The 54,001-nt window shown below is 61.9% G+C and carries 58 protein-coding genes, 3 tRNA genes, 1 other RNA gene and 2 pseudogenes (2 of these 64 running past the window's edge); 32 read left to right on the top strand and 32 right to left on the bottom strand.

Going from position 1 to position 54,001, the window contains the following annotated elements; genetic code table 11:
• Positions 1–113, top strand: the 3' end of a protein-coding gene (gene speD, locus BI364_RS01670) for an adenosylmethionine decarboxylase (protein WP_407639329.1). The gene continues 700 nt to the left of window position 1, outside the view; 113 of the gene's 813 nt are visible here — the last part of the coding sequence; its start codon lies beyond the left edge, outside the window; its stop codon occupies positions 111–113.
• Positions 114–145: 32 nt separating this feature from the next.
• Here the strand turns inward: speD and coq7 are convergent, their stop codons facing one another.
• Both coq7 and BI364_RS01680 read right to left on the bottom strand, forming a co-directional pair.
• Complete coding sequence (coq7, locus tag BI364_RS01675; RefSeq protein WP_070077279.1) at positions 146–784, bottom strand: 2-polyprenyl-3-methyl-6-methoxy-1,4-benzoquinone monooxygenase; 639 nt, start codon at positions 782–784, stop codon at positions 146–148.
• Positions 785–793: 9 nt separating this feature from the next.
• The gene (locus BI364_RS01680) at positions 794–2,089 is read right to left on the bottom strand and encodes a (Fe-S)-binding protein (RefSeq protein WP_197495797.1); all 1,296 of its coding nucleotides are present in this window, start codon (positions 2,087–2,089) and stop codon (positions 794–796) included.
• Positions 2,090–2,111: 22 nt separating this feature from the next.
• On the opposite strand from BI364_RS01680, the gene BI364_RS01685 reads away from it, so the two are divergent.
• From BI364_RS01685 to BI364_RS01715, 7 genes are all read left to right on the top strand, one after another.
• Positions 2,112–2,828 carry a DUF481 domain-containing protein gene (locus BI364_RS01685; protein WP_070077281.1) on the top strand — a complete coding sequence of 239 codons (717 nt, stop codon included), beginning with the start codon at positions 2,112–2,114 and terminating at the stop codon, positions 2,826–2,828.
• 38 nt (positions 2,829–2,866) lie between these two features.
• On the top strand, positions 2,867–3,175 hold the full coding sequence (locus tag BI364_RS01690; RefSeq protein WP_070079816.1) for a (2Fe-2S) ferredoxin domain-containing protein: 309 nt from the start codon (positions 2,867–2,869) through the stop codon (positions 3,173–3,175).
• A 427-nt stretch (positions 3,176–3,602) separates the two neighbouring features.
• A complete protein-coding gene (gene rplM, locus BI364_RS01695) occupies positions 3,603–4,031 on the top strand; it encodes a 50S ribosomal protein L13 (RefSeq protein ID WP_070077282.1) in 429 nt (142 codons plus the stop codon).
• A gap of 17 nt (positions 4,032–4,048) precedes the next feature.
• Positions 4,049–4,441 (top strand): 30S ribosomal protein S9, encoded by a 393-nt coding sequence (gene rpsI / locus BI364_RS01700; RefSeq protein ID WP_070077283.1) that lies wholly within the window; start codon positions 4,049–4,051, stop codon positions 4,439–4,441.
• A 16-nt stretch (positions 4,442–4,457) separates the two neighbouring features.
• A tRNA-Gln gene (locus BI364_RS01705) sits at positions 4,458–4,531 on the top strand.
• Positions 4,532–4,778: 247 nt separating this feature from the next.
• A complete protein-coding gene (locus BI364_RS01710; protein ID WP_070077284.1) occupies positions 4,779–5,876 on the top strand; it encodes a porin in 1,098 nt (365 codons plus the stop codon).
• Positions 5,877–6,037: 161 nt separating this feature from the next.
• Complete coding sequence (locus tag BI364_RS01715) at positions 6,038–9,880, top strand: DUF3683 domain-containing protein (RefSeq protein ID WP_070077285.1); 3,843 nt, start codon at positions 6,038–6,040, stop codon at positions 9,878–9,880.
• 19 nt (positions 9,881–9,899) lie between these two features.
• Here the strand turns inward: BI364_RS01715 and BI364_RS01720 are convergent, their stop codons facing one another.
• Positions 9,900–10,331 carry a GNAT family N-acetyltransferase gene (locus BI364_RS01720; RefSeq protein WP_070077286.1) on the bottom strand — a complete coding sequence of 144 codons (432 nt, stop codon included), beginning with the start codon at positions 10,329–10,331 and terminating at the stop codon, positions 9,900–9,902.
• The gene (gene rpiA, locus BI364_RS01725; protein ID WP_070077287.1) at positions 10,328–10,984 is read right to left on the bottom strand and encodes a ribose-5-phosphate isomerase RpiA; all 657 of its coding nucleotides are present in this window, start codon (positions 10,982–10,984) and stop codon (positions 10,328–10,330) included. The genes BI364_RS01720 and rpiA overlap by 4 nt, the downstream gene beginning before the upstream one ends.
• A gap of 103 nt (positions 10,985–11,087) precedes the next feature.
• Between rpiA and ilvA the strand changes: the two are divergent.
• Positions 11,088–12,598, top strand: a pseudogene (gene ilvA / locus BI364_RS01730) (threonine ammonia-lyase, biosynthetic).
• Between the two features lie 9 nt (positions 12,599–12,607).
• Here ilvA and BI364_RS01735 read toward each other — a convergent pair.
• The 7 genes from BI364_RS01735 to BI364_RS01765 form a co-directional block, all read right to left on the bottom strand.
• Positions 12,608–12,943, bottom strand: a complete 336-nt coding sequence (locus tag BI364_RS01735; RefSeq protein ID WP_070077288.1) for a hypothetical protein — start codon at positions 12,941–12,943, stop codon at positions 12,608–12,610.
• 30 nt (positions 12,944–12,973) lie between these two features.
• A complete protein-coding gene (locus BI364_RS01740) occupies positions 12,974–13,651 on the bottom strand; it encodes a glutathione S-transferase family protein (protein WP_070077289.1) in 678 nt (225 codons plus the stop codon).
• Between the two features lie 7 nt (positions 13,652–13,658).
• Complete coding sequence (locus BI364_RS01745) at positions 13,659–14,111, bottom strand: EVE domain-containing protein (protein WP_070077290.1); 453 nt, start codon at positions 14,109–14,111, stop codon at positions 13,659–13,661.
• Between the two features lie 66 nt (positions 14,112–14,177).
• Positions 14,178–14,768 carry a 5-formyltetrahydrofolate cyclo-ligase gene (locus BI364_RS01750; protein ID WP_070077291.1) on the bottom strand — a complete coding sequence of 197 codons (591 nt, stop codon included), beginning with the start codon at positions 14,766–14,768 and terminating at the stop codon, positions 14,178–14,180.
• A 13-nt stretch (positions 14,769–14,781) separates the two neighbouring features.
• Positions 14,782–14,965, bottom strand: a non-coding RNA gene (ssrS, locus tag BI364_RS01755) — 6S RNA.
• A gap of 16 nt (positions 14,966–14,981) precedes the next feature.
• Positions 14,982–15,311, bottom strand: coding sequence for a cell division protein ZapA (locus BI364_RS01760; RefSeq protein ID WP_070077292.1), 330 nt, complete (start codon positions 15,309–15,311; stop codon positions 14,982–14,984).
• Entirely contained in the window at positions 15,308–15,592 is a 285-nt protein-coding gene (locus BI364_RS01765; protein WP_233279561.1) for a TIGR02449 family protein, read from the bottom strand. The genes BI364_RS01760 and BI364_RS01765 overlap by 4 nt, the downstream gene beginning before the upstream one ends.
• Before the next feature lie 77 nt (positions 15,593–15,669).
• Between BI364_RS01765 and BI364_RS01770 the strand changes: the two genes are divergently transcribed.
• The 5 genes from BI364_RS01770 to BI364_RS01790 are packed head-to-tail and all read left to right on the top strand — an operon-like array spanning position 15,670 to position 20,333.
• Positions 15,670–15,984 carry a hypothetical protein gene (locus BI364_RS01770; protein ID WP_070077293.1) on the top strand — a complete coding sequence of 105 codons (315 nt, stop codon included), beginning with the start codon at positions 15,670–15,672 and terminating at the stop codon, positions 15,982–15,984.
• 2 nt (positions 15,985–15,986) lie between these two features.
• Positions 15,987–16,535 (top strand): UPF0149 family protein, encoded by a 549-nt coding sequence (locus BI364_RS01775; RefSeq protein WP_070077294.1) that lies wholly within the window; start codon positions 15,987–15,989, stop codon positions 16,533–16,535.
• Positions 16,532–17,920 carry a Xaa-Pro aminopeptidase gene (gene pepP, locus BI364_RS01780; protein ID WP_407639342.1) on the top strand — a complete coding sequence of 463 codons (1,389 nt, stop codon included), beginning with the start codon at positions 16,532–16,534 and terminating at the stop codon, positions 17,918–17,920. The genes BI364_RS01775 and pepP overlap by 4 nt, the downstream gene beginning before the upstream one ends.
• The gene (ubiH, locus tag BI364_RS01785; RefSeq protein WP_070077296.1) at positions 17,917–19,137 is read left to right on the top strand and encodes a 2-octaprenyl-6-methoxyphenyl hydroxylase; all 1,221 of its coding nucleotides are present in this window, start codon (positions 17,917–17,919) and stop codon (positions 19,135–19,137) included. Before pepP ends, ubiH begins: the two co-directional genes overlap by 4 nt.
• On the top strand, positions 19,134–20,333 hold the full coding sequence (locus BI364_RS01790) for a UbiH/UbiF/VisC/COQ6 family ubiquinone biosynthesis hydroxylase (protein WP_070077297.1): 1,200 nt from the start codon (positions 19,134–19,136) through the stop codon (positions 20,331–20,333). Before ubiH ends, BI364_RS01790 begins: the two co-directional genes overlap by 4 nt.
• A 15-nt stretch (positions 20,334–20,348) precedes the next feature.
• Here BI364_RS01790 and BI364_RS01795 read toward each other — a convergent pair whose 3' ends face one another.
• The 4 genes from BI364_RS01795 to BI364_RS01810 all read right to left on the bottom strand — a co-directional run bounded on the left by BI364_RS01795 (position 20,349) and on the right by BI364_RS01810 (position 23,127).
• Positions 20,349–20,834 carry an FKBP-type peptidyl-prolyl cis-trans isomerase gene (locus BI364_RS01795; RefSeq protein WP_070077298.1) on the bottom strand — a complete coding sequence of 162 codons (486 nt, stop codon included), beginning with the start codon at positions 20,832–20,834 and terminating at the stop codon, positions 20,349–20,351.
• A gap of 94 nt (positions 20,835–20,928) precedes the next feature.
• A complete protein-coding gene (locus BI364_RS01800; RefSeq protein ID WP_070077299.1) occupies positions 20,929–22,146 on the bottom strand; it encodes an HDOD domain-containing protein in 1,218 nt (405 codons plus the stop codon).
• 61 nt (positions 22,147–22,207) lie between these two features.
• Positions 22,208–22,681, bottom strand: a complete 474-nt coding sequence (locus BI364_RS01805; RefSeq protein ID WP_156782832.1) for a hypothetical protein — start codon at positions 22,679–22,681, stop codon at positions 22,208–22,210.
• Positions 22,682–22,707: 26 nt separating this feature from the next.
• The gene (locus tag BI364_RS01810; protein WP_070077301.1) at positions 22,708–23,127 is read right to left on the bottom strand and encodes a hypothetical protein; all 420 of its coding nucleotides are present in this window, start codon (positions 23,125–23,127) and stop codon (positions 22,708–22,710) included.
• A gap of 89 nt (positions 23,128–23,216) precedes the next feature.
• Here BI364_RS01810 and BI364_RS01815 point away from each other — a divergent pair, with 89 nt between their 5' ends.
• Positions 23,217–23,591 (top strand): hypothetical protein, encoded by a 375-nt coding sequence (locus BI364_RS01815; RefSeq protein ID WP_156782585.1) that lies wholly within the window; start codon positions 23,217–23,219, stop codon positions 23,589–23,591.
• A gap of 11 nt (positions 23,592–23,602) precedes the next feature.
• Here BI364_RS01815 and BI364_RS01820 read toward each other — a convergent pair whose 3' ends face one another.
• Positions 23,603–23,845 carry a BolA family protein gene (locus tag BI364_RS01820; protein WP_070077303.1) on the bottom strand — a complete coding sequence of 81 codons (243 nt, stop codon included), beginning with the start codon at positions 23,843–23,845 and terminating at the stop codon, positions 23,603–23,605.
• Between the two features lie 67 nt (positions 23,846–23,912).
• Positions 23,913–24,377: a DUF6231 family protein gene (locus BI364_RS01825; protein ID WP_156782586.1), complete on the bottom strand. Its 465-nt coding sequence runs from the start codon at positions 24,375–24,377 to the stop codon at positions 23,913–23,915.
• Positions 24,378–24,468: 91 nt separating this feature from the next.
• On the opposite strand from BI364_RS01825, the gene BI364_RS01830 reads away from it, so the two are divergent.
• Positions 24,469–24,957 carry a Crp/Fnr family transcriptional regulator gene (locus BI364_RS01830; protein WP_070077305.1) on the top strand — a complete coding sequence of 163 codons (489 nt, stop codon included), beginning with the start codon at positions 24,469–24,471 and terminating at the stop codon, positions 24,955–24,957.
• A gap of 34 nt (positions 24,958–24,991) precedes the next feature.
• Here the strand turns inward: BI364_RS01830 and rnd are convergent, their stop codons facing one another.
• Genes rnd through BI364_RS01855 form a run of 5 tightly spaced genes read right to left on the bottom strand, consistent with a single transcriptional unit; the run spans position 24,992 to position 28,959 of the window.
• Positions 24,992–26,191, bottom strand: coding sequence for a ribonuclease D (gene rnd / locus BI364_RS01835; protein ID WP_070077306.1), 1,200 nt, complete (start codon positions 26,189–26,191; stop codon positions 24,992–24,994).
• 5 nt (positions 26,192–26,196) lie between these two features.
• Entirely contained in the window at positions 26,197–26,490 is a 294-nt protein-coding gene (locus BI364_RS01840) for a DUF1244 domain-containing protein (protein WP_070077307.1), read from the bottom strand.
• 28 nt (positions 26,491–26,518) lie between these two features.
• Positions 26,519–27,007 (bottom strand): rod shape-determining protein MreD, encoded by a 489-nt coding sequence (mreD, locus tag BI364_RS01845; RefSeq protein WP_070077308.1) that lies wholly within the window; start codon positions 27,005–27,007, stop codon positions 26,519–26,521.
• Positions 27,004–27,891: a rod shape-determining protein MreC gene (gene mreC, locus BI364_RS01850; protein ID WP_083251091.1), complete on the bottom strand. Its 888-nt coding sequence runs from the start codon at positions 27,889–27,891 to the stop codon at positions 27,004–27,006. The genes mreD and mreC overlap by 4 nt, the downstream gene beginning before the upstream one ends.
• 36 nt (positions 27,892–27,927) lie before the next feature.
• On the bottom strand, positions 27,928–28,959 hold the full coding sequence (locus BI364_RS01855; RefSeq protein WP_070077310.1) for a rod shape-determining protein: 1,032 nt from the start codon (positions 28,957–28,959) through the stop codon (positions 27,928–27,930).
• A 144-nt stretch (positions 28,960–29,103) separates the two neighbouring features.
• Here BI364_RS01855 and gatC point away from each other — a divergent pair, with 144 nt between their 5' ends.
• The 4 genes and pseudogenes from gatC (at position 29,104) to hslO (ending at position 33,305) form a co-directional block, all read left to right on the top strand.
• On the top strand, positions 29,104–29,391 hold the full coding sequence (gatC, locus tag BI364_RS01860; protein WP_070077311.1) for an Asp-tRNA(Asn)/Glu-tRNA(Gln) amidotransferase subunit GatC: 288 nt from the start codon (positions 29,104–29,106) through the stop codon (positions 29,389–29,391).
• 26 nt (positions 29,392–29,417) lie between these two features.
• Positions 29,418–30,871: pseudogene (gatA, locus tag BI364_RS01865) on the top strand (Asp-tRNA(Asn)/Glu-tRNA(Gln) amidotransferase subunit GatA).
• A gap of 45 nt (positions 30,872–30,916) precedes the next feature.
• Positions 30,917–32,353, top strand: coding sequence for an Asp-tRNA(Asn)/Glu-tRNA(Gln) amidotransferase subunit GatB (gatB, locus tag BI364_RS01870; RefSeq protein ID WP_070077312.1), 1,437 nt, complete (start codon positions 30,917–30,919; stop codon positions 32,351–32,353).
• A gap of 40 nt (positions 32,354–32,393) precedes the next feature.
• Positions 32,394–33,305 carry an Hsp33 family molecular chaperone HslO gene (hslO, locus tag BI364_RS01875; protein WP_070077313.1) on the top strand — a complete coding sequence of 304 codons (912 nt, stop codon included), beginning with the start codon at positions 32,394–32,396 and terminating at the stop codon, positions 33,303–33,305.
• 22 nt (positions 33,306–33,327) lie between these two features.
• On the opposite strand, the gene BI364_RS01880 is transcribed toward hslO, so the two are convergent.
• From BI364_RS01880 to hemA, 4 genes are read right to left on the bottom strand one after another with little or no spacing between them, the layout of a single operon-like run.
• The gene (locus tag BI364_RS01880) at positions 33,328–34,086 is read right to left on the bottom strand and encodes a HesA/MoeB/ThiF family protein (protein WP_070077314.1); all 759 of its coding nucleotides are present in this window, start codon (positions 34,084–34,086) and stop codon (positions 33,328–33,330) included.
• Between the two features lie 42 nt (positions 34,087–34,128).
• Positions 34,129–35,004, bottom strand: coding sequence for a peptide chain release factor N(5)-glutamine methyltransferase (gene prmC / locus BI364_RS01885; protein ID WP_070077315.1), 876 nt, complete (start codon positions 35,002–35,004; stop codon positions 34,129–34,131).
• Positions 35,005–35,012: 8 nt separating this feature from the next.
• Positions 35,013–36,101, bottom strand: a complete 1,089-nt coding sequence (gene prfA / locus BI364_RS01890; RefSeq protein ID WP_070077316.1) for a peptide chain release factor 1 — start codon at positions 36,099–36,101, stop codon at positions 35,013–35,015.
• Positions 36,098–37,378: a glutamyl-tRNA reductase gene (gene hemA, locus BI364_RS01895; RefSeq protein WP_070077317.1), complete on the bottom strand. Its 1,281-nt coding sequence runs from the start codon at positions 37,376–37,378 to the stop codon at positions 36,098–36,100. Before hemA ends, prfA begins: the two co-directional genes overlap by 4 nt.
• Positions 37,379–37,518: 140 nt before the next feature.
• On the opposite strand from hemA, the gene BI364_RS01900 reads away from it, so the two are divergent.
• The 8 genes from BI364_RS01900 to ychF all read left to right on the top strand — a co-directional run bounded on the left by BI364_RS01900 (position 37,519) and on the right by ychF (position 44,289).
• On the top strand, positions 37,519–39,240 hold the full coding sequence (locus BI364_RS01900; RefSeq protein WP_083251092.1) for a tetratricopeptide repeat protein: 1,722 nt from the start codon (positions 37,519–37,521) through the stop codon (positions 39,238–39,240).
• A complete protein-coding gene (lolB, locus tag BI364_RS01905) occupies positions 39,237–39,845 on the top strand; it encodes a lipoprotein insertase outer membrane protein LolB (RefSeq protein WP_070077319.1) in 609 nt (202 codons plus the stop codon). Before BI364_RS01900 ends, lolB begins: the two co-directional genes overlap by 4 nt.
• Entirely contained in the window at positions 39,842–40,717 is an 876-nt protein-coding gene (gene ispE, locus BI364_RS01910) for a 4-(cytidine 5'-diphospho)-2-C-methyl-D-erythritol kinase (RefSeq protein WP_070077320.1), read from the top strand. The genes lolB and ispE overlap by 4 nt, the downstream gene beginning before the upstream one ends.
• A 31-nt stretch (positions 40,718–40,748) precedes the next feature.
• Positions 40,749–40,823, top strand: a tRNA-Gln gene (locus BI364_RS01915).
• A 48-nt stretch (positions 40,824–40,871) separates the two neighbouring features.
• Positions 40,872–41,810, top strand: coding sequence for a ribose-phosphate diphosphokinase (locus BI364_RS01920; protein WP_070077321.1), 939 nt, complete (start codon positions 40,872–40,874; stop codon positions 41,808–41,810).
• A gap of 117 nt (positions 41,811–41,927) precedes the next feature.
• Positions 41,928–42,569: a 50S ribosomal protein L25/general stress protein Ctc gene (locus tag BI364_RS01925; protein ID WP_070077322.1), complete on the top strand. Its 642-nt coding sequence runs from the start codon at positions 41,928–41,930 to the stop codon at positions 42,567–42,569.
• A gap of 16 nt (positions 42,570–42,585) precedes the next feature.
• Positions 42,586–43,161, top strand: coding sequence for an aminoacyl-tRNA hydrolase (gene pth, locus BI364_RS01930; protein ID WP_070077323.1), 576 nt, complete (start codon positions 42,586–42,588; stop codon positions 43,159–43,161).
• Positions 43,162–43,197: 36 nt separating this feature from the next.
• On the top strand, positions 43,198–44,289 hold the full coding sequence (gene ychF / locus BI364_RS01935) for a redox-regulated ATPase YchF (RefSeq protein WP_070077324.1): 1,092 nt from the start codon (positions 43,198–43,200) through the stop codon (positions 44,287–44,289).
• 1 nt (position 44,290) lies between these two features.
• On the opposite strand, the gene BI364_RS01940 is transcribed toward ychF, so the two are convergent.
• On the bottom strand, positions 44,291–47,089 hold the full coding sequence (locus BI364_RS01940) for a bifunctional diguanylate cyclase/phosphodiesterase (RefSeq protein WP_070077325.1): 2,799 nt from the start codon (positions 47,087–47,089) through the stop codon (positions 44,291–44,293).
• Between the two features lie 138 nt (positions 47,090–47,227).
• Between BI364_RS01940 and BI364_RS01945 the strand changes: the two genes are divergently transcribed.
• The 3 genes from BI364_RS01945 (at position 47,228) to ada (ending at position 48,978) form a co-directional block, all read left to right on the top strand.
• Positions 47,228–47,304: transfer RNA gene (locus tag BI364_RS01945), tRNA-Met, on the top strand.
• Between the two features lie 210 nt (positions 47,305–47,514).
• Complete coding sequence (locus BI364_RS01950) at positions 47,515–47,730, top strand: hypothetical protein (RefSeq protein ID WP_070077326.1); 216 nt, start codon at positions 47,515–47,517, stop codon at positions 47,728–47,730.
• Between the two features lie 117 nt (positions 47,731–47,847).
• On the top strand, positions 47,848–48,978 hold the full coding sequence (gene ada, locus BI364_RS01955; RefSeq protein WP_070077327.1) for a bifunctional DNA-binding transcriptional regulator/O6-methylguanine-DNA methyltransferase Ada: 1,131 nt from the start codon (positions 47,848–47,850) through the stop codon (positions 48,976–48,978).
• On the opposite strand, the gene BI364_RS01960 is transcribed toward ada, so the two are convergent.
• The 4 genes from BI364_RS01960 to BI364_RS01975 form a co-directional block, all read right to left on the bottom strand.
• Entirely contained in the window at positions 48,950–49,870 is a 921-nt protein-coding gene (locus BI364_RS01960) for a nitrate- and nitrite sensing domain-containing protein (protein WP_197495798.1), read from the bottom strand. The genes ada and BI364_RS01960 overlap by 29 nt on opposite strands.
• A 23-nt stretch (positions 49,871–49,893) precedes the next feature.
• On the bottom strand, positions 49,894–51,105 hold the full coding sequence (locus BI364_RS01965; RefSeq protein WP_070077329.1) for a methyl-accepting chemotaxis protein: 1,212 nt from the start codon (positions 51,103–51,105) through the stop codon (positions 49,894–49,896).
• Between the two features lie 154 nt (positions 51,106–51,259).
• Entirely contained in the window at positions 51,260–51,532 is a 273-nt protein-coding gene (locus BI364_RS18165) for a hypothetical protein (RefSeq protein ID WP_070077330.1), read from the bottom strand.
• Positions 51,533–51,601: 69 nt separating this feature from the next.
• Complete coding sequence (locus BI364_RS01975; protein WP_070077331.1) at positions 51,602–52,570, bottom strand: LysR family transcriptional regulator; 969 nt, start codon at positions 52,568–52,570, stop codon at positions 51,602–51,604.
• A 126-nt stretch (positions 52,571–52,696) separates the two neighbouring features.
• Here BI364_RS01975 and BI364_RS01980 point away from each other — a divergent pair, with 126 nt between their 5' ends.
• Entirely contained in the window at positions 52,697–53,839 is a 1,143-nt protein-coding gene (locus tag BI364_RS01980; protein WP_233279562.1) for a TDT family transporter, read from the top strand.
• On the opposite strand, the gene greB is transcribed toward BI364_RS01980, so the two are convergent.
• Positions 53,836–54,001: the final stretch of a transcription elongation factor GreB gene (greB, locus tag BI364_RS01985; protein ID WP_070077332.1), read on the bottom strand. Its footprint extends 344 nt past the window's final position; the window shows 166 of its 510 coding nt (coding positions 345–510); its start codon lies beyond the right edge, outside the window; it ends in the stop codon at positions 53,836–53,838. The two genes, BI364_RS01980 and greB, sit on opposite strands and share 4 nt — an antisense overlap.

The raw sequence follows: 54,001 nt of genomic DNA on the forward strand, positions 1-54,001 counted from the left end.
TCGGCATGGGGCGTGAGGATTACACCACTGCGGAGATCAAGAAAATTGAACGCCGTCTCAAACGCGAGATGGCGGAAATTTTCTATGGTCGCAACCTGGTACGCGCGAGCTGAGTAAGCAGCGCCTGGGTGGCGGTTGGCAGGCGTTAGATCCGTTCGGCGGTTGCGGTCATCACCTTGGAGACCACGCGCATCAGCCCGCGTATCGGCGCCGGCAGCTTCGCGGCGCCGGCGGTGCGGGCCTTATGTGCGTGGTGCGCTTCGTCCTCCCGCATTTGTACGAGTACTGCGCGACTGCGCTGGTCGTCCTGTGGCAGCCTGGCGAGGTGATCGTCTAGGTGACGTACCACCTGCTGTTCGGTTTCGTCCACGAAGCCGAGGCTCCAGCGGTCCCCTGCAATCCCCGCGAGGGCGCCGATACCGAAGCTGCCCCAATACCAAAACGGGTTCAGATAACTCTTATGGGCGCCGGTCGCTTCCAGGCGCGCTTCGCACCAGGACAGATGATCGTTTTCCTCATCGGCGGAGCGGCGCATTTGCTCGCGTATGCCGGCGTCCCTGGCGGTGATGGCCTGTCCCTGATAAAGGCCTTGGGCCGCTACTTCGCCCGCATGATCGATACGCAGAAGTCGGCCGGTAAGGTGGCGTTCGTCATCGCTGAGTTCGGCCTCGGGTAAGCCGGTGGCGGGATTGGGGCGCGCGGTGGTTGCGGGTTTTGCGTAGACCGTGCGTAACGACTGGTCGATCGCACCAAGGAAGTGATCTAGCGGGCTGAGATGTCGCATGGGTCAAGCCTAAGCGACGGGCCTGGATGCCGCAAGAGGGGCAAGCCGGCGAGCGATCAGATTTACGGGATGCACGACCTCGATGGACAGGCCCGCCCGCTGCAGGGCAGCCCGGATGTGCAGGGCGCAGCCGACATTCGAACTGACGAGGATGTCGGGTGCCATTTTCGCAAGGTCTGCGACCTTGTCCGCAACCAGCGCATCGGCCATTTCGGGGTGATCGATCATGTAACGGCCAGCAGCGCCGCAGCAACGGCCGTTATGCGCCACTTCCAGTAATTCGATGCCGGGGAGGCGGGCCAGTGTTTGTGTGACGGCGTCATCGCTATGCATTACCCGTTTCAGTGAGCAAGGCGTATGTACCGCGACGCGTAGCGTCGTGGGTAGCAAAGACGCGCGCGACCAGTCGGCCCTTTGTAGAAACGCGCAGATATCTTCGGTGGCATTGGCCATTTCGCGTGAATCTTCGCCGCACCAGGCGGTCGAGTCCTTGAGCGTCGCACCACAGCCGCTGGCGGTGCTCAAAATCGGCAGATCGGTTCGGAAGGCGGCCTGATTTTCACGCGCCAGTGTTTGGGCGCCCGCTTCGTCGCCCGCGTGTAAATGCAGTGCGCCGCAGCAAGTCTGGGCTACGGGTATGTGCACGCGATAGCCGAGGCGAGTGAGTACCTGTCTGGCAGAGATTAGCGTCTCTTGATCGAAGACTTCGCTAGCGCAGCCGGTGAATAGCTGTACTTCGCCGGCATTTTCGGATTGATCCGGGTCTTGGTTCGGTGGGTTATCCGTCTCGACGAGTGTGGTTTTTTGCATGGGTGGGAGCAGGCTGTGTAGCCTGCCGGCGCCCATGAGGCGGTCAATGCCCGTGAATCGAGATAAGCGCCAGGGCCCGCCGTGCCGCCAGGCTCTCAAGCAGACGCGCATAAGGTACCGAAAACGACGACTGTGTGTGAACTGGCGGAGCAACCAGGACTCCAAGGGCCGTACTGGCGGTCGCGCACCTCGGTCGAGCAGTTCGGCGCGCGCAGCGTCGAGCAGGCTGGCATACGGGACGCGTGACGGGCACATGTCCTCGCAAGCGCGGCAGACGAGGCAGCTCTCAAGATGCTCGGTGAGACGTGCGTCGGCGGGGAGGTCGCCTCGCGCCAGGGCTTGGATCAGGGAAACGCGCCCGCGCGGGGAGTCACCTTCCTGTCGTGTCTGAAGGTAGGTCGGACAATGCGGGAGGCAGAGCCCGCATTGCACGCAGCTGTCGGTTGCGGCGAAGCGTTCGGGATGTGCGGCGGCATATGCCTGATGGGTATCCATCCTATTCACCGGAGGTTTGTACATGCGTTTGTTTGCCTATATTACAGTCTTGTGCTGTCTGTCCGCCTATTGCGCGACAGCATGTGCAGAACCGCCACCTGCAGGTTGGTCCGGCAACACGCAGGTGGGTGGCGTGCAGACGACCGGCAATACGCAATCGAGCACCGCAGATGGGAAGTTCAAGCTCAATTTTCTACGTCATCCTTGGCAGAATACGGTTCGCTTGAGTGGTTTGTACGCGTCTACCAACGGCACGACGAATGCGCAAAATTGGCAAGGCTCGAATCAGACGCGGTATTCCATCACCAAGCACAACTATCTATTCGGTCTGTTCAATGCCCAGGCAGTGCGTTTCAGCGGTTATGACTATCAAGTTTCCGAGGTATTCGGACTTGGCCGGCGCCTGTACGATAGTCCTCGGCAGACGCTCGATATTGAGGCCGGTATGGGCGCCCGTCAGAGCCGCCTGTCCGAGGGTGGGGCGCGTAGTGTAGGGATCAGTCGCTTGGGCATGAGCTACGACTTCGATATTACGGAGCATTCTGAATTTACACAGCATGTCTCTATGGAAACCGGTGTGAACAACACCTTCATCAAGTCGGTCAGTGCGCTCAAGATGAGCATTTATGGTCCCTTGAGCGCAAATCTGAGTTACACCATCACGCACAATAGCAACGTTCCGACGGGTACGCGCAAGACGGATACGATATCGTCGGTCACCCTGGAATATGTCTTTTGATGTCAGACAAACCACAATCGATTACCCCGGAGCTTGCGATGAGCTATTACGAACGGCATGTTTTTTTCTGCACCAACCAGCGCGAAGGTGGAAAGGCCTGTTGTGGTGATCATGGTTCGGCCGAGTTGCGCGCCTACGCGAAAGAACGCACCAAGGAGTTGGCGATTGCGGGCGCCGGCCGGGTGAGGGTCAATATCGCGGGTTGCATGGGGCGTTGTGAAGAAGGGCCGGTGTTGGTCGTCTATCCCGAGGGGGTTTGGTATACCTACGAGGATAAGGCCGATTTGGATGAAATCATCGAAGAGCATCTGCAGCACGGCCGTATCGTAGATGCCTTGAGAATCTGAAGATCCAATTGACTTGAATATTATAATATTGTAATGTACGTGCGTGATGTGAGTCTCGCCAGATCATTGGCCTCATTCCACATCCCATCCTCCTTTGGTGGTATTGAGCGCGGCCTTTCTGGCCGCGCTTTTTTTTGCTTGGTCGAGTGTGGTGATAGATGGGTGCACGGCTTGTTTGACGTTATTACCAGAACACGGTCATGTATGTTCTTGCTGAATATTGGCATGAGTTGATGCTGGCCTCTCCCCTGATTCGTGCTTTGGGTGCTTGAGGCAAGGTCGGTCCCCGCCTTCTTTCGATGGGCTGCAGGTAGGCATGGATGCTTGCACGCGAGCGCGACGTCGGTTAAGATTCGGCCCCTTTCTGTTGGGCGGCGGAGCGTGTGCATCGCGCCGCGTAAGATCACATTCGGAGCAGCGATACACGATGAAGACCTTTAGTGCAAAACCGGCCGAGGTGCGGCGCGATTGGTACTTGGTGGATGCCAAGGACAAGACCTTGGGCCGTCTTGCTACCGAGATCGCACGTCGACTGCGCGGCAAGCACAAACCCGAATACACGCCGCATGTCGATACCGGCGACTACATCGTGGTTGTCAATGCGGGCCAGATCCGCGTGACCGGCTCCAAGACCACCGACAAGATCTACTATCATCACACCGGCTACATCGGCAACATGAAGTCGGCGAGCTTCGAGAAGATGATGCAGAAGGATCCGACCAAGGTGCTTGAGATGGCGGTCAAGGGTATGCTGCCCAAAAATCCGCTGGGTCGCGCGATGCATAAGAAGCTGAAAGTATACGCCGGTGCCGAGCACCGCCATGTGGCGCAGCAGCCTGCGCCGCTCGAACTCTAACGTATCAGGAAAGATTCATGGCACTGACTCAGTATTACGGCACCGGCCGTCGCAAAAGCTCTGCAGCACGCGTCTTTCTGCGCCCAGGCTCCGGCTCGATCACGATCAACACCAAGTCTATCGATGAGTATTTCGGGCGTGAAACGGCCCGGATGATCGCGCGGCAGCCGCTTGAGGCTGTTCAGTTGAGCGACAAGTTCGACATCAAGATCACCGTCGAAGGCGGTGGTTCCAGTGGTCAGGCAGGCGCCATTCGTCTGGGCATCGCACGCGCCCTCCAGATTTACGATGAGAGCCTGCGTCCCGAGCTGCGCCGTCACGGCTTCCTGACCCGGGATGCGCGTGAGGTCGAGCGAAAGAAGGTCGGTCTGCGCAAGGCTCGCCGCGCAACCCAGTTCTCCAAGCGCTAATCCTCTCGTCTGTTCTTGGGGGATCGTCTAGCGGCAGGACTACGGACTCTGACTCCGTAAACCTAGGTTCGAATCCTAGTCCCCCAGCCAAAATAAAAAGGCCCCGTTACCGGGGCTTTTTTATTGCGCGCGGGTGTGTGCATCGCAAATTATGTCTCCGCAGGGAGACAGGCTATAAGCGTGGTTTGGCGTCAAATGTTGCATTTATGTTACATAGACGCACATATGTGTGTTTTTCACACAGAAATCCTTGCGTGTGTATTGTCCGCCGCGTATAAAGGCGAAGTCCTGCAACACAGGGCTCGTTGACAACAAAATTCGCAAGGAGTCATGACTCATGAAGAAAACCCTTATCGCTGCCGCGGTGGGCGCGGTGATTGCGGTCCCCGTCGTTGCACAGGCGGATGTGACCCTGTACGGCAAATTCGAGCCATCGCTCGACTACCTCAACACCAACACCACCGGTGGCGTGACCAACGGCAGCTCGACCAGCAAGAGCATCTCTGGGTTCTCCCTGAACAGCTCGCGTTGGGGCGTCAAGGGTTCCGAGGATCTGGGTGACGGCCTGCGCGCGCTGTTCCAGGTCGAGAGCACGATTTCCACCGACGGCAAGGCCGCACTGGGCAACCGTAACACCTTCGCGGGCATCGCCGGCGGCTTCGGCACGGTGATTGCCGGTCGTCACGACACTCCGATGAAGAGCCTGGGCCGTGCGGTCGACCTGTTCGGCGATCAGATTGGCGACAGCCGTAACCTGATCAGCGGCAAGTACGACAGCAGCAAGGGCTTCGACCAGCGCGTGCCGGACATGATCGCCTACGTCACCCCGCAGATGGGCGGCTTCAAGGTTGTCGGTCAGTACGGCTTTGACGGCGGCGTGAAGAGCGGTTCTCTGTACAGCCTGTTGGGCGAGTACAAGATGGGTCCGATGATGGTCGGCCTGGCCTACGAGAACCATGGCAAAGGCCTGTACAACGGCAGCAAGGCCGAGACCGGCGTGCGTTTGGCAGGTAGCTACAAGATCGGCGCCTTCAAGCTGGTGGGCCTGGTCGAGCAGCTGACCAATCTGGGCGGTTACCAGTACATCGGTAACAGCTCCGCGAACCCGAAGGCCAAGGCCACCGTGTATGGCTTCGGTGGCATGTACACCATGGGCTCGAACGCGATCAAGGCGCAGGTGTACCAGGCCAACCCGGATGGCAGCAACAACAACTCCACGATGTTCGCGATCGGCTTTGATCACACCTTCAGCAAGCGTGTGATGGCCTTTGTCGACTACGCGCACATGACCAACCAGAGTGGCGCGATGATGAACGTATGGGGCGGCGGTCACAGCGCCACCTACGTCAATGCCAACAACAGCCCCGCGACCGTTACGGTGGGTGCTGGCAAGAACCCCTATGCCATCTCCACCGGCATGATGATCAAGTTCTAAGCCTTTTGGCCTAGCACTGGTTCCGGGACGGGCGCCTTAAGGGCGCCCGTCTTTGTTTGTGGGCTCAGAAACTGCCGCATGCGGCAATTCCACCTTTGTGCACGGCTTTTTGTTTGTGGGCGATCCCCGTATGCTTGGCGCTTTGCACCGGCACGCCTGCAATGTCTGAACGTATTCGCGAAATCCCCTATAACTACACCTCCTTTTCCGACCGTGAAATCGTGATCCGGTTTCTCGGCGAGGCCATGTGGGAGATCCTCGACCGGCTACGCAATACCCGCCGTACGGGAATTTCCGCGCGCATGTTGTTCGAGGTGCTCGGCGACATGTGGGTGGTCACCCGCAATCCCTACATCCAGGATGATCTGCTCGGTAATCGCAAACGTCAGGTGCAGCTGATCGAGGCCATGCGTCATCGACTGGATCAGATCGTGGCGCGGGCCGAGGGTAATGACGACGCCCTGCGTCTGGCCGAGGCGGCGCGTACCGCGGTGATGCGTTTTGCCGAAGGCTTCCCCGCCGAACGCAAGCGACGCGCACGCGCATTGCGGAGATTCTCGCGGCACACGCGGCGCGACAACATCGATTTCGGTGGTCTGGCTCGGGTGTCGCATGTCACTGATGCCACCGATTGGCGCGTGGAGCTGCCCTTCGTTGTGCTCACGCCTGACAGCGAGGCGGAGATGGCTGCACTGGTGCAGGATTGTATCGCCCTAGGCCTCACCGTGATCCCGCGCGGCGGTGGCACCGGTTATACGGGCGGGGTCATTCCATTGACGCCGGACAGTGCGGTCATCAACACCGAGAAGCTGGAGGGGCTCTCCGAGGTGCGTCTTGCCGATCTGCCGGAAGGACCGGCGCAGGTGGCGACGGTGCGTGCCGAGGCGGGAGTGGTCACCAATCGGGTGTCCGAGCGCGCGGCCGAGCATGGTCTTGCCTTCGCGGTTGACCCGACCTCTCAGGATGCCTCGACCATTGGTGGCAACGTGGCGATGAATGCCGGCGGCAAGAAGGCGGTGCTGTGGGGCACGACGCTGGACAATCTAGTGTCCTGGCGCATGGTGACGCCAGAAGCGGAATGGCTTGAGGTCGAGCGGCTCGGACATAACCTTGGCAAGATTCATGAGCAGACGCAGGTGCGCTTTCGCGTGACGCGCTACCGCGCGGATGGCAAGACGCCGCGCGGCAAGCCTGAAATCTTGAGCTTTGCCGGCGCCAGTTTCCGCAAGGCGGGACTCGGCAAGGATGTGACCGACAAGTTTCTCGGTGGATTGCCGGGGATACAGAAGGAAGGCTGCGATGGCCTAATTACCTCCGCGGTCTTCATTTTGCACCGTATGGCGGCGCATACGCGCACGGTGTGCATGGAGTTTTACGGCGCCGACCTGCATCAAGCCGTGCCGGCCATCGTGGAGATCAAGAATTTGCTCGACGAAGACTCAAATGTGGTCCTCGCCGGTCTGGAACACCTTGATGAGCGTTATGTACGCGCGGTCAAGTACACGCCCAAGGGCGCGCGCGGCGAACGGCCCAAAATGGTGCTGATCGCGGATATCGCTGGCGATGACGAGGACGCAGTGGCGCGTGCGGCTTCCCGTGTGGTGCGAGTCACCAATCAGCGAGGTGGTGAGGGATTCGTGGCGGTGAGCCCAGAGGCGCGCCGCAAGTTCTGGGCAGACAGGGCACGTACCGCAGCGATCGCGGCACATACTAATGCATTCAAGATCAATGAGGATGTGGTGATTCCCCTGGAACACCTCGCCGCTTACAGCGAGGGCGTGGAACGCATCAATATCCGCCTGTCGATCAGCAACAAACTGCGCGTGGTCGAGGCCATGATCGCCTGTCTGGCAGGCGATCTGCCCGAACTCAAGCGTGTGATCGGCTACGAGGCCAGCGATGAGGGTGAGCGCCTGTTATCGGTCAAGCGCACGGCTGCGCTTGACCACCTGCGTGCGGTCGAAGGGCGTTGGCGCGGACTGCTGGCCTATGGCGAGGCCCTGGCGTCGGACCATTTGGCCTGGGTGCCGGAAGCGTTACGCGGCCGCGTGCGCGAAGGAGACACGCCGATGCGCCTGATGCTGCGCCGCGATCTGGTGGTGTCCTATCGCGCCGAGGTTGAGCGGCCACTCAAGGAGATTTTCGACGGGCGCGAGTTCGAGCCCTTGTGCGCACGACTCGACGGTATCCACCGCGAGATTCTATCGGGTCGGCTGTTCGTTGCCCTGCACATGCACGCGGGCGACGGCAACATACACACCAACATTCCGGTCAATTCGAACGATTACGCGATGATGCGTGAGGCGGAGACAGTCGTCGACGAGATCATGGGCTTGGCCAAGGGGTTGGATGGGGTGATCTCCGGCGAGCATGGCATCGGTCTGACCAAGATGCAGTACCTCGAACCGGCGGCTATCGAATCGTTTGCCGCCTACAAGCAGCAGGTAGACCCTGAGGGACATTTCAATCGGGGCAAGCTGATGCCCGGCTCCGGTCTGATGCGCGCCTATACGCCGTCACTGCGGTTGGTTGAGCAGGAGGCGTTGATTCTTGAGGCGAGCGAACTGGGTGACCTGAACAACGACATCAAGGACTGTCTGCGTTGCGGCAAGTGCAAGCCAGTGTGCGCAACGCATGTTCCGCGCGCGAATTTGCTGTATTCCCCGCGCAACAAGATATTAGCGACAGGCTTGATTATCGAAGCATTTCTCTATGAGGAACAGACCCGGCGGGGCATTTCCCTGCATCATTTCGAGGAAATGAATGACGTGGCCGATCATTGCACGGTATGCCACAAGTGCCTCAACCCCTGTCCGGTGAATATCGATTTCGGTGATGTGAGCGTGCGTATGCGCCATATCCTCAAGCAGCGCGGTAAGCGTACGCGCAGTCCAGTGACGGCCTTATCAATGGCCTTTCTCAACGTCAAGGATCCTGCGACGATACGGTTGCTGCGCAAGACGATGATCGAGTGGGGATACCGCGCCCAGCGCTTCGGACACGGTGTTTTCCGGCGTCTGGGCCTGTTGCGCAACCATCGGCCGCCGGCGGCGACCACCGGCAAGCCGACGTTGCGCGCGCAGGTGGTGCAGTTCGTGAAAAAACCTATGCCCGGCGGATTGCCAGCGCAGACCATGCGTGGCTCCCTCGGCCTCGAAGACGCCAATATGGTGCCGGTGCTGCGCGATCCGGTGGCGACCACCGACGAATCCGAGGCCGTGTTCTACTTCCCCGGTTGCGGCTCCGAGCGCCTGTTCAGCCAGATCGGGCTGGCGACCTTGGCCATGCTCTACGAGGTCGGCGCGCAGACCGTGTTGCCGCCGGGTTATCTGTGCTGCGGCTATCCGCAAACTTCCGGGGGTGACGTCGAGAAGGGGCGACAGATCACCACCGAGAATCGCGTGTTATTTCACCGGGTGGCGAACACGCTCAATTATCTCGATATCAAGACGGTGATCGTTTCCTGCGGCACTTGCATGGATCAGCTGCTCAAATATGAATTCGAACGGATATTCCCGGGTTGCCGTTTACTCGATATCCACGAGTATCTGATGGAAAAAGGCGTCAAGCTCGATGGCGTTGAGGGCGTGCAATATCTCTATCACGATCCCTGCCACACACCGATGAAGACCTACGATCCGATCCAGGTCGCCTCGGATCTGATGGGGCAGTCGGTTAGTCTCTCGGACCGTTGCTGCGGCGAAGCCGGCACCTTCGCGGTCAGTCGCCCGGATATTGCGACGCAGGTGCGTTTTCGCAAGGAAGAGGAACTTCGAGGGGGGATCAAGGCGCTGACGGGCAGCGAGCGGGCGGAGGCTGGCAACGTCAAGATGCTTACCAGTTGCCCGGCCTGCCAGCAAGGGCTGGCGCGCTATGCCGAGGATACCGGGTTGGATACCGACTACATCGTGGTCGAGCTGGCGCGTCACCGCATGGGTGCGGCGTGGGCGGAGGGTTTCGTCGAGCGCGTGCGCAACGGCGGTATTGAGCGCGTACTGCTGTAGTGCCGCCTGCCGGCGGACGCTAGAGCATGCGGCTCAGGTGGTGCGAGCGAATGGCGTAGCCAGCGCGCAAGTAGAAGCGATGCGCGTCGAAGCGCTGCACCCCAGAGTCGAGTACGAGCTGTGCGCAGCCTGCGTCACGGGCGGTTTCCTCCAGCCATGCGAGCAGGCGGCTTCCGTGTCCGTGCGAGCGCACGGCCTCGTCGGTCACCAGGTCGTCGACGTAGAGGAAGCGCCCGACCGAGAGGTTTTCGGTCAGGCGGAACCCGGCAACCGCGCGGACTTTGCCCACATCCTCCAGCAGCGCGAGACGGAATCCACCCGCCATTAGGCGTCGAACACGTGTCGTGAAGTCTTCGGTGGCAAGATGCGGCCGCAGTTGTGACATCACCGCGAAACCGCGACGGATGTCTTCGTCGCTTTGCGCCTCGCGGATGTGTGGGTCAACGTTCATTTCAGGGTTTCGATGCCTTGGGCCGTACTGAGTAGCAGCACGTCGGCCGGGCGCACCGCGAACAGGCCAACGGTGACGATACCGGGGATCATGTTCAGCTCGCTCTCCAGCTTCACCGGGTCCATGATTTCAAGGTTGTGGACATCGAGAATGAGATTGCCGTTATCGGTCGTGAAGCCTTCGCGCAGCACGGGCTTTCCGCCGCGACGGACCAGCTCGCGGGCTACGTAGCTACGGGCCATGGGGATGACTTCGAGCGGCAGCGGGAAGCGACCTAGGTAGCTCACGAGCTTGCTGTCGTCTGCGATGCAGACGAAGCGCGTACTGGCGCCCGCGACGATTTTCTCGCGCGTCAGCGCGCCGCCACCGCCCTTGATGAGATGAAGTTGACGCGTGGCCTCGTCCGCTCCATCCACATAGAGAGGCAGGTCGCCGACGGCGTTGAGGTCGAAGACCGGAATGCCGTGCGATTTGAGACGTTGGGCTGAGACCTCGGAGCTGGCCACGGTACCGTCGATTCGCCCCTTGATGCCGGCGAGCAGGTCGATGAAGTGATTTGCCGTGGAGCCGGTACCGACGCCGACGACCATGCCGTTCTCAACGTAGCTCAGTGCGGCCTCGGCCGCGGCGCGTTTCAATGCATCCTGATCCATCTGCACTCCAAGTCCGTGGTGGGTTTCAGCATCATACCCGGATCGGGCAAGTCCTCGGAAGCGGCCTATTGCGAGGTCCAGGCCTGCCCTGTATCGTGCGGCGATGGACGATTATGTAAGACGCATCCTGACCGCAAGGGTCTACGACGTGGCACGGGAAACGCCGCTGGATGTGGCTCATGGACTTTCCCGCCGTATCCGCAACCGGGTGCTGCTCAAACGCGAGGATTTGCAACCCGTCTATAGCTTCAAGCTGAGAGGGGCCTACAACAAGATCGTGAATCTCAGCGATGAGGAGCGCGCGCGTGGCGTGATTACCGCTTCCGCGGGCAATCACGCCCAGGGCGTGGCCCTGGCTGCACGCCATCTGGGTGTGCGGGCGGTGATCGTGATGCCGCGTACCACGCCGTCGATCAAGGTGGATGCCGTGCGCGCCTACGGCGCCAAGGCGGTGCTTGAGGGCGACGACTTCGATGCCGCCTTTGCCCATACGCAGAAACTGATCGCTGCCGAAGGTTTGGTTTTTGTCCCGCCCTTCGACGATCCGGACGTGATCGCCGGTCAGGGCACCATCGCCGTCGAATTGATGCGGCAACATCGCGATCCCATCGACGCCATCTTCGTGCCAGTCGGTGGCGGCGGGCTCATCGCCGGCATCGCCGCCTACTTCAAGTCACTCAGTCCACAGACGCGCATCATCGGCGTTGAGCCGGACGATGCCGCTTCCATGCATGCCGCATTGCGTCGCGGTCGTCGTGTCAAGCTCAAGCAGGTTGGCATCTTTGCCGACGGTGCGGCCGTGCGCGAGGTTGGGCGGGAGCCATTCCGCTTAGCAAAGCAGTATGTCGACGAGGTGCTGTTGGTCGACTCGGACGAGATTTGCGCCGCGATCAAGGACATCTTCGACGAGACGCGTGCGATTTCCGAGCCCGCCGGGGCGCTTGCGCTCGCCGGGCTGAAGCGATGGGTTGCACGCGAGGGGGTCGTTGATCGCACGTTGGTGGCGATCAATAGCGGCGCCAACATGAATTTCGATCGCTTACGATACGTTGCGGAGCGTGCGGAGATTGGCGAACGTCGCGAGGCCTTGCTGGCCGTGACCGTAGCCGAGCGCCCCGGTAGCTTCCGAAAATTCTGTCGCGTGCTTGGCCGCCGCGCGATCACCGAGTTCAATTACCGTTATTCGGATCCAGACACGGCACAGGTCTTCGCGGGTATACGATTGAGCGAAGGGGATGCCGAACGCAAGACCATCATCGAGCGTTTGGAATCTAAAGGGTATCCGGTGCTCGATCTGACCGACAACGAAATGGCGAAGCTGCATATGCGCTATATGGTTGGTGGTCGAACCCCCCAATCCGACAACGAAATACTCTACCGCTTCGAATTTCCGGAGCGTCCAGGTGCACTGTTGGAATTCCTATTGCGTATGGGGGCTGCGTGGAACATCAGCTTGTTCCACTATCGCAACCACGGTGCCGCCGATGGCCGCGTCCTGATCGGCATGCAGGTCCCCCCGAGGAAAAGCCGCTGGTCGCGACCTTCCTCGATGATCTCGGTTACCCCTACTGGGAAGAGACGCAGAACCCGGCCTACCGGTTATTTTTGGCCTGAGACTTACGGTTACTTGCCTTTTTTCGCTAACGCTTCCTCGTTGAACGCGGAATCGATAGCGGCAATCACCTTTTCTACCATCCGAAAACCGTCCACCGGCGCATCGTCGGCCATGTACTTGAGCCGCAGCCGACCGAGCGAATTGATGACTCGGACGCGCTCGTCCAGCGCTGCATCTACGGAATCGACGCCGAGCTTGTCTGCCAAGCAGGCAATGATTTCTCCGGCATAGGCATTGGCGTGACTGTTGGTTCGGGCCTTGATCAAGGTTTCGGCGGGACTGCCGTCGAGTATCGGGTAGCCGCTATGGTGGTCCAGGTAGGTGAGTAGTTCGGACAGGATCATGGGTGTCTCCGTTTGCAGAGAGGGGTGGCCTCAGGCCGTGAGCAGCCCGGCTGAGAGCGATGTTGCGCAGGCTTCGCCGACGCGTTGCAGGTAATACATCAGGTCGATCGGCAGCGAGATGCCGTCGTGTACCTGGATGGGATATAGGTCGGCGGTGAGTAGCAGATCGGCACTGCTGATTTCGCCTGTGTAGAACCGCCGCTGCGCAAGGTGACGCGCCAACTCGTCGAGCCTGGACAACTGCCGGAGCTGCGCATAACCATCATAGCGGTCGTTCGCCAACGCCTCTAGCGACATACCGAAGCGCGTCGTTACCTCGGCCTTGTAGGCGGCGAGGACTTGCGGATCTTCGCCAATGTCCCGGTAGGCAGGCCGAATGGGGGCGTAGAGTCGCTCCAATACATGGTGTACGCGATGACGCCAGTCAAGCAAGGCCGCCCATGCCGCGGGATCGAGGCGGCCGTCGACCAGGGGCGGCGTATCCGGGAACAGGGTATCGATCCGTAGCAGGATGTCCGCCGAGTCGGTCAGAAGGCGACCGTCGTCGAGTTGCAGCACCGGCACGCTGCGGGCGAGCCCCAAGTCGAAAAAGGTTTCGTCGTCGGTGTAATCGAGCGCGCGTTCCACATAGGGCACGGCCTTGTAGCCGAGCGCGAGCCTGACCCGTTGCGATTCGGGTGACGACCAGAAGTAGTAGAGGGTCGGCACCGCAAGGCTACTCTAGAGCGAGAATCGCCTGCCAGTGGCGCTCGTCCACGGGCAGGATGGAAAGACGCTGGCCCTTGCGCAGCAGAGGCATATCGGCCAGCTCAGGACGCGTGCGCAGCTCGGCGAGGGTGATGACGCGGCGCAGCTTGCGCTCGAATGCTACTTCGACAAGCTGCCAGCGCGGGGCTTCCGGTACGCTTTTGGGGTCGTAGTACTTGGCTTCAGGGTCGAAGGCAGTGGGGTCAGGTTTGGCCTGACTCGCGATGCGCATGATGCCCGCCACGCCTGTCGGGTCGGCGTTGGAGTGGTAGAACAGCGCGAGGTCGCCAGGTTGCATGCCATCGCGCATGAAATTACGTGCCTGGTAGTTGCGGATGCCATCCCAAGGTTCACGGCCCACGCGCTCAAGATCGTCGATGCCGAAGGTGTCAGGCTCCGATTTCATCAGCCAATAGTGCATTTGTCTGCCATTTCGTGATGCGGGAGGCCCGCAGTATAAACCAAGGGGTGGGCACACAAGGGCATGCTACGGGACGCCGAACCGCCTCGCGCCGGCGGGGGTGACGATGCCGGCCAGCGGGACATCCCAGGCCTCGCAGGGCAGGGCTTCGACCTCCTGGAAGTCGTAAGCCAGCCCGATGAGCGCCGGTCGCTTCCAGTTCGGAAGGAGGCGCTGATAGGCGAAGGTGCGGTCGTAAAAGCCTCCCCCCATGCCCAGACGATTGCCATGACGGTCGAAACCGACCAAGGGCGTGAGCACGAGATCTAGCGCGCGGCCTTCCAGCCGTCGATTGGCCGAAGCCGCGGGCTCAGCGATGCCGAAGCGGTTGTGGCGCATTGGTGTGTTCGTTGTCCAGCGCTGAAACCAGAGTCGCCCGTCCGGGGCGAGCACGGGTAGAAAAATGCGTTTGCCAACACGATGTGCGGCCAGTAGCGCTGGCCAGGCATCGAGTTCCCCGCCGACCGCAAGATAGCCGGCGATATTGCGAGCGGCGCGAAACCAGGGGGTATGGATGAGGTGCTTGGCGACGAGGCAGCCCGCATGCGTGCGCTCGGCTTGTGAGAGAGCGGCGCGCCGGCGGCGGAGATCTCGTCGGAGTGGGTCGCGCGCATTCATGATAAAAAAGAGGACACGCTCCGTAGGTGCCGTGGTGGCCTTCGACCTTGAACCAGAGGTTCAAGTGGGGGCTTCGGCAGTGAACGTAGGCTTTCCGCTGTGTGCGGACATGCACATGTTCTCCGCAAACCGGCTCCCTGGGTAAAAAACTAGGCTCAAGGGTACTACCCGGTCACTCACGAACACCACAGAGGTGTCCTGATATTCACTATATCACGAGCCCTTGGCGGTGCTCTGTTTTTCCGGCGAGCCAACGTGATCCAAGGTGATCGCAACGGCAGCATCGAGGTTTTTGATTCGGGTTAGCAGGACTTGGTCGGCGAGCGATTGTGTAGCGTTTTGTTGCATCAGTTCGTGGATTAGGTTCAACGCGGTCATGACGGCGATGCGCTCTCCGCCGACGACGCGGCCGGTCGTGCGGATTTCCCGCATACGTACGTTGAGTGCCTGCGCGGATGCAACGAGCGCTTCCCGCTCGTCCTCCGCGCACATGACTTGATATTCGCGCTCGAGGATATGCACGCTGACAGGAATCTGGTTCATGGTGTTTCTTCCAGGTTCTTGAGGCGGCCGATCATGGCCTCGACGCGATGTTTGGTCAGTTCGTGCTTCTCGATCAGGCCGCTGCGCTCATGCTGCAGTCCCTGCAGTTGGCGTTTGAGCGTCTGGTTTTCCTTGTGTTGCCGTTCGCACAGTACGGTGAGTTCGAGGACGCGGCGCTCCAGCTCGCGTAGAGCGGCTTCGTAGAAGGCTGGGGCGGAGTCGTCAATCATGCGGTAAATATAGGCGCCCTGGCCGAACAGGGTCAACCACTGAGACCGCATACCGTGTGGGGATGCCTGGTGGTCTACGCGAGTGTTAGTATTGCGCTTTAACTCGCCCCCATAGTGTTCCCGCCGCCATGAATTCATCGCCGGATCCGCAGGATTTTTTCCAGGCCAATCCGCTGTCCGCGCAAGCGATCATAATCGAGGGCGTCACCCGACATGGTAAACCCTGCCGAGTCGTCGACAATACGGGGGCGGTGCCGGTGCCGGAGCTGCAAGCGCTACTTGACCAACTGATTAAGGATGGCCGCTTCGGCTTGTCCGGGCGCTCGCTGGCAGGTGATAGCCGTATGTTGATCGGCGCACCGGATTTCTCCCATGTGCAGTTTGGGGATGCGGTCTACCGCTTCATACTGTTTCCCTACGAGGCACGCATAGAGGCCTTCTGACGATGAGTACTCACTTCGAATCGCTGGACGAAACCCTGCGACGCGCGGGCGCGGCAATGGGCGCGGCGGAAGGGCACGGCGCGCTGTGCGGCCGGCTCGCGATACTGGAGGCGGGCGGTGAGGAGCCTTGGATACGTGAGCTTCTCGACGGCGTCGACACGAGCGATGCACGTGTTTGTCGCGAGGCCTTGTCCTCGCTCTACCACGATACCCGCCGCGCGCTAGACGATGCAGACCTATCCTTCCAGCCACTGTTGCCCGGGGACGATATCGCACTGGGTCTGCGCGTCGAAGCCCTGGGACAGTGGTGCTATGGATTCAGCACCGGACTGGTGCTCGCCGGTCTGACGCCCGAGCGGCTCGCGGACCTGGTAGAGCACGTGCGCGAATTCGTCGAAGATATCGGTCAGATCGCCCAGGTGTCGCCCGAAATGGTCGCTTACGACGAAAGCGAAGCCGATTATGCAGAACTGCTTGAATATGTACGGGTCGGCGTGTTGCTGCTGTTTGAGGAACTTCAACCCAGAGCACCGCTCCCCGGCTTGCACTGAGGCCGCCGCACCGCCCTGCCCGAAGGAGATCCACGATGACCCTCCCTACTTCCGAATTCGCCCGTCGCCGCCGTCAGCTGATGCGCCAGATCGGCGAGCGGGGTATCGTGATCATGCCAGCCGCACCCGTCAGATTGCGCAACAGGGATGCCGATTACCGCTATCGTCAGGACAGCGATTTCCTGTATCTGACCGGATTCTCCGAACCGGAGGCAGTTGCGGTGCTGATACCTGGACGCCCCCAGGGTGAATTCATTCTGTTCTGCCGCGAGCGCGATCTTGCGCAGGAAACCTGGCATGGCCGCCGCGCCGGCCAGGCGGGCGCCGTGGAGCGCTATGGTGCGGACGATTCCTTCCCCATCACGGACATCGACGACATCCTCCCCGGTCTGCTGGAAGACCGCGACCGTGTGTTCTACAGCATGGGACGGGATGCCGCCTTCGACCGCCAGCTCATGGAATGGATCAACCGCCTGCGGGCCCAGTCGCGCTCCGGCCGCCAGTCACCTCACGAATTCGTTTCGCTGGAATACCTGCTGCACGAGATGCGCCTGTTCAAATCGGCCGCCGAGCTTAAGCTGATGCGCCGGGCGGCGGAAATCGCCATTGAGGGTCACCGACGCATGATGGCGGTGTGCAGCCCGGGTTTGTATGAATACGAGATTGAGGCCGAGTTCATATACACGGCGCGTCGTCACCGCGCCGAGCTGGCCTATCAGTCCATCGTCGGCGGCGGCGAAAACGGCTGCATCCTGCACTACGTCGATAACGATGCCCCGCTGCGTGACGGCGAGCTCCTGTTGATCGATGCCGGCGCCGAGTATGCCGGTTATGCCAGCGACATTACGCGTACCTTCCCGGTCAACGGCCGTTTCACCCCGGCGCAGCGGGAGCTGTACGAGCTTGTACTCGATGCACAGCATGCGGCCATCAAGAAGACGCGCCCCGGCAATCATTGGAACGACCCACATACCGCAGCGGTACGTGTGTTGACCCGCGGATTGGTTGAGCTGGGTCTGCTCAAGGGACAGCCGGCGAAGCTGATTCGCGAGGGTGCCTATCAGCGCTTCTACATGCACCGCACCGGCCACTGGCTCGGATTGGACGTGCACGATGTCGGCGAATACAAAATCGACGGGGAATGGCGTCTGCTGGAGCCGGGCATGGTATTGACCGTCGAGCCGGGCTTGTACATCAATCCAGCTCGCGACGTGCCCAAACGCTTCCACAACATCGGTATCCGCATCGAGGACGATGTACGGGTAACGGCAAAGGGTTGTGAAGTGCTGACCGTAGACATGCCCAAGGCAGTAGACGAGATCGAGGCCTTGGTTGGCAGTTTGGTAGCCGACCCTGGGGCAACGTCCGTGCGGCGCCGCGCATGAATGTCGACTACGACATACTGATTGTCGGTGGCGGCATGGTTGGTGCGAGTCTGGGAGCGGCGCTGGCCGGTTCAGGTCGTCGCGTGGGGATTCTCGAAGCGCGACCCTATGGCACGCCAGGACAGCCGAGCTACGATGATCGCAGTACGGCCTTGGCGCTTGGATCGCGTCACTTGCTTGATCGGCTTGGCGTATGGCCGGCGCTGAGCGCAGAGGCGGCACCCATCACCCACATACACGTCAGCGACCGTGGTCATTTCGGCGTAGCGCATATCGATGCCGCTGAGCAGGGTGTGCGCGCACTGGGCTATGTCGTACCCAATCGTGCGCTCGGCGCGGCTTTGTTGCCGGTATTGGAACAGGCGGCGGGCGTAGAGCTGATCGCGCCTGCCGAAGTGGCCGATATCGAGCAGGACGATGATGGGGTTGTGGTCCGCCTCGCCGGTGGTGTGCCGTTCGAGCGCTTGAGGGCGCGCTTGGTAGTCGCCGCCGACGGTACGGGCTCGCCGATTCGCGAACAAGTGGGCATCCCGGTCGAAACGCGCGCATACGGGCAGTCTGCGTTGATTGCCAATGTCAGTGTGACACGGTTACAGGCAGGCGTCGCCTATGAGCGCTTTACCGACGAGGGGCCGCTGGCGATGCTGCCGATGGGAGGTGATCGCTATTCCCTGGTTTGGACGCATCGCGAAGCTGATTTGCCGGCGACGCTCGCCCTTGGCGATGCCGAATTCCTCGCTGCGCTACAGCAACGCTTTGGCTGGCGCCTCGGCCGGCTCAAGGCCGTCGGCCGCAGGGCCTCCTATCCCCTGGGCCTGACGCGAGCGCTGGAAACTTCGTATGGCCGAGTGGTGTTGGTGGGTAATGCCTTGCACACCCTGCATCCAGTCGCAGGGCAAGGGTTTAATCTGGCGTTAAGAGACGTCGAGGCGCTTGCGCGGGCGCTGGAGGGCATCGACGATCCCGGCGAACCAGCAGTTCTGGCGCAGTACCGACGCCTGCGGGAGGGCGATATGCGCACGGTGGTCAGCCTGACCGATGCAATGGTGCGGCTATTTTCCGGCTTGTCTCCTTTGCCGGGTGCCTTGCGCAGCCTGGGATTGGTGGCTGCCGATTGCCTACCCGATCTTAATCGTCTGCTGGCGCGTCAGCACATGGGTCTGTACGGCGCCATCGCGCCAACACGCCCGCCGGCATTCGCAGAATTTCGGGCATGAGTACCGCACATTACGAAGTTGTGGTCGTGGGCGGTGGCATGGTCGGTACCGCACTGGCTCGCGCGCTCGGCCGGCAGGGTCGTCGGGTCGCCCTGATAGAGGCGCACAAGCCTCAGCCCTGGCATGTGGACGAGGACTACGATCTGCGGGTATCCGCGATCAATCGCGCCTCCCAGCATCTGTTCGAGCATCTCGGCGCCTGGTCGGGCATGCGTGCTCGCCGTGTCAGCGCCTATCGGCGGATGCACGTTTGGGATGCCGGCGGCGCGGGTGCGATTAGCTTCGATGCGGCGGAAATCGGTGAGCCGGATCTCGGGCATATCGTCGAGAATCGTGTGATTCAGGAGGCGCTGGGCGAGGGGCTCGAAGGTGTGGCGCAGTATTGTCCCGTTGCTCTGGAGGCAATGACGATCGATGGTACGCAGGTGCGCCTGTTGTTGACCGATGGCATCGAGCTGAGTGCAGCACTGGTGGTTGGTGCCGATGGTGCCCATTCACGCGTTAGGGCGCTGGCGGGGATCGAACGAGAGGAGCGCCCATACGGACAGAAAGCGATCGTCACGACCTTGAGTACCGAGCGTTCCCACCAAGACACCGCGTGGCAGCGATTCCTGTCGACCGGCCCGGTGGCCTTGCTGCCTCTGGCCGATGGCCGCTGCTCCTTGGTCTGGTCGGCGGACACGGCGGTGGCAGACGGCTTGATGGCGCTGTCCGACGACGATTTTCGCCTTGAGCTTGGACGCGCCACTGCGCTGTGCCTAGGTTGTGTGACGGAGATTGGCGCGCGTGCCGCCTTCCCGCTCGTCGGCAGTCGCGTGCGGCCGTATGTCCGCCCCCGGATCGCCTTGGTCGGTGATGCGGCACACACTATCCACCCGTTGGCGGGTCAGGGTGTGAATCTGGGATTCATGGATGTGGCGGCCTTGGCCGGGGTGCTCGGGGGTACGCGACGGGAAGTCGGCGGCCTGAGGGTTCTGCGCGCCTACGAACGCGCGCGTCGCGCCGAGAACGAAGGTGCAATGCGGGTAATGGAGGGGTTCAAGCAGGTGTTCGGGAGTGGTTTGCCGGGACTTGCCTGGTTGCGCGGCCAAGGGCTAGCGCTGGCGGGAGGCATTCCGCCACTAAAGCGCCGGCTTGCCTCGCAGGCCCTGATGGGCGGTCATTTCACGCCACCCACCAAGGCTGATCAAGGCTAGGCGATACGCCGGATCTTAGTGCGCATGGTCGCCTGGACTGTGCGCATGGCCGTGCGACAACTCTTCCTCGGTGGCATCACGCACGTCGACCACGGTGACGTCGAAATTGAGCGGCATGCCAGCCAGCGGATGGTTGGCGTCGATAGTCACATCGTCACCGTCCACCGAGACGATCCGCACGACCTGCATGGTGCCGTCGTTCGCCTGGGCATGGAATTCCATGCCGACTTCCAGCGTGTCCACACCCTCGAACATCGCGCGGTCGATTGCCTGGATCAGGCCTTCGTGGTGTTGTCCGTAGGCGTCGTCGGGTTCGACATGCACCTGAACCACATCGCCGGCACTTTTGCCCTCAAGGGCGGTCTCAAGGCCAGGAATGATGTTGCGTGCGCCATGGAGATAGGCCATGGGTTCGCCCCCGCGGGAGCTGTCGATCACCTCGCCAGCGTCATCGGTCAAGGTGTAGTCGATGGTGACGATGGTGTTGTTGCTGATTTGCATCGATGCGGTCTCTGAACGTGTATGTCCGGCCAAGTTTACGTGATGATCGGCGGCCTGCCCAGCGCGCGCCCGGCAACCGCGGGATGTGCAGGCGTCAGCCGCCGAGCAGACGCTTGGTGTCGTCGATATCGAGTTGCGCGTCGTTGAGGAACTCTTGTATCCGCTCAGGTGTTGGAGGCGTGAGTCCCAGCTTGGCGAAGGCAGGGACTTCCTCGAAGGGCGGCCGGGCGTCGTGTAGGCCATGCTGCGCGGGCAGGAGCAGTTGTGCGACGACCACCAGGTCGGCGTAATCGGCCTCCGTGCCTGGGTTGCGGGTCCAGTCCTCGGCGCTCTGGACGACCGTCTGGAGATCGTTGTTGAGCTGCCAGTGATCGACAATCAGCATGCCGACCGGAATGCGCAGGTTGATGATGGCGGACTCCAAACGCTCGGCATCGCCCAGTAGGTTGTAGCGTTCGGCGTGCTGCAGGATGGGTATGCCGCCGATGTCGTGCAGCAGGCCGGCGAGCAATGCGTGGCTGGCTTCCAGCGAGGGTGTGCAGCGCTCGGCGAGGGTCTGACAGAGTGCCGAGACCTGTACGCTGTGCTCCCACAGCGCGCGCATGCGCTGGCGGACTGCGACCTGCTTGGTGTGGAAGACCGTGGTCAATGCCAGGCTGATGGCCAGCGAACGTGTGGTTTCCAGACCGAGTCGCCCGACCGCATCGGCCAGATTGGTGACCGGTTGGCCGCCACGCCGTGCCGCGGTATTCGCGGCACGCAGGATGCCAGCGGCCACTGCCGGGTCGATCTGCACAATCCTGGCGATGTCCTTGAGACTGATCTCCGGACGCAAGGTCGCATCGCGTATACGCATCGCGACCTCGGGCATGCTCGGAAGCTCCAAGTTGCCGCTGCTGAGCGAGCGCAGGATGTGCCCGAGCAGCGTGCCTTCTTCCTCGGTGATCGGCGTGTCTTCGACCTCATAGTCGTTTTCGCGCTGTTCGTGCAGGATGATCTCGAACAGACGGCGGTCCACGCGCAGAAGGCGGCATGGCGTCTGCGCGATCACGTCTCCCGGGCGTTCGTCGCCGAAGATTGGACGTTTGGCGCGTATGCTGCCGCTGTCGATGGATTCGTTGCCGTTGGCGCGTTTAAGCGTCAGGGTACCGTCCAGCAGATAGATCAGCCAACGGTCGCTGCCTGCGCCATCCAGCGAGTCGCGGGGCTTGAGGCTGAGTATTTGTCCCTTTTCCGCTAGTCGGTTGCGGTTCTCTGGGTTGAGTTCGGCGATGGGGACCAGATCGTCGATTTCTTCGAGCAAAATAGGCATGGGCTGGCTTCTTTGAATTCGGGTTCAATCATCGGGTATCCGTTGGCCGCTGCCAAGTGAATCAGGGACGAAGGCGCGGTTGCGGGCGCTCATGATGGTCGATTAGCTCATGCGTCGCGAGCCATTCGCGGGCGTCGGCCGCATCGTGCAGGAACCATTGACGCGTGGAGCCGAGGCGGAAGCTGTATCCCCATGCATCCATGTCGCACATCAATCGATCCCGGCCGAGGCCGGTCAGCTCGTCGGCCAGCAATATTTGTAGATAGCATACCGCGCATTCCTCGGGGTCCGTGCCGCCGGCGTCCGTGTGCAGGTGGCGGCGCCGTTCGGTATCCATGCAGATCACGTGCGCGAATTCATGCAGCAACGAGTGTACCGGGGTATCGCCGCGCACCTTGAGCGTATTGCCGATTAGCCCGGCCTCGGGTGCGCCCCAGTAGCTGCCGGGGATCTCTGCGCCATCGGGTAGCAATGACAGATGAAGGCCATAGCGCGCGACCAGTGCCTCGGCGGCACCTGCCGGGAGATCTCTCAGCGTTAGGCAAGGCGGGAGAGGGGCATTCACGAGCAGTGTCCATCGGTCAGTGCGGTCGGATTTTGACTATTTGTCTGGGTGCGAAGGCGAGCGGGGCAGTTATCCGGGTGCGCCGCGCACCAAGCTCTGGCCAGTCCCTCGTAGACGGGTATGCGGGTGTCGAGGTAGAAACGGGCCTGTTCCCAACAAGTAATCGGCGGCGCGCCGTTGGCCTCGACGACGGCCCCCTTCATCGTGACAAGAATGACCGTTGCCGCTTGCCGACGGTCGAGACGCAGTATCTGCTGCCAGGTGGTTGGCATGAAGTAGAGTCTGATTAAATCCGGGCGCTGCGAGAGCAGCATACGAATGACGTTTTTGAGGGCGCGATCGGCCTCATCCCAGCCGCCGACGAGATCGGACTCGATGAGTTTGAGGATTTCCTCGCGTCCCTTGAGTGTGAGCATGGGTGCCCCCCGCGCTACTTGTGGTTAGACTTGCCGCGCCGATCGTGTTTGGCGACGGAAGTTTGCAGTTTCATGGGAGTGCGCTGACTATGCAAGCAATCCAGGGGCGGATGATTATCAACGTGATGCGCGGTTGCCTGAGCGAGGTTTCGGCCACACTCAAGGCCTTGCGTGGACAGGTGGCCGAGACGAAGGAGGGCGACGCATTGCGTAATGGCCTGTTTTTTTCGTTGGACTTGAATCTGGCCGCGATCCATCTGTTGGGGATCAAATTGATGGAGGCCGAGCCGGTCGGCGAAGTCGATTTGAGCGGTGCTGAGCGCGTCGTGCTGGGGATGGCGGGGAGCTTTATGGCGGAACCGGTTGCACAGTTGATCGACGACGCGCTCGAGGGTTTTGCGGTCCCTGACGAACGGGTCAGTCGCGAATTGGCATCCGGCGCTGCGGGCAGACGGCTTCAGTAGCGCCGCCGACATCAGGCGTTGCGGTCTGTCCATTCCTTGGGCGTGTAGGCCTTGATGGTCAGCGCGTGGATGGCGCCGCTGGCAATGTGCTCGCCCACAGTGGCGAAGACCAGCTGATGTTCCTTGACCGGGCTCATGCCTTCGAAGGCTTCGCTGACGACCACGGCTTCGAATTTGCTGCCGTCGCCAGTCACCGTGACCTGGCAACCTGGAATGCCCTGCTCGATCAGCGTCTTAACGTTTTCGGGGATCATGCTGTCCTCGTCGGATGGGGCGGGCGGCAAAGCTTACACCAGTTCATCCCAGACGCAAGTTGACCGATTACCAACGTGTCTTTTCCCAGCGCTCGGGATGAGCCCAATGGCGCGCGTTGAGCCAGTCCGGGGTGCGCTTATAGTCGTAGAGATCGAAGTGATAAAGCGCCAGCCCTTTTGCGGATTGTGGGTACACGCCCAGTGGCCGCATCCCGAGCGCGACCATGCGCGGTGCTGACCATAGGTCGGGGTCGGCCAGACAGTAGATTTCCTCGGCATGAAGGTCGCGCAGCGCGGCGATCAGACGTTCACCGGTCGCTTGCGGAAGCGTTTCCAGGCATCCGGCCATCAGGGCCAAGGGATAGCGGTGCGCCGGCGGTCGCGCAAGCAGATCCAGCGCATCCGTTGGCGCGGGTCCACCCAGCGCGAGCAGTCGTTGGCATAGCGGGTGTTCTCCGGGCGCAAGCAAGACTAGCTGGTCCGATGGCCGTGAGAGTGCAAGCCTTTCTAAATCCGCGAACGGGTCGGGCATGAGTAGCCTCCGGGGGTTAGGGCGGCGGATGAGCGCTATCGCTTCAGGTATACTCGCGCCGGAACGATATCTTGTCAGGGGAGCCGCCATAATGCAGAAAAAGGTAGACGATCTCGTCCAGTTTCTCAGCGAACACGGCCTGTGTGCCTCCTTGACGACGAAGGAGGTCGAGAAGATGCTCGAATTCACCGAAGAGATGTATCTCGATCGCGGTCAGGTGGTGATGGAGATCGGCGACGTGGGCGAGGCGCTGTTTTTCGTCGTCGAGGGTGAAATCGTCCTGCTATACGACACGGGTACCATGGAGACTGAGGTCGGGCGCCGACGCCAAGGCGAGCTGATGGGCGAGATGTCCTTCTTCGACCGCAAGCCTCGACTGACCCGCATGCGCGCTACGCGCAACCGCACGCGCCTGCTCAAGCTTTCTCGCCCGATGTATGAGCGCATGCGTGTGGAGCAGCCCTTCATCACGGTCAACTTTCTGGAATACGCGATCGTGAGTCTGGATCATCTGATTCGGGAGATGAGCACGGACGTCGCCGTGTTGACGGATTACTATTTCGCGCCAGGCAAAAAATAACCGCCGGTAGGTGCCGAGCCGGTCGAGGGGGGCTTTACCCCTCATCCGATGTCGGCATGAGACTGGCCTGGCCATCGTGCATGCGCACGGTGAGCTGCCCTTCGATGACCGCCCGTAATGTGTGACCGACGACATGCGCGCGCCAGCCTTGCATAACGGGTAGGTCCGTTTTCCCGCTGGCCAGGTGCTCAAGCTCTCGGCGCGTGGCCAGCATCGCCGGGGCGATATCCTGACGTCTGGCTTCGAGTCGCAGCGTTGCCATCAGTAGATCGGCGAGCGCTTCTTGCTCCGGACTGAGCACTAGGCGGTCGGCCAGGATTGGCCATTCGGATTCGGGGCGTTCGCGTGCCTCGGCCACGAGGCGCAATAGCGTATCGCCATGACGTCCGACGACCGCGTCCGGCAGGCCGCGGATGCGCTGCAACATGTCACGTGATGCTGGGGGGCGGCGCGCAATGTCGATCAGCGGCTCGTCGGCCAATATCCAGCGTCTGGGGCGGTCGGCGACTTGCGCCTGACGTTCGCGCCAAGCAGCGAGTGATTGTGCGATGCTCAGTTGTACGCCCTGGAGATGGTGTACCCCTTTCAGTCGATGCCACACTGCCTCGGGGTCGGTGGTGTAGGTGTCGGGGTCGCCCAGTCTGCGAAAGTCGTCGCCCAGCCAGGACAGGCGCCCGCGCGCGCTGAGTGCCGTATGTTGCTGGGCGTAGAGTTCACCGAGATAGCGCACGTCATCGGCTGCATAGTGAATCTGCGCGGGGTCCAGCGGGCGTTGCGACCAGTCGGTGCGCGCATGCCCCTTGTCCAACGTCACGTCAATGGCTTCGGCGACCAATCGTCCATAGCCGATTTGTTCGCCTTGCCCGAGTAGTGCCGCGGCGATCTGGGTATCGAAGACCGGCATCGGGATTTCACCCCAGAGCTGATAAAGGATTTCCAGATCCTGATGGGCAGCGTGCAAGATTTTGGTGATGCCTTTATTACAGAGTATCGGACGCAGAGCATCGATATCGGGTAGCGCCAATGGATCAACGCAGGCCACGATGCCGGGCGCGGCGAGTTGGATCAGGCACAGGCGGGCACGATAGGTCTTCTCACGTAAAAACTCGGTATCGATCGCCAACCAAGGGGCATCCGCCAGCCTAGACGCGAGCGCTGCCAAGGCCTCCGGAGTATCGATATACAAGTCCTCGGCGTTGGGGACTCTTGGGCTCGCGACGACGACCGTATCCATCGCCATCAATCCCGTTGCGCCTTCGCGAAGGCCTGTGTCTGCTCTGGGCTGGCCTCGCGCTGATAGCGGGCTTTCCACTCGGCGTAAGGCATGCCATAGACGATCTCGCGCGCGGCTTCGTAATCGACGGCCTGGTGTCGCTCATTGGCGGCGGCGCTGTACCATTTGGACAGGCAGTTGCGGCAGAAACCGGCAAGATTCATCAGGTCGATGTTCTGTACGTCGCTACGTTCGCGGAGATGTTCGACGAGGCGGCGGAAGGCGGCGGCCTCGATCTCGGTGCGTGTCTGGTCGTCCATGGGGTATCTCCTGTGAGGGCGTCTGCGATCAGCCGGTGAGCTGCAGGCGCCGACGGATATGACGGAGGAGCAGAAATATCAGCGGCCAGAGCAGCATACTGGTCAGCACGGGTATCCAGTACACGCGCTGATCGGGGGCATGGCCAGTGATGCCATATACCCAGAGCAGCAGTATACGGTAGACCAATAACATCAAGCCGACCGCGATCGATTGCTGCCAGAGCGGGTAGACGCGCACGCGCTGATGGGTGCGTATGCTCAGGTAGGCGACGATGGTCAGCGCGAGGGCGTGTTGACCCAGCAGGGAACCCGTCAACACGTCGAGCAGCAATCCGGTGAGCCAAGCGGTGCCGAGGCTGATGCGCCTGGGCAGGGCCATGCTCCAGTAGATGATGGCCATGGCCACCCACTCGGGACGGGTAGCCGTCAGCGACGCCGGCATGGCGATTACGCTGAGGCTCAGGGCGATGACGAGCGTGAGTCCGATGCCCAAATTACGCTTGAGCGGCGACGTCATTTCCGTTTCCCGTGTGGACTGGTGTCGGTGTGCGGCGTCTCATCCAGGACGGGTTTATGCGGTGGGTGATACCACAGCAGCAGGACTTCGCGATAGCGGTCGAGTTGCGCGGTTGGCTGACATAGGACTTTGGCGAAGGGATCGCCTGGTTCCCGGTTGACCTGAGTGACCCGACATACTGGGTAGTGAGGTGGGAAGCGCTCGCCCAGGCCGGAAGTGCTGAGCAGATCGCCGACGCGGATGTCGGCGTTGACCGGTGCGCTGCGTACGTCGAGTGCATCGGGTTGCCCGGTACCGATGGCGAGTAGGCGCAGGCCGCTGCGCGTGTCGATGACCGGCACCGCGCTGCTGGGATCGGCAATCAGCAGGACCTGCGCATTGAATGGGCCAACCTGGATCACTTGGCCCATCAACCCGCCGGCATCGATGACCGGCTGCCCTTGGTAGACGCCATCGCGGCTGCCCTGGTTGATCAGTTCGCGCTGGCTGTAGGGGTCGAGATCGATCGACACCAAACGTGCGATTTTGACCTTTTCAGTGGTGTGCTCGGAGGCGTTGAGGAGTTGGCGCAGATGCGCGTTCTCGCTGGCCAGCGCCTGGTATTTCTGCAAGCGGGCCTTGAGCAGGAGGTTGTTGCGTTGGAGTTCGCGGTTGCTGTCGATCAGCTGCGTGTGGCTGCTGAAGGCCTCCCCAAGCCAGTGGCCAGCGCGATTGGGGAGGCTGGCCAGAAGCTGTAGGGGGTAGACGACGTATTCGAGCGTGCTGCGCGCCTCGCTCAGTACCGTCAGGCGTTGATCCGCCGTCATCAGTGCGATGGAGAGCGCGACCAGTAGCACCAGTTTGAGGTGCAGCGTGGGGCCTAGGTTGAACAGTGGCTGCTTAATGCCTGGCGCTCCCCGTCAGCAGGCTTACCTGCGCGGTTACTCGACCGCAAGAAAATCCGCGCCGTGCTCGTCGATCATTTCCAGTACGCGCCCGCCGCCGCGTGCGACGCAGGTCAAGGGGTCGTCGGCGATCACGACCGGGGCGCCGGTTTCTTCCATGATCAGGCGATCCAGGTCGTGCAGCAGCGCGCCGCCACCGGTCAGCACGATACCGCGCTCGGCCACGTCGGCGCCAAGCTCGGGTGGCGTCTGCTCAAGGGCGGTCTTCACCGCACCGACGATGCCGAACAGAGGCTCCTGCAGGGCTTCGAGGATTTCGTTGCTGTTGAGGGTGAAGCTGCGCGGCACGCCCTCGGCGAGATTGCGGCCCTTGATCTCGATTTCGCGCAGTTCTCGGCCGGGGTAGGCCGACCCGATCTCGAATTTGATCCGCTCCGCGGTCGCTTCGCCGATCAGCATGCCGTAGTTGCGGCGTACGTAGTTGATGATGGCTTCGTCGAATTTGTCGCCGCCGATGCGTACCGATGAGGAGTAGACGATGCCATTCAAAGACAGCACGGCGACTTCGGAGGTACCGCCGCCGATGTCTAGCACCATTACGCCCTTGGGCTCGTCCACCGGAATGCCCGCGCCGATCGCGGCGGCCATCGGTTCCTCGATCAGGAAGACCTTGCGTGCGCCCGCCCCGGAAACGGATTCGCGGATTGCGCGCCGTTCGACCTGGGTTGCACCGCAGGGTACGCAGACCACGACTCGCGGGCTGGGTCGGAACCATCGATTCTGATGCACCTTGCGGATGAAGTGCTGCAGCATCTTCTCGGTGGTGGTGAAGTCGGCGATCACGCCATCCTTGAGTGGGCGGATGGCGGTGATGTTGGCTGGGGTGCGGCCGAGCATCTTCTTCGCGTCCGTGCCCACGGCCTCGACCGAGCGCATACCGCCGTTGCGATCCTGTCGGATGGCGACCACGGAAGGTTCATTCAGCACAATGCCTTTGCCGCGCATGTAAATGAGGGTATTGGCAGTGCCCAGGTCGATCGATAAATCGTTGGAAAGGAAACCAAACATCGCGTAGGTGGGATAGTGGCCGTAAGGCGGGATTGAGGAATCGCGGTACTCTATCAACAGGGTGGGTTTTGAGCAAGGCGGGAATATGGTAGTTTTCCATATCTTGCGCCACGCACTTCAATTCCTTCACGAGGTTGCCCCATCATGTCCCTTGCCCCTGACGAGGTCAGGCGTATCGCCAAGCTGGCACGTCTGGCGCTCGATGCTGACGCGGTCGAGGCCTACGCGCACGATCTGTCTTCGATCCTGGCCTTCGTCGAACAGCTCGACGCGGCGCCCACCGAGGGCGTTGAGCCGATGGCGCATCCGCAGGACGCGACCCAGCGTCTACGCCCCGATGCGATTACCGAGACGAATACCCGCGAGCGCTTCCAGGCCATTGCCCCGGCCGTTGAGGCGGGTCTTTATCTGGTGCCCAAAGTCATCGAATAAGCTCGTATACCCCCCACGGAATCCGCATGCACACGAAAACCATTGCAGAACTGTCCCGGGCGCTTGCCGGGGGCGAAATCTCCAGCGTCGAGTTGACGCACCACTTTCTGGCGCGCATCCGGCAGCACGGGGAAGCGCTCAACGCCTTGATTACCGTTACCGAGTCCCAGGCGCTGCTTCAGGCGGCGGCGGCTGATGCGCGCATCGCGGCCGGGGACGGCGGTCCTCTGACCGGCATCCCGCTGCTGCACAAGGATATCTTCTGCACCGACGGGGTGCGGACTTCCTGCGGCTCGCGCATGCTCGATAATTTTGTCGCGCCCTACGATGCCGCCGTGGTCACACGTCTGCAAGATGCGGGGATGGTCATGCTCGGCAAGGCCAATATGGACGAGTTCGCGATGGGTTCGTCCAACGAGAACAGCTTTTACGGCCCAGCCAAAAACCCCTGGGATACCGCGCGTATCCCAGGCGGTTCCTCCGGCGGTTCAGCCGCCGCCGTGGCGGCGCGTCTGGCGCCGGCGGCAACCGGCACGGATACCGGCGGATCGATTCGTCAACCGGCCTCAATGTGCGGCATCACCGGCATTAAGCCGACCTATGGCCGCGTGTCGCGCTGGGGCATGATCGCCTTCGCTTCCAGCTTGGATCAGGGGGGCCGCTGGCGGCCAGTGCCGAGGATTGCGCGCTGTTGCTCGGCGCCATGGCCGGCTTCGATCCGCGCGATTCGACCAGCATCGACCGTCCGGTACCCGACTACACCACCGGGTTGGATGCGGACCTTGCCGGCCTTCGCATTGGCTTGCCCAAGGAATATTTCGGCGAAGGTCTCGACGCTGGCGTGGCGGCGGCGATCAGCGCAGCAGTGGACGTGTTTCGGAGTCTTGGTGCAACGGTCAGCGAGATCAGCCTGCCGAATACGCATCTTGCGGTGCCGGCCTATTACGTGGTCGCGCCGGCGGAATGTTCATCGAATCTGTCGCGCTTTGACGGCGTGCGCTTCGGTCACCGCTGCGAGGATCCGGCGGATCTTACCGATCTCTATGAGCGTTCGCGCGGCGAGGGCTTCGGCGACGAGGTCAAACGGCGCATCATGGTCGGCACCTATGCCCTGTCTGCCGGTTACTACGACGCCTATTACCTCAAGGCGCAGAAGGTGCGACGCCTGATCAGCGAGGACTATCGCCGTGCGTTCGCATCAGTCGATCTGATCCTCGGGCCGACCAGTCCGAGCACCGCCTTCTCCATTGGCGAAAAAGCGACCGATCCGGTGAGTATGTATCTTTCCGACATCTACACCATCGCGGTGAACCTCGCCGGCCTGCCGGGGATGTCGGTGCCCGCCGGTTTCGCTGCTGGGCTGCCGGTGGGGTTGCAGATTGTGGGTAACTACTTCGAGGAGGGGCGCATGCTCAATGCGGCGCACCGCTTCCAGCAGGCCACCGACTGGCATACCCGCATTCCGCAGGGTTTCGAATGAGTTTCAGGCATTTTCATCGGCACAGCACACTTGGGTAACCACGCTATGGAATGGGAAGTCGTTATCGGGTTGGAGATACACGCCCAGCTCGCCACCCGCAGCAAAATTTTCTCCGGCGCCGCCACCGCCTATGGCGCGGCACCCAACACCCAGGCCTGCGCTGTCGATCTGGGCATGCCTGGAGTGTTGCCGGTGCTTAACGCCGAGGCCGTGCGTATGGCCGCGAAGTTCGGCCTGGCCGTCGGTGCGCGCGTGGCCGAGCGCTCGGTGTTCGCGCGCAAGAATTACTTTTACCCCGACCTGCCCAAGGGCTACCAGATTTCGCAGTACGAACTGCCCGTGGTCAACCAGGGCCAGATCGAGATTGAGCTGGAGGGCGGCGAGACCAAGATCATCGGCGTGACCCGCGCGCACCTCGAAGAGGATGCGGGTAAATCGCTGCATGAGGAGTTTGCGGGCGCTACCGGCATCGATCTCAACCGGGCCGGCACCCCGTTGCTGGAGATCGTCTCCGAGCCGGACATGCGTTCGGCCAAGGAAGCGGTCGCTTACATGAAGAAGATTCACACCTTGGTGCGATATCTGGGCATCTGCGACGGCAACATGCAGGAGGGTTCGTTCCGTTGCGACGCCAACGTGTCCGTGCGCCCGATGGGGCAGGAGACGTTCGGCACCCGTACCGAGACCAAAAATCTCAATTCCTTCCGCTTTGTCGAGCGTGCGATCAACTACGAGATCGAGCGCCAGATCGACATCCTGGAAGGTGGTGGGTCGATCACGCAGGAAACGCGCCTGTACGATGCCAACAAGGACGAGACGCGTCCCATGCGTTCCAAGGAAGAGGCCAACGATTACCGCTACTTCCCTGATCCAGACCTGCTGCCGTTGGACATTGACGCTGCCTTTCTGAAGGCCGTGCGAGAGGATCTGCCGGAACTGCCGGATGAGAAAAAGCACCGCTTCATGGTGCATTACGGGTTGTCGGCCTACGACGCCGGCGTGCTGATCGTTAGCCGCGAGTTGGCAGATTTCTACGAGGCCGTGGTCGTGGCCTGCGGCGGTCAGGCCAAGCTGGCCGCCAACTGGGTGATGGGGGATTTCTCCGCCTTGCTCAACAAGGATGGATGCGAGCTTGCCGACAGTCCGGTGGATGCGGCCATGCTCGGCGGCCTGCTCGCACGTATTGAGGACGACACGATCTCCGGCAAAATCGCCAAGGAAGTGTTCGAGGCGATGTGGGCCGGCGAGGGCGACGCCGATGCAGTGATCGAGGCCCGTGGACTCAAACAGATCACTGATGTTTCGGCTATCGAGGGGATCATCGACGAAATCATTGCCGCCAATCCGGCGCAGCTGGAGCAGTATCGCGGCGGTAAGGACAAGTTGTTCGGCTTCTTCGTCGGTCAGGCCATGAAGGCTACGCAGGGCAAGGCCAACCCGCAGCAGCTCAACGAGTTGCTCAAGCGCAAGCTCGCCGGCTGATATCGATGGCATATGCTCGACGACCGGATGGCGGTGTTCGATGAACGAAAACGATTCCCTGAGGCGTTTTCTGATCGAGCGTACCCACGTGCGCGGCGAGTGGGTGCATCTTGATGCCACTTGGCAGGCGTTGCTGGAGCGTGCGGAATATCCTGAGCCTGTGCGTCGCTTGCTGGGTGAGGCACTGGTTGCCACCGCTTTGCTGTCGGCCACCATCAAGTTCAGTGGCTCGCTGATTCTGCAGATTCGCGGTGATGGGCCGGTGCCGTTGCTGGTGGTGCAGGCCCGCGTTGAGCGTCCGCGCAATGGGGAAGGCGAAGGCGACGGACGGCGTACCTTGCGGGGGCTTGCCCACTGGAGTGGAGAAATTCTCCCGGGCACGCTGGCCGAGCTTTGCGGTAGTGGCCATCTTGCGCTCACCATCGACCCGGGCGACGGCCGCGAGCGCTATCAGGGTATCGTCGCACTGGAGGGCGCCTCGTTGGCAGAGGCCCTGCAGGGTTACTTCGAGCGTTCCGAGCAATTACCGACCCGTTTGTGGCTGGCCATCGACGAGGCGCGTGCGGCGGGCCTGTTGCTGCAGGCGCTGCCCGTCGAGGTCGCTGACCCGGATGCCTGGCGACGTACCGTGGGATTGGCCGACACCTTGGCGCCGGATGAGCTGATCGCTTTGCCGGCGGAGGTGTTGCTTCACCGCCTGTATCACGAAGAACAGGTACGTCTATTCGACCGCGAACCCGTCGGGTTTCACTGTGGCTGCTCGCGGCCGCGTGTGGAAGAAGTGATTCGTGGGCTGGGTCGGACGGAAGCGGACGATATCCTTGCCGAACAGGGCCGTATTTCCGTGGATTGCGAGTTCTGTGGGGCGCATTACGCGTTTGATGCCGTCGATGTGGAGGCGATCTTCGCCATTGACTCGCAGCCGCCTCCGGTGCCGCACACCGAGCACTGATTCGTCGCGCACGGCGCGGGCGTCAGACAGCGCCGTTTTGCCCGCCGCAGATCGGACAATCCGGGTCGCGCCGTAGTCGAATGCTACGCCACTCCATACGCAGGGCATCGAGAATCAACACCCGCCCGCACAGCAGTTCGCCCATGCCGGCGAGCAGCTTGAGTGCTTCCGTGGCCTGAATCGTGCCGATGATTCCGACGACCGGGGCCAGAATGCCGCGGTTTGAGCAAGTGTCGTCCTCGTCCGTCCCTTCCGGGTAGAGGCAACGATAGCAGGGGCTATCCGCGCGTCTTGGGTCGAACACGCTGACTTGGCCGTCGAAGCGGATGGCGGCGCCGGAAACCAGCGGCGTGCCCGTCTCGACGCACAGGCGGTTGAGGGTGTCGCGGATCACGAAGTTATCGGTGCAGTCGAGCACCACGTCGACGGCGGAGATCTCCGTCATCAAGGCCTCGGCATCCAGATGTTCGCGCAAGCCGCGCACGCCCACCTCCGGGTTCAGGCCCCGAACGGCATCGATTGCCGAATCGACCTTGTGCCGTCCGATGTCGGCGGTGCCGTGTACGATCTGCCGCTGGAGGTTGGAGGCGTCGACGGTATCGAAATCCGCGAGCACCAGATGGCCTACGCCGGCAGCTGCGAGATACAGCGCAGCGGGTGAGCCGAGGCCGCCGAGCCCGACGATAAGGGCGCGTGATTCCAGTAGGCGCAGTTGCCCCGGATAGCCCAGTTCCTTGAGCATGATGTGGCGGCTGTAGCGCAGGAGTTGGTCGTCGTCCATGTGTCTCGCGTAGGTTGGCGGGTCGCGGGAGATTGGCCGATGCTACACCGGGTGCGCCGCGGGGTCATCCGTGGGTCGACGCCCCAAGGTGACGCGCTCATGCCCTTCGAGGTCGCGGTAGGTCTGCACCTTCTCGTAGCCGCGGGCGGCGAACAGTGCGCGCACGGCGAGGCCCTGGTCGTACCCGTGTTCGAGCAGCAGCCAGCCGCCCGTGCGCAGCCGAACCAGGGCGTCAATCACGATACGGCGTATCGCGTTGAGGCCGTCCGGCCCGGCGCTCAGTGCCTCGGGAGGTTCGGTGGGCAGATCGCCTTGTCGAAGATGCGGATCGTTTTCCGCGATGTAGGGCGGGTTGGAGACGATCAGGTCGTAGCCGCTGTCTGCCAGCGCCGCAAGCCAGTCACCTTTACGGAACTCGATGCGTTCAAGCCCGAGGCGGCGAGCGTTGTCGCGTGCGACGATCAGCGCCGTTTCGGATCGATCAGTGGCGACGACCTGTGCTCGCGGCCGTTCGCTGGCGAGCGCGAGGGCGATCGCACCCGATCCGGTGCCCAGATCTGCCACGCGTGTCGTTGTGTCTTCCGGTAGGTGGGCGAGGGCGCATTCGACCAACCGCTCGGTTTCTGCACGCGGGATCAGTACGCCAGGCTTTACGCGTAGGCGCAGCGACCAGAATTCACGCTCGCCCGTCAAATAAGCCACGGGCTCGCCACCCAGCCGCCGGGCGACCAAGTCCTCGAAAGCTGCCCGCCGATCCGCGTCAAGTACGCGCTCGGGCCAGGCGCGGAGGTAACTGCGCCCGCGCCCGAGCGCGTGGGCAAGCAGTAGCTCGGCCTCAAGTTCGGGGGTTGCGACGTGTCCGGTAAGTCGGTTGGCCGCCCCGTTCAGGAGTTCATCGAGGCGAGGGTGATCCGTCATCGGCCCGCTCAGTCGTCCAGACCGAGCGCGGTCAGTTGGTCGGCCTGGTATTCGCTGATCAATGGCTCGATCACTTCGTCGAGTTGCCCCGCAAGCGTGTCGTCGAGTCGGTATAGCGTGAGATTGATGCGGTGATCGGTCACGCGTCCCTGCGGAAAATTGTAGGTGCGGATGCGTTCGGAGCGGTCGCCACTGCCGACCAGGCTTTTGCGCGCTGCTGCCTGTTCGGCGGCCTGTTTCTGGCGCTTGCTCTCCAGCAGGCGTGCGGCGAGCAGGCTCATGGCACGCGCTCGGTTCTTATGCTGAGAACGTTCGTCTTGGCATTCGACCACGATGCCGCTGGGTAGATGCGTGATGCGGATGGCGGAATCGGTTTTGTTGACGTGCTGACCACCGGCGCCGGAGGCGCGGTAGGTGTCGATGCGTAAGTCGGCGGAATTGATTTCCTGAGCCTCGACCTCGTCGACCTCGGGCATCACCGCGACGGTGGCCGCAGAGGTATGAATGCGGCCCTGCGACTCGGTTGCCGGCACGCGCTGCACGCGATGCGCGCCCGACTCGAATTTGAGTCGCGAATACACTCCCTGACCGATGATGCGCGCGATGACTTCCTTGTAACCGCCATGCTCGCCCTCGTGTTCGCTCAGTATTTCGACTCGCCAGCCGCGGGATTCGACATAGCGCAGATACATGCGGTAGAGGTCGCCGGCGAACAGGGCCGCCTCGTCGCCGCCGGTGCCGGCACGGATTTCGAGGAAGCAGTTGCCGGTGTCGTACGGATCTGTTGGCACCAGATGGATCTTGAGCCGTTGTTCCAGTGCCTTGACGCGTACATCGGCAGCCGAAATTTCCTCGCGCGCCATTTCGCGCATTGCCGGATCCGGTTCCTCAAGCAGGCCGCGGGCGGCATCAAGGTCGGCGAGTGCGGCGTGGAAGCGGCGATAGTCGCTGACCACGGGTTCGAGCTGGGCGTATTCAATGGATAGCTGGCGAAAGCGATCCTGCGCCTGGATGGTTTGCGGATCCGCGAGGAGGGCGGCAATTTCGGCGTGACGTTCGGTCAGTGCCTGAAGCTTATGGTCGATACTGGATTTCACGGTTTCAGCTTATTGTTAAGCGGGCGTGGCAACTTGAGTAGCTCGCAGGCAGCGCCGATCAGTTCGGTGCGGCCGTCGCGCGCGGCCCGATGCAGGCTGGTGGTGGGTTCGTGGGTCAATTTGTTGGTCAATGTTTCGGCCAAAAATTCCAATACTTCTTCGGGGGGGCGTCCGTGGGCGAGTTGCCGCCGTGCCTTTGCGAGCACGTCTTGACGTGCCTGTTCGGCACGGTCGCGGTAACCGCGAATCAGTTCGACCGCGTCCTGCGCACGCAGCCAGCCCATGAAGTGCTCAGTCTGCACGTCGATGATGCTTTCGGCTTCGGTGGCGGCTTCATGCCGCGAGGCAAGATTCTGGGCGACGACCTCCTGCAGGTCGTCCACGGTGTAGAGATAGATGTCGTTGAGCTTGCCGACCTCGCTCTCGATGTCCCGGGGTACCGCCAGGTCGACCATGAACATGGGTTTGTGGCGTCGCTGGCGGATGGCGCGTTCGACGGCTCCCTTGCCGAGGATGGGTATCGGGCTGGCGGTGGAGGAGATGACGATGTCGGCTTCGTGCAGCACTTGTCCGATATCGGACAAGGTGATGGCGCGTGCTTCGAATTCTCGTGCCAATGCTTCGGCGCGTTCCGGCGTGCGGTTGGCCACCGTGATGTCGCGGATGCCGGCACCGCGCAGATGACGGGCGACCAATTCAATGGTCTCGCCCGCGCCGATCAACAGCGCACGCTGCTGACCGATATCGCCGAAAATTTGCCTGGCCAGCGTCACTGCGGCGAAGGCGACCGATACGGCGTTGCTGCCGATGGCGGTATCGGTGCGTACATGCTTGGCGACGGCGAAGGCGTGTTGGAACAGGCGCCGGAGCATCTTGCCGAGCGTGCCCTGCTCGGCCGCCGCGGAATAAGCCGTTTTGAGCTGGCCGAGGATCTGTGGTTCGCCGATGACCAGCGAATCCAGGCCGCTGGCGACGCGGATGGCGTGGCGGACCGCCTCGATGTCTGAAAATTCGTAGATGAAGGGACGCAAGGCGCCGCCGTCGAGATGGTGGTATTCGCTCAGCCAGTTTACGAGATCGGATTCGTGCTGCGAGCCGTGCAGATTGCAGTACAGCTCGGTGCGATTGCAGGTCGAGAGGATGGCGGCTTCCTCCAGACCGGGTAACCGTGCCAGCTCGCGCAGGGCATCGCTCATTTGTTCAGGGGCGAAGACGACCTTCTCGCGCACGCTGACGGGAGCTGTCTTGTGATTGATCCCGATCGTGATGAGCGACATAGACGCAGGATGAGTTGGCAAACAAAAAATTCTGCTGGATGCATCAGTCTATTACAAGCGGGGATAACTGTGCGGCGTAATCGTGCCTGAACCGTTATGATGTGACGGGGCTAGCATGGCCAGGATGTGCGGAGCGACGAATGAAGCGAGTGTGGGGCTTGGCGCCGGTCATGGCCGGTCTTTTGTTGGGCGGTTGTGCAACCGTGAGGACACCCGTCGGCACCGAGGCTGCCGCCAATCCGGTCCGTGTCGCCAGCGGCCAGTTTGCGTCGACGCCTTCGAGTCGAGCTATGTACGACGTGCTTGCCGCCGAAATGGCAGGGCAGGCGGGCGATGCCAAGACGGCAATCGAGTATTACCGTAAGGCGATGCGCGCCTTGCCCGACCCGGCGCTCGCCCAGCGCACCATGGAGATCGCGACCTTCCTGCACGACGAATCGGTCGCCCTGGAAGCCGCAGGCCGCTGGGCCGCGTTGGCGCCCAATGATGCGCGTCCACAACAAGCGCTCGGTATCTTGTATGCCCGACAAGGCGAAGTTGATAAAGCCGCCCTGCATCTGAGCCGTTTCGTGAGCCTCAGCGGGCAGAAGAGCAGTCCTGCCCTGTTGCGGATAGGTGCGCTGCTCGCCCAAACGGTCCAGGGCGCTACGGCGTTGCCCGTTATGCACCGCTTGATCAGCGATTACCCGCAACAGGCCGGCGCGCAATATGCCTATGGTGTGCTGGCCCTGCAGCTGGGGGCTCCTGCGACCGCGCTTGACGCCGCTGAGCATGCGCTCGCTCTGCAGCCGGGCATGAGTGAGGCGCTGGGTCTCAAGGCTCAGGCGCTCATGTCCCTCGGACATCAAGACAGGGCACTTGATCTTCTCAAGGGCGCCCTGAACGACGCGCCGGACAGCGTGGCCCTACGCTTGGCCTATGCGCGTCTACTCGTGAGCACCAAGGATTACAGCCACGCGCGCGCTGAGTTTCACTGGTTGCTCAAGCGTGATCCCAATAATCCTGATGTGCTCTACACGCTTGGTCTGCTGGACTTTGAACTCAAGCGCGACCGCGAGGCCGGGCGCTATCTGCAGCGCGTGGCAAAGGCGGGCTATCATGTTTCAGCCGCGCAATACTTCCTCGGGCGAATCGCCGAACGCGGGGGCGACATGGAGTCAGCCCTGAATCACTACGCGAACGTGGATGCCGGTGAGTACCAGTTCGACGCGCAGGTACGCATTGCCTATATTCTCGCCCGGCAGGGCGATCTCGACCAAGCTCGAGAGTACCTGAGCGAGCTGCGCGCCAGCGTGTCCGATAACCAGCAGAAGATTGGGCTTTATCTGGTCGAGGGCGAGTTGTTGCAGCAGGCGGACGATGCGCCGACCGCGCTCAAGCTCTATAACAAGGCGTTGCGTACCTACCCGGAAGCGGCTCGACTGCTTTATGCGCGGGCGCTGGTCGCCGACAGCCTCGGAGATCTGGGGCAAGCCGAGGCCGATCTGACACGAGTGATTCAGGACAATCCCAAGGATGCGGCGGCACTCAATGCGCTTGGTTATACCTTGGCGAATCAAACCGACCGTTACGCCGAGGCGTTGGGTTATATCCAGCGCGCGTTGGCACTCAGCCCCAGCGATCCGGCCATACTGGATAGCATGGGATGGGTGCAATACAAGCTAAAACACTATCCCGAGGCCGTAGGCTACCTTGAGCGGGCGTATGCCGGCTTCCCGGACCCTGAAGTAGCCAGTCACCTGATTCAGGCGCTGGTCGCCTCAGGCGAGCGTACGCAGGCGCGCGCCGTACTCGACAAGGCGCTCAAGGCGCATCCCGGCGATGCCAAGCTCGCAGCCGTGAGGCATCAGCTTGGCCTATGAACGTCTTGCGTGGGGTTGCGGTAACCATGACGCTGGCGCTGATCCTGGCGGGTTGCGCGAGCGTTCCGCAAAGATCGCCAGGTGAGCTTGAGGGAGCCTGGCGCCGCCACGAGGCGGCGATCCTGGCTAACGCACAGTGGTCGCTCGATGGCAGTTTCGGCCTGAAAATCGGGCGTCGCGGCTGGAGCGCCGGGCTGCGTTGGCGGCAGGCTGGCGAGCGCTATCACATCGACATCTACGATCCGCTGGGTCGTACCGTGGCGGTGCTCGCGGGCCGTCCCGGCGACGTCACGCTTGATACCGACCGTGACAAATCCTATCGCGCATCCTCTGCCGCCAAGCTGATGACGCACGCACTGGGCTGGTCGCTTCCGGTTTCGGGTCTGCGCTATTGGGTTCGCGGCGTACCTGTCCCCGATGAGCCGATTGCCGCCCGCCAGCTGGATGGCAGCGGGCGTCTGAGTCGTCTGCAGCAGGACGGTTGGACCGTGCGCTATCAAGACTACGACTACGATACCGTCAATGCTCGTCCGACCCGAATGGTGATGACGCGCGGCGACGTGCGTTTGGTTGTGGTGGTCAATCAGTGGGGCGACGGGTCGTGACGGGTTTTGAGTCGGATGGTTGGCCCGCGCCGGCCAAACTCAATCTGTTTCTGCATATCATCGGGCGTCGGGCAGATGGCTATCATCTGCTGCAGACGGCGTTCCAGTTTCTCGATTATGGCGACACGCTTCACTTCGACTCGGCGCCATGGGGTACGGTGAGCCGCGTGGAGGGGCCGGAATCGCTGCCGGAGGCAAACGATCTATGCGTTCATGCCGCCCGTCTCTTGTTGCGCGAAACGGGTCTGCACGAGGGTGTGCGCATGCGCCTGAACAAGCGCCTCCCGATGGGCGGTGGTCTTGGCGGCGGCAGTTCGGACGCAGCCACGGTGCTGGTGGCGCTGAATAGCCTTTGGCGCGCAGGCCTGTCCGTGGATGAACTCGCAGTCCTGGGATTGGCCCTCGGCGCCGATGTGCCGGTTTTCGTCCGCGGGGTTTCCGCCTGGGCTGAGGGCGTCGGCGAGTGTCTGACCCCGCTGCCGGATTTGCCTGTACCCTGGTATGCAGTCATCAAGCCCCCCGTTTCGATTGCGACTGTAGATCTGTTTTCCGAGCCTAAATTGACACGCGATTGTGCGCCGATCACAATACGCGACTTTCTTTCGGGGGCTGGTGGCAACGTCTTTGAAGCCGTGGCGCGGGTGCGTTACCCCGCGGTGGCGGTGGCGCTGGATTATCTGTCAAAGTATGCGCCGGCTCGGCTGACCGGGACCGGGGCTTGTGTCTTCGCTGCCTTTGTCGATGTGGATTCGGCTCGGCGTGCGTTGCACGATTTGCCCGGAGGATGGAGTGGATTCGTGGCGCGGGGATGTAATATGTCCCCGCTACAGGATCGCTTACGGACGATGTCCGTAGGCCGTGGGGCCGCCTGAGGGCGGCTATTTCAATTTTTGGACGTTTTATTGGGCCGTCGCCAAGCGGTAAGGCACCGGGTTTTGATCCCGGCATTCCCAGGTTCGAATCCTGGCGGCCCAGCCAGTCAACTGTAGAGCAGCCGTCGCCGTGTCTGTATCCGAAATCAGCAGGATGATGGTCTTCTCCGGCAATGCCAACCCCAGGCTTGGCGAGAAGGTCGTGCAGCACCTTAATATACCGCTGGGCAAGGCTCTGGTGGGTCGCTTCAGCGACGGTGAGGTGCAGGTCGAAATCCTCGAGAACGTCCGCGGTAAGGATGTCTTTATCGTGCAGCCGACCTGTCGCCCGACCAATGACAACCTGATGGAACTGCTCATCATGGTCGATGCCTTGCGTCGTGCTTCGGCTTGGCGCATCACTACCGTGATTCCCTATATGGGCTACGGCCGACAAGACCGCCGCGTGCGTTCGGCGCGGGTGCCGATCTCGGCCAAGGTGGTGGCGAATATGTTGACCGTTGCCGGCGCTAACCGGATTTTGACGGTCGACTTGCATGCCGACCAGGTCCAGGGCTTCTTCGACGTGCCGGTGGATAATATCTACGCCTCACCCGTATTGCTCGGCGACGTTTGGCGCCAGAAATACGAAAATCTGATCGTGGTGTCGCCAGACGTCGGTGGCGTGGTTCGTGCCCGTGCACTGGCCAAGCGCCTGGACGATGCCGAACTCGCGATCATCGACAAGCGCCGCCCGCGCGCCAATGTCGCCCAGGTGATGCACATCATCGGCGACGTCGACGGCAAGACTTGCCTCATCGTGGATGACATGGTCGATACGGCAGGTACCTTGTGTCAGGCGGCCAAGGCTCTCAAGGCGCACGGCGCATCGAAAGTCGTGGCCTACGCCACGCATGCGGTGCTGTCCGGGCCCGCAATAGACAACGTTTCGAACTCCGAGCTCGACGAACTGGTGGTCACCGACACCATCCCGCTGACCGCCGAGGCCGAGGCCTGCGTCAAGATCCGCCAGCTCAGCGTGGCCGGCGTGTTGGCGGAGACCATTCATCGGATCAACCGCGAGGAATCGGTGAGTACCCTGTTCATGGATTAGCGGCCGCAAGGCCGCACAGGCGGTGGGCGAGAGGGTTCGCCTACCGGGAGATGTCCCTGGTCGCGGGGACATGACGACCGCTCAGGCGGTCATTTTGCTAAAGCTGGAGTTAAATCAATGACTGACAATTTCGAACTTATCGCCGAACGGCGTGACGACCAGGGGAAAGGTGCGAGCCGCCGCCTGCGTCGGACCGGCCGTGTCCCGGGGATTATCTACGGTGGCGACAAGGACGCGGCCGCCATTAGCCTTGAGGCAAGGGTGCTTAACAAGCAGCTGGAAAACGACGCCTTCTACTCGCATATCCTCACGGTGAATCTCAACGGTAGCATTGAAAAGGTGGTGTTGCGCGCCTTGCAGCGTCATCCGGCGCAACCCGTCATCCTTCATTTCGACCTGATGCGGGTCAACGCGGACACGCCGGTGCGCGTCCACGTGCCCTTGCATTTCTTGAACGAAACGACCGCTCCGGGCGTCAAGACCAGCGGCGGCATGGTCAATCACCACATGGTCGAAGTCGGGATCGCCTGTCTGCCGCAGGATTTGCCGGAATTCATTGAGGTTGATCTGGGTGGTATGGAGCTCAATGACGCCATTCATCTCTCCGAGCTCAAATTGCCGGCAGGCGTCAGCCTGGTCGAGCTGAGCCATGGCGAGGGTCACGATCAGGTGGTCGTGGCAATTCACCCGCAGCGTGTCAGTGCCAGTGATGCCGCCGACGACGCGGCAGCTGAGGGTGGCGAGGGCGACACGGCCTGACGCGGAGGATCCGGGTATGTCCGACCCACTGAGCCTGATCGTGGGACTGGGCAACCCGGGACCGCAATATGACCAGACCCGGCACAATGCCGGGTTCTGGTTCATCGACGAGCTGGCTCGCCGCTTCGGTGCTTCGCTACGCGCGGAAAATCGATTTTCCGGCGAGATTGGGCGCGTCCGTATCGATGGGCAGGAACTTTGGCTGCTCAAACCGACCACCTTCATGAATCGTAGCGGGCAGTCGCTCGCACAGTTGACGGCCTTCTACAAGATCCCGCTGCATCAGGTTCTGGTCGCCCATGACGAAATCGATTTGGCGGCGGGTGACATACGCTTCAAATTCGATGGTGGCCATGGCGGTCACAATGGTTTACGCGATATCTTTGCCCATTCTGGTCAGGGTTTCTGGCGTGTGCGTATTGGCGTGGGGCATCCCGGCCATCGCGACCAGGTCATCGATTATGTGCTCGGTCGCCCGGGTCGCGACGAACGGCAGGCTATTGATGAGGCAGTCAGCGCCGCCATCGATGCGCTGCCAGAGCTTATCGGCGGCTCCGGCGAGCGTGCCATGAAAACGCTGCATAGCCGCTGAACCGGCTCACATTCACCCGACAGGACGATAACAACCATGGGCTTCAAGTGCGGCATCGTAGGGCTTCCGAACGTCGGTAAATCGACCCTGTTTAACGCGCTCACCAAGGCAGATATCCAGGCCGAGAATTACCCCTTTTGCACCATCGATCCGAACGTTGGCATGGTTGCGGTGCCGGATCCGCGCCTAGCCGAGTTGTCCGCGATCGTATCGCCAGAGCGGGTGGTGCCGACCAGTATGGAGTTCGTCGACATCGCCGGTCTGGTTGCCGGTGCCTCGCAGGGCGAGGGGCTGGGCAACCAGTTTCTCGCGCATATCCGCGAGACCGACGCGATTGCCCACGTGGTGCGTTGTTTCGTGAACGACGACGTTATCCACGTCGCCGGAAAGATCGACCCGCTGGAAGATATCGAAGTCATCACCACCGAGCTGGTGCTGGCGGATATGGATACGGCCAGTCGCGCGGCCCAACGCATCGGCCGCAACGCCAAGTCGGGCAACAAGGTGGCCACGACTCAGCTACAGGTGCTCGAACGTCTGCAGGCCCATTTCAACCAGGGCTTGCCGGCGCGTACGCTTGAACTGGAGGCGGATGAGATCGACTGCATCGAGGAGCTGCATCTGATTACGCTCAAGCCGACGTTGTATGTCGCGAACGTGTCCGAAGACGGCTTCGAGAACAACCCGATGCTTGAACGCGTGCGCGAACTGGCAGCCGCCGAGGGTTCGGAAGTGGTTGCCGTATGCGCGGCGATCGAGTCGGAAATCGCCCAGCTGGATGAGGCCGACAGGGCTGATTTCCTGGGTGAGATGGGTCTCCAGGAAGCGGGTCTGGACCGCGTGATTCGCGCGGGCTACCGATTGCTCGGTTTGCAAACGTATTTCACGGCCGGCGTCAAAGAAGTGCGTGCCTGGACCGTCGTTGCCGGTTCGACCGCTCCCCAGGCGGCCGGTCGTATCCACACCGATTTCGAGAAGGGTTTTATCCGTGCGGAGGTCATTGCCTATGCGGATTTCGTGAGCTGCGTCGGTGAGCAGGGGGCCAAGGATGCGGGTAAGTGGCGCCTGGAGGGTAAGGATTACGTCATGCACGAAGGCGATGTGGTCCACTTCCGCTTCAACGTCTAAATCAAACGTCCGGGAGCATGCTGAAGCGTCGCTGATCGGAGGTCGGCGATAATCCAGCCTGTTTGGCCGGTATCAGCAGGCTATCGAGTGCGTCCGCTGGGACCGGCTTACCGTAGCGAAAACCCTGTGCCGCGTCGCAACCGAGTTTGAGCAGATAGGCTTCCTGTTCGGCAGTTTCCACGCCCTCGGCGACCACGCCCATGTCCAGGCTGTGCGCCATCGCGATGATGGCGGCAACCAACGCCTTGTTGCTACGGTCATTCGGCACGTCATCGAGAAAACCGCGATCGATCTTGAGGATGTCGATGGGCAGTTCACGTAGGTAGCCCAGCGACGAATACCCAGTGCCAAAGTCGTCTACGGCGATGCGGATACCGAGTTTCCGCAGGCCCTGCAGGGCGGCCGTGACCTCCGGCGTACGTTCCATCAGAAGCGACTCGGTGATTTCGACGATCAGCCGTCGGCCAGGCAGCCCGCAGGTCCGCAATACTCCGTTCAAAGTGGCGATCACATCGCCCCCGCGAAATTCGCGCGCAGAAAGGTTGATGCTCAGAGAGAGCGCAGAAGCCTCCTCGCCCAGGCTCAGGATTTTCTGCGCGGCTTCCTTGAGCTGGCGACGCGTCACGGCGTGAATCAGGCCCGTCTCTTCCAGTACGGGCATCAGTGCCGCCGGTTGTTGCAACGCGCCATCGGGGGGTTGCCAACGCAGGAGCACCTCGACACCCGTGATGACCCGTGATTTCAGGTCGACAATCGGCTGGTAGTGATTGAGGAATTCGTGTCGCTGCAGGGCATGGCGCAGCGCGGTTTCCAGATTTAGGCGGTGGATGACCTTGGCCGTCATTTCCTCGGAATAGAAGGCGTAACGATTTCGCCCCTCGTGCTTGGCGTGATACATCGCGGTATCGGCGTGCTTGATGAGGTCGTCGATGTCGAGCGCATCCTCCGGGTAGAGGGCGATGCCGAGGGAGGCGCCGACGAAGATCTCCTGCCGCTGAATCCGGAAGGGCTGGCGCAGGGTGTTCAGGATCTTGTCGGCGACCGCTGCGGCTGCGCTGCTGTCGCTCAGTTCACCGAGGATCACGGTGAACTCGTCGCCGCCGAGGTGGGCAATGGTGTCGCTTTCGCGGACACCCAGGCGCAGCCGGTCGGCGACCAGTTTGAGCAATGCGTCCCCAGCGTCGTGTCCCAGGCTATCGTTGATGTGCTTGAAGTGATCGAGATCGATGAACATCAGGCCCAGTTGTCGACGTGCGCGAGAACCCTGCGTGATCAGACGTTGCAGGCGATCGCGGAACAGGTGGCGGTTGGGCAGGCCGGTGAGCGGGTTGTAGAAGGCCAGTTTCTGCAAGCGCTGTTGGGCGCGCATCTGTGCGGTGATGTCCTTGCCGGTCGAGACGAAATGGCTGATGCGTCCGCGGGTATCGCGCAAGGGACTAATCGTCTTCTGCTCGTAATAGAGCGAACCGGCTCGAGTCCGGTTGATGACGATGTCGTGGAAGGATTGCCCGTTGCGCAGGGTGCGCCAGAGCCTGCGGTAAAAGCGTTCGTCGTGACGCCCCGAGCGTAGCAGCCGCGGGTTCTGTCCGAGGGCTTCATCATGGGAATACCCGGTCACGCGCTCGAAGCTTGGATTCACGTACTGGATGCGGCCATCGGCGTCGGTGATGTAGACCACGTCGCTGGTTTGCTCGACTACGCTGGAAAGGCGCTCGGCTACCGCATATGCCCGCCGGCTGGCGCGTCGCACCTGTGTCAGATAAACGCTTACGCCGAACCAGATGGCCAAAAGCCAAGTGTAGGCAAGGATCAAGCCCATCTCCCGCTTGTGACTGGCCTGGTCGAGCGCCTCCGCGCCGATAAAGGAAACCACCCGCCAAACGGGCCCTTCGGTGCCGTCGATGACCGGCCCGATCACCGTACCGCTATCCGCACCCATATAACTGGCGACCTCATCCAGCGGATGGATCGTGGCGTAGCTGAGAAGCCCCTGGCTCTCCAATTGCTGGCCGATCGTGCCAGGGCTTAAGTGTGTCCACGTAATGTCCTTGAGGACACCTGGAGGGGCTTGCGGGCTAGATGTCGGTTTGTTCTGGTTGAGCCACTCACCGGTCCGGCTGAGCAGGAAGGCGCTGCGTCCGATGCCCAGCAGATCGTTGCGCACCTGTTCGATGAGGCGGGCACCTAGATAATCGAGTGCGAGATGACCCCGTACCTTCCCGTTCGCGTCGGTAATCGGCGTGACGAAACGGATCACGGGTCTGTCCCGCTCTTGATCGGTGCGTTCGCCCGAGTGCATCAGGTCGGAAACGTAAATGCTACCGGCACCGAGGCGCGCGATACGCTGGAAATTGGCGCTCGATCCTTTGTTGCGTAGCGCATCATCGGTGGATATCCGGGTGGCGCCATTGGTGTATGCGACCCGGATCAACTCCTGTCCGTCGAGGTTCAGCAGACAAATTTGGCCATAGAGGCGCTTCTCGCGCGCAAATACCTCGAATTCATGGGCGATGCGCTGTCTGAGGGCCGGGTTCGGTTGCGTCACCAGTGCTTGCAGGTCAGTGCGCTGGCTGAGAATCCGCAAATCGCCGACTGCCGACTCGAAATCGCGGTGAATGCGCGACAGTACGAGTGCTACGGCCGCCCGTTCGGTCAGCATGGCCTTGCGCCGCTCTGCGGCTTGATCCTGCAGGTGAAACGCGGTCAATACGAGCGCGGTGACGAGCGCCACGGGCACAAATATGAGGCCGAAGGTCCTGAACCAGCGGGTGTCTACTGGAGCCAGCAGTGTTTCGAGCATGCAGCGATCCACCGTGTGGGTGTGGAGACCCCGTCGTTTCGATTATGTACCACTTTGCCCCCGCGCACGAACGCACACATTGATGGCGAGCTTGACATGGGGGGAGTGGTTGCACAAAATCCCCGCCTTCCTGCCGTAGGCTATGTAGCTCAGCTGGTTAGAGCACAGCACTCATAATGCTGGGGTCGGTGGTTCGAATCCACCCATAGCCACCATCCAGGTACGCACCTGGAATCTCGCCGCGCCACGCCCACAAGGATCATCTAAATGATCCGCCGCCTGCCTGTCCGTCCGGACAGCCGTATCACCGCGTCCCGCATTTCGCTTAACTTGCGCCAGGTCATCTGTCTGCCGCTTATGGCTGGTACGGTTGCGAGCGGAGTTCATAGTCTGAAGTCCGCATTGCAGCAGGGGCTGGAGGGCAAATGAATCGCTACGAACAGCGTCGTCGGCTACTGGAGCGCTTCAAACAGGCCGAGGCGATTCTGCGTGAGCGGGAGACGACCTACTTGGCGTGCGTACGCAGACACGGCGCCGTTCCCGAGCGTGAGCTGGCGTATGCGGATGTGGTTGCCGCACGTCAGGCAGCAGAACGGATATTTGCGGATCTCCAGAATTGCGATCTCCCGCCTCCGCTCTGACGCAATGCTGGCCGCCGATTGATTTGTAAGCAAGAAACGGGATGACAGCGCGCCCGACAACCGCCAAAGTTCCGATCATATAGACGACGGTTCGCGTTGTATGGGAGGTGATCGCTGATGCCTGACAAAGAGACGGATGTCGAGGCACTGATAGAAGCGCGTTGGTCAGCGGTGATGGCGCGCGATCATCTGGCGGACGGTCGCTTCGTGTATGCCGTACGCACGACCGGCATTTTTTGTCGGCCGGGCTGTCCCTCGCGGCGCCCGGCTCGCCGCAACGTGTGTTTTTTCGAGACCGCACAGGCAGCCCTCGCGGCGGGCTTCAGGTCTTGCCTGCGCTGCCGCCCGTTGGATGCGCTCGAAAACCCGGTGGACGATTCGGTCGCGCGTGCCTGTCGCTTGATCGAGGCAAGCGAGGCGCCTCCTTCGCTGGACGAACTGGCTGCGGCGGTGGGCTTGAGTCCAGGGTATTTGCATCGTCGCTTCAAGGCGGGGATGGGGATGACGCCGAAGGCCTATGGCGCCGCGTTAAAGATAAGGCGATTGGCCTCTGCGCTGAGTAGCGGTGTCAAGGTGAGCGACGCGATTTATGCGGCGGGCTATGCCGCCAGCAGCCGGGCCTATGAGGCGGCAGCGGGTGGTTTGGGTATGGCGCCTTCGGTCTATCGACGTGGCGGGGAAGGAGAGTCGATTCGTTATGCGGTGGCGGCTTGTTCCCTCGGTTGGCTCGCCGTGGCGGCAACCGGCCGTGGCGTGGTGGCCATCGAGTTATCGGATGACGCCGACGCCTTGCGTGAGGCACTGGGGCGGCGCTTCCCGAAGGCAAGGTTGGTGGAGGCGAGTACGGCGTTGGCTCGCTGGTTGGATGCGGTGGTTGCGCACATCGAGGCACCTGGGGCGCTGCTGGATCTGCCTCTGGACGTGCGAGGTACGGCCTTCCAGCTACGTGTATGGCGTGAATTGCAGGCGATTCCTGCGGGAACGACGATTAGCTATGCGACCTTGGCTCGACGGCTTGGACGACCGAAGGCGGTACGTGCGGTGGCAGGTGCCTGCGCGGCGAATCCCCTGGCCGTGGTGATCCCCTGTCACCGGGTCGTGGCGGCGGACGGCAAGCTGAGAGGTTATCGCTGGGGCCTGACGCGCAAGGCCCGTTTGCTGGCGCGTGAGGCAGGGGAAGACGAAACCGATGAAGAGGAGGATGACTTGGTCCAGATCCTCAGGCTGCCGGCACCGCCGCGGCCTTGAGCGACGCATCGGCCGGCGTGCGATGGCCAGATGGCTGCGCGAGTGAGGTCGAGGCGGCATCGTAGACGCGATAGATGTCTTCGAGGGCATCGGTCGCGGCGGCGAAATAGGCCTCAGCATCGATGTTTGGGCATTCGACGGCGATTAGCTCCGACTCGATCAAGGACAGGAGTCTTCCGCCGGTTCCCTGGGCCTTGGCCGCGGCCTGCATGGCCTCGCGGCTGAGTGGACCGCCATCTCGTCCGATTGCCGTCTGGACCACCTTGAGGCCATCGCGTATATGGGTGACCAGAAAGCGTAGGCGTATGCGGTCCACGCCGCTGGCTTGTCCTACTGCGGCGATGCCCGAGCCGATGGCGCGTGCCTTGCCGATGCCTTCGGCAACCTCCGGCAGGCGTCGCCAGATCATATCGGTCAGGCTCGGAGAAACGGGCGAGCCGGCATCGAGCTGACTGCGTTCGGCCACATCCGAGATGAGTCGCAGCAGGTCCTGGATCAGAATGCTGTGTCGCGCAAAGCTTTGCAGTGGGCTTAGGCTGAGCACCTGGCTGCGCAGGGTCTCCCAGGTCGTGCGTAGCTGTTCGATGCGTGGCGGGGCGAGCAGGTCGGGGGTAGGTGGGGCATCGACGAGCGCACGCAGGGCGTGGTGTATCTCAGCCTGTTTGGCTTGCAGGCGCGTACTGAAGGCGGGGTTGCCATTGAGCAGGATGCTGGCCATGCCCCGGTGCAGCTGAAGGTCGTGCAGTAGCCCGCGAAGCGCGAGATTGATCTCGATACCGCGTTGGCTGCGTTGCCTGGGCGATTCCGCCTTGCGCGCGCGCAAGGCGGCCAGACCCAGGACCGAGAGGGCGAGCGCCAGGCTCGGCGCCAGGAGTTCGTGCAATGCATTCATCGGCATGTTCCCTCGTATAGGCCTCAGACCGGCTGGGCTTCGCGATGCCCGGCCAGCGCGCGGTGAAGGCCTTGTGCGAGCTGGTCGAGATAGGCGGCGACCTGCGCGGTTTCGTGTGCGGCGGCGCTGTTGGTCCATGCGCCATTTGAGATGTGCTCGACATGGCGGGCGATTTCCGTGCTGACCTCGGTCTGCTGGTGCGTGTTTACCGCGATCTGATGCACGCCGTCGAGGGCTGCTCGCACGCGTTGATGGATGTCGTTCAGTGAGCCGACGACGGTGTCGATATGCTGGACGTTGGCGTCGGCGGCTTGCTGTGCTTCATCCATCTGTTCGACGGCGTGTCGGACCTCGTCCTGAATGCCGCTGATAACTTCGGTGATGGTATCCGCCGAGCTGCGCGAGCGTAGTGCGAGGCTGCGTACCTCGTCGGCCACCACGGCGAAGCCGCGCCCTTCTTCGCCGGCCCGTGCGGCCTCGATGGCGGCATTGAGGGCCAGTAGATTGGTCTGTTCGGCGATGCTGCGAATGAGTTTGGAGACCTCGGAAATTTGATTTGATCGTTCGCGTAGCGCACGCATCGCCTGTGCCGTGCTATGGATGCTGCGCGCGAGCGTGGCGATGCCGGCAGTCGTTTCGGTCAGGGTTTGGCCGCCGTTGTGCGCGAGCTCGCTGGCATCGGCTGCGCGCCGTTCGGTGTCGCGGGTCTGTTCGGCGACCTCACCGAGGCTGGTGCTCATCTGTTCCATGGCGGCGGCGGTGGATGTGGCGGCATCGCGCTGGCGCGCGGTGCCCTCGTCCACCCGGTTCGCGCTCGATTGGAGCTCACCGACTGCGTGGGTGACTTCTTCCAGTGCGGCGGCGGTCCGGGTTTCAAGCCGTTGAACGTTGCGCGCCATGTCGTTGAAGGCGACGGCAACTGCGCGACATCCGTCGACGCCCCAGGCGGGCAAGCGGGTGTCGAGGTGGCCGTGGGCGATGGCCTCCAGCGCCTGAGTCAGCGCGCGTTGGTTCCGTAATTGCCCCTGAATCCAGCAGGCCGCTAGGTAAACTCCGAGGCCGAGCAGCGCGAGTATGCCGCCCAGGGCGATGGCGTCCGGGTGGAGATTGAAGTCTGCGGCAATCAGCAGGTTGCCGATCGGTACCAGCAACAGGCAGGTGACCAGTGCAAGCTGGAAGCCAGTTGGTAGTCTTCGCAGGAAGCGTTCGCCCAGTGAGGCGGTGATGTCGGGCATGTCTCGTCTCCCATATGCTCGGGGGTATCTGGGGAGATCAAGCAATTGCCACGCCATTCGCTGGTTGGTTGGGGGCATGGCCCCTGCATGGTTCTTGGTGCCCCAAAATGGGGCCATTCGTCGTCTTGCGCACCCTGATGGGGCGTTTTCGCCTTTAAAAAAGTCCGCCCATCCAGAGGAACAGTCCAATGATTCCCGCGCTGAAGAAGGTGGTGACGATCGCAAGGTCCATTTCGCGCTGCAGATGTTCCGGCCATTCGCCGGGTGGTCGGGTGTGTTCGCTGGCGACATTATCGGGGCGGGCTTGCGGGAGGGTGCCCAGCAACAGTCGTTCAGTCATGAGCTGATCGGGGCGGGTGGCGACGCTGGCATCGTTCGTCGCCTGATCCTGGGGGGATTGTTGGGTTTGCGTTCGGTCTTCCGTCATCGTCCTCACCTCGCAAGTGGGATCTGGCGAGCCTGCGTACCCAAACCTATAGCACAGCCGCTGTGACCGCTATGAACCCATGGACTTCATGGATTTGAGTCTGCGCCTGCGCTGCGGTTCCGTTTGTGCTTCCAGCCCAGTGGGTGCGGCGGGTGTACGGATCAGAAAATCCTTGAGAAAAGCGATGAATCGTTCTGCCGCGCGGGAAGGTTGATTGGCGGCGAGCAGGGTGAGTTTGCGGCGGAGGTTCGGGCGTAAGGGGATGCCAATGACATGCTCGCCTTCGTGGCGTAGCGCGAGGCTGGAGAGGAAGCCGATACCCAGTCCCTGGCGCGAAGCTTCTATCACGGCGGCGACGCCGGCGAGGGTCATGCACACGCGCGGCGTGAGCCCCGCTTGTGCGAATGCGGCCTCGACCAGCTCGCGCGTGCCTGATCCGGCCTCGCGCAGGATGATCGGTTCGTCCGCAACGTCGGTCAGGGTCAGTGCTCGTCGGGCGGCAAGGCGGTGGTGGCGCGGCACGACCGCCACGATGGTGTCGTTGCCGAGTGGTTGGGCGGAGAAATGTACGGCGGCCGATGCATGCCCTACGGGTCCTTCGATGAGGCCGATGTCGCAGGTGTCGATGTGATCGAGCACCGACTGGCTGTTGTGGCTTTCCAGGATGATTTCGATCTGCGGTGCGACTATGCGGAATTCGGCCAGCGCGGCCGGCAGGATGTAGGCGCCGAGCGTCTGGCTTGCTGCGATGCGAACGCGCCCGGAATCCACGGAGGCCAGCGCGAGCGCGAAGGCTTCGGCTTCGTGTAATGCGTCGGCCAGTGCCTGGGCGTGTCGGTACAGCTGCTGACCTGCGCCGGTCAGCGCGATACCACGGCCCTGCCGCCGATACAAAGGTTCGCCGATGATCGACTGCAATTGTCGAAGCTGATTCGATACCGCGGGCTGCGTGAGATGTCTGGCTCGTGCGGCTGCACCGATGCCGCCTTCGCGGACGACATGGGCAAAGGTAATCAGTTGATCCGGGTTGATGCGCATACGTCGTCCTTGAATCACGATTAATGATATTAAAACCAACAAAACATAATTATTCAAAATATGTTTTGGACGTTACTCTGGCGCCTGTCGATTATGTTACAGGCAGCACCGGGAGGTATCGGTATCATGAAGTCGCACAAAAGCGTCAAGGAAATCGTCCGTCATTTCACTCCGAACTGGTTCACCATGAACATGGGGACCGGCATTTTGTTTCTGAGTCTGCACGAGAGCTTTCCCGCTGCGTTGCCGGGGCAAGACTGGTTGACCCGTGGATTGTGGTGGTTCGACATGGGGCTCTATGTGTTGTTTTCGAGTTTGTTGCTCGCGCGTCTCGTCTGGTTTCCAGACAGCCTCGGGCGGTTGCTGCGCCATCCCGTGCAATCCATGTTCCTGGGAGCGATCCCCATGGGTCTGGTGCCGATCCTCGATGGCTGGGTGTTGTTCGGGCCGGAGCTGATCGGGCACGCGGCGATCGGTCTGGCCGAGGCCTTATGGTGGGCCGATGCCTTCCTTGCCGTGCTGTTCGGCTGGTTGGTGCCTTATTTCATGTTCACCCGTCAGGCGCATCTGCTTGAGCGCATGACGGCGGTGTGGTTGCTGCCCATTGTGTCCGCCGAGGTGACGGCCGCGGCCGGTGGTCTGCTGGCGCCGCATCTGGCCCCGGCCGCCGCCGAGGTGGTGGTGATGACGAGCTATGTGCTGTGGGCCTTGTCGATGCCGCTGGCGCTGACCATCGTGGTCATCCTGTTCCTGCGTCTGGTGCTGCACAAGTTACCGCACCGCGATATGGCTGTGTCAAGCTGGCTGGTGCTCGGCCCGATGGGGACGGGGGCGCTTGGCTTGTTGCTGCTCGGCGTGGCTGCCCCGGCCGCCTTCGCGGGCACGCCGCTCGCCTCGCTCGGCCCATTGGCGCGGGGTGTCGGGGTGATCGGCGGGGTGATGCTTTGGGGTTACGGTCTGTGGTGGTGGGTGATGGCCTGGCTGCTGACGCTGCGTTACCTGCGCGAAGGCCTGCCGTTCAACATGGGCTGGTGGGGCTTTACCTTCCCGCTCGGTGTGTACGCTGCGGCGACCCTGCAGCTGGCTCATGAGACTGGGTTGGCGGCGTTCGGCATTTTCGGTGCGCTGCTGGTGGTGCAGCTCGCGGGTTTCTGGACCGTGGTTACGCTGCGGACCTTTCACGGCATGTGGTACGGCTACCTGTTCAATGCACCCTGCCTGTCGAGCGAGACGGGCCTGTTCGAATCCGAACCCGAACCTCATACCTAGTCTGTATCCCCCAACGTTTCCAGGTAGCGCAGGCCGACTACCCAGTAGACGGCCTCGCCCTGCGGCGTTTGCACGCGAACTTCGTCATCTAGAGCCTTGCCGAGCAAAGCTCTGGCCATAGGCGAATCGACGCTGATATAGCCCGCATTGTCGAGTTCGTCG

It is taken from the genome of Acidihalobacter yilgarnensis (assembly GCF_001753245.1).
GTDB classification, from domain to species: domain Bacteria; phylum Pseudomonadota; class Gammaproteobacteria; order DSM-5130; family Acidihalobacteraceae; genus Acidihalobacter; species Acidihalobacter yilgarnensis.

Bases quoted from the DNA above. Each gene is read 5' to 3' on its own strand.
- BI364_RS01975 (WP_070077331.1), bottom strand. From the start codon at position 52,570: ATGCGCATCAACCCGGATCAACTGATTACCTTTGCCCATGTCGTCCGC.
- gatB (WP_070077312.1), top strand. From the start codon at position 30,917: ATGGAATGGGAAGTCGTTATCGGGTTGGAGATACACGCCCAGCTCGCC.
- BI364_RS01775 (WP_070077294.1), top strand. From the start codon at position 15,987: ATGAGTACTCACTTCGAATCGCTGGACGAAACCCTGCGACGCGCGGGC.
- BI364_RS01760 (WP_070077292.1), bottom strand. From the start codon at position 15,311: ATGAACCAGATTCCTGTCAGCGTGCATATCCTCGAGCGCGAATATCAA.
- BI364_RS01790 (WP_070077297.1), top strand. From the start codon at position 19,134: ATGAGTACCGCACATTACGAAGTTGTGGTCGTGGGCGGTGGCATGGTC.
- BI364_RS18165 (WP_070077330.1), bottom strand. From the start codon at position 51,532: ATGACGGAAGACCGAACGCAAACCCAACAATCCCCCCAGGATCAGGCG.
- BI364_RS01795 (WP_070077298.1), bottom strand. From the start codon at position 20,834: ATGCAAATCAGCAACAACACCATCGTCACCATCGACTACACCTTGACC.
- BI364_RS01745 (WP_070077290.1), bottom strand. From the start codon at position 14,111: ATGCACTATTGGCTGATGAAATCGGAGCCTGACACCTTCGGCATCGAC.
- BI364_RS01820 (WP_070077303.1), bottom strand. From the start codon at position 23,845: ATGATCCCCGAAAACGTTAAGACGCTGATCGAGCAGGGCATTCCAGGT.
- ychF (WP_070077324.1), top strand. From the start codon at position 43,198: ATGGGCTTCAAGTGCGGCATCGTAGGGCTTCCGAACGTCGGTAAATCG.
- BI364_RS01720 (WP_070077286.1), bottom strand. From the start codon at position 10,331: ATGAACGTTGACCCACACATCCGCGAGGCGCAAAGCGACGAAGACATC.
- lolB (WP_070077319.1), top strand. From the start codon at position 39,237: ATGAACGTCTTGCGTGGGGTTGCGGTAACCATGACGCTGGCGCTGATC.
- BI364_RS01880 (WP_070077314.1), bottom strand. From the start codon at position 34,086: ATGGACGACGACCAACTCCTGCGCTACAGCCGCCACATCATGCTCAAG.
- BI364_RS01950 (WP_070077326.1), top strand. From the start codon at position 47,515: ATGAATCGCTACGAACAGCGTCGTCGGCTACTGGAGCGCTTCAAACAG.
- hemA (WP_070077317.1), bottom strand. From the start codon at position 37,378: ATGTCGCTCATCACGATCGGGATCAATCACAAGACAGCTCCCGTCAGC.
- BI364_RS01815 (WP_156782585.1), top strand. From the start codon at position 23,217: ATGCAAGCAATCCAGGGGCGGATGATTATCAACGTGATGCGCGGTTGC.
- BI364_RS01680 (WP_197495797.1), bottom strand. From the start codon at position 2,089: ATGGATACCCATCAGGCATATGCCGCCGCACATCCCGAACGCTTCGCC.
- pth (WP_070077323.1), top strand. From the start codon at position 42,586: ATGTCCGACCCACTGAGCCTGATCGTGGGACTGGGCAACCCGGGACCG.
- BI364_RS01925 (WP_070077322.1), top strand. From the start codon at position 41,928: ATGACTGACAATTTCGAACTTATCGCCGAACGGCGTGACGACCAGGGG.
- rnd (WP_070077306.1), bottom strand. From the start codon at position 26,191: ATGGATACGGTCGTCGTCGCGAGCCCAAGAGTCCCCAACGCCGAGGAC.
- BI364_RS01750 (WP_070077291.1), bottom strand. From the start codon at position 14,768: ATGAATGCGCGCGACCCACTCCGACGAGATCTCCGCCGCCGGCGCGCC.
- BI364_RS01825 (WP_156782586.1), bottom strand. From the start codon at position 24,377: ATGCCCGACCCGTTCGCGGATTTAGAAAGGCTTGCACTCTCACGGCCA.
- BI364_RS01690 (WP_070079816.1), top strand. From the start codon at position 2,867: ATGAGCTATTACGAACGGCATGTTTTTTTCTGCACCAACCAGCGCGAA.
- coq7 (WP_070077279.1), bottom strand. From the start codon at position 784: ATGCGACATCTCAGCCCGCTAGATCACTTCCTTGGTGCGATCGACCAG.
- BI364_RS01770 (WP_070077293.1), top strand. From the start codon at position 15,670: ATGAATTCATCGCCGGATCCGCAGGATTTTTTCCAGGCCAATCCGCTG.
- BI364_RS01830 (WP_070077305.1), top strand. From the start codon at position 24,469: ATGCAGAAAAAGGTAGACGATCTCGTCCAGTTTCTCAGCGAACACGGC.
- ubiH (WP_070077296.1), top strand. From the start codon at position 17,917: ATGAATGTCGACTACGACATACTGATTGTCGGTGGCGGCATGGTTGGT.
- BI364_RS01965 (WP_070077329.1), bottom strand. From the start codon at position 51,105: ATGCCCGACATCACCGCCTCACTGGGCGAACGCTTCCTGCGAAGACTA.
- BI364_RS01800 (WP_070077299.1), bottom strand. From the start codon at position 22,146: ATGCCTATTTTGCTCGAAGAAATCGACGATCTGGTCCCCATCGCCGAA.
- rpsI (WP_070077283.1), top strand. From the start codon at position 4,049: ATGGCACTGACTCAGTATTACGGCACCGGCCGTCGCAAAAGCTCTGCA.
- hslO (WP_070077313.1), top strand. From the start codon at position 32,394: ATGAACGAAAACGATTCCCTGAGGCGTTTTCTGATCGAGCGTACCCAC.
- BI364_RS01980 (WP_233279562.1), top strand. From the start codon at position 52,697: ATGAAGTCGCACAAAAGCGTCAAGGAAATCGTCCGTCATTTCACTCCG.
- prmC (WP_070077315.1), bottom strand. From the start codon at position 35,004: ATGACGGATCACCCTCGCCTCGATGAACTCCTGAACGGGGCGGCCAAC.
- BI364_RS01900 (WP_083251092.1), top strand. From the start codon at position 37,519: ATGAAGCGAGTGTGGGGCTTGGCGCCGGTCATGGCCGGTCTTTTGTTG.
- BI364_RS01710 (WP_070077284.1), top strand. From the start codon at position 4,779: ATGAAGAAAACCCTTATCGCTGCCGCGGTGGGCGCGGTGATTGCGGTC.
- BI364_RS01765 (WP_233279561.1), bottom strand. From the start codon at position 15,592: ATGCGGTCTCAGTGGTTGACCCTGTTCGGCCAGGGCGCCTATATTTAC.
- BI364_RS01715 (WP_070077285.1), top strand. From the start codon at position 6,038: ATGTCTGAACGTATTCGCGAAATCCCCTATAACTACACCTCCTTTTCC.
- BI364_RS01840 (WP_070077307.1), bottom strand. From the start codon at position 26,490: ATGGACGACCAGACACGCACCGAGATCGAGGCCGCCGCCTTCCGCCGC.
- gatC (WP_070077311.1), top strand. From the start codon at position 29,104: ATGTCCCTTGCCCCTGACGAGGTCAGGCGTATCGCCAAGCTGGCACGT.
- BI364_RS01810 (WP_070077301.1), bottom strand. From the start codon at position 23,127: ATGCTCACACTCAAGGGACGCGAGGAAATCCTCAAACTCATCGAGTCC.
- rpiA (WP_070077287.1), bottom strand. From the start codon at position 10,984: ATGGATCAGGATGCATTGAAACGCGCCGCGGCCGAGGCCGCACTGAGC.
- BI364_RS01960 (WP_197495798.1), bottom strand. From the start codon at position 49,870: ATGAATGCATTGCACGAACTCCTGGCGCCGAGCCTGGCGCTCGCCCTC.
- BI364_RS01735 (WP_070077288.1), bottom strand. From the start codon at position 12,943: ATGATCCTGTCCGAACTACTCACCTACCTGGACCACCATAGCGGCTAC.
- ada (WP_070077327.1), top strand. From the start codon at position 47,848: ATGCCTGACAAAGAGACGGATGTCGAGGCACTGATAGAAGCGCGTTGG.
- BI364_RS01940 (WP_070077325.1), bottom strand. From the start codon at position 47,089: ATGCTCGAAACACTGCTGGCTCCAGTAGACACCCGCTGGTTCAGGACC.
- rplM (WP_070077282.1), top strand. From the start codon at position 3,603: ATGAAGACCTTTAGTGCAAAACCGGCCGAGGTGCGGCGCGATTGGTAC.
- BI364_RS01920 (WP_070077321.1), top strand. From the start codon at position 40,872: ATGATGGTCTTCTCCGGCAATGCCAACCCCAGGCTTGGCGAGAAGGTC.
- BI364_RS01685 (WP_070077281.1), top strand. From the start codon at position 2,112: ATGCGTTTGTTTGCCTATATTACAGTCTTGTGCTGTCTGTCCGCCTAT.
- mreD (WP_070077308.1), bottom strand. From the start codon at position 27,007: ATGACGTCGCCGCTCAAGCGTAATTTGGGCATCGGACTCACGCTCGTC.
- BI364_RS01855 (WP_070077310.1), bottom strand. From the start codon at position 28,959: ATGTTTGGTTTCCTTTCCAACGATTTATCGATCGACCTGGGCACTGCC.